Source organism: Flavobacterium sp. UBA7663 (assembly GCF_002483315.1).
GTDB lineage: Bacteria > Bacteroidota > Bacteroidia > Flavobacteriales > Flavobacteriaceae > Flavobacterium.
In genome coordinates, this window is record NZ_DLHR01000027.1 from 1 (window position 1) to 57,671 (window position 57,671).

At 32.6% G+C, this 57,671-nt stretch carries 53 protein-coding genes and 1 tRNA gene; 24 read left to right on the forward strand and 30 right to left on the reverse strand.

What is annotated here, in order from left to right; translation table 11 throughout:
* Positions 1-333 precede the first annotated feature (333 nt).
* A complete protein-coding gene (locus tag B2741_RS11465; RefSeq protein ID WP_291138971.1) occupies positions 334-1,326 on the forward strand; it encodes an NAD-dependent epimerase/dehydratase family protein in 993 nt (330 codons plus the stop codon).
* Here the strand turns inward: B2741_RS11465 and B2741_RS11470 are convergent.
* The 3 genes from B2741_RS11470 to B2741_RS11480 are packed head-to-tail and all read right to left on the reverse strand — an operon-like array spanning position 1,307 to position 3,755.
* A complete protein-coding gene (locus B2741_RS11470) occupies positions 1,307-1,687 on the reverse strand; it encodes a DUF4296 domain-containing protein (protein WP_291138973.1) in 381 nt (126 codons plus the stop codon). The genes B2741_RS11465 and B2741_RS11470 overlap by 20 nt on opposite strands.
* Complete coding sequence (locus tag B2741_RS11475) at positions 1,687-3,033, reverse strand: dihydroorotase (RefSeq protein WP_291138975.1); 1,347 nt, start codon at positions 3,031-3,033, stop codon at positions 1,687-1,689. The genes B2741_RS11470 and B2741_RS11475 overlap by 1 nt, the downstream gene beginning before the upstream one ends.
* Complete coding sequence (locus B2741_RS11480; RefSeq protein WP_291138977.1) at positions 3,033-3,755, reverse strand: polyprenol monophosphomannose synthase; 723 nt, start codon at positions 3,753-3,755, stop codon at positions 3,033-3,035. Before B2741_RS11480 ends, B2741_RS11475 begins: the two co-directional genes overlap by 1 nt.
* A gap of 106 nt (positions 3,756-3,861) precedes the next feature.
* On the opposite strand from B2741_RS11480, the gene B2741_RS11485 reads away from it, so the two are divergent.
* Together B2741_RS11485 and B2741_RS11490 are read left to right on the forward strand one after the other, a co-directional pair.
* Entirely contained in the window at positions 3,862-4,527 is a 666-nt protein-coding gene (locus B2741_RS11485) for a DUF4271 domain-containing protein (protein WP_291138979.1), read from the forward strand.
* A gap of 17 nt (positions 4,528-4,544) precedes the next feature.
* Positions 4,545-5,294, forward strand: coding sequence for a uroporphyrinogen-III synthase (locus B2741_RS11490; RefSeq protein WP_291139144.1), 750 nt, complete (start codon positions 4,545-4,547; stop codon positions 5,292-5,294).
* Between the two features lie 115 nt (positions 5,295-5,409).
* On the opposite strand, the gene pckA is transcribed toward B2741_RS11490, so the two are convergent.
* Together pckA and B2741_RS11500 are read right to left on the reverse strand one after the other, a co-directional pair.
* On the reverse strand, positions 5,410-7,035 hold the full coding sequence (gene pckA / locus B2741_RS11495; RefSeq protein ID WP_291138981.1) for a phosphoenolpyruvate carboxykinase (ATP): 1,626 nt from the start codon (positions 7,033-7,035) through the stop codon (positions 5,410-5,412).
* A 71-nt stretch (positions 7,036-7,106) separates the two neighbouring features.
* A complete protein-coding gene (locus B2741_RS11500) occupies positions 7,107-7,493 on the reverse strand; it encodes a DUF423 domain-containing protein (protein ID WP_291138982.1) in 387 nt (128 codons plus the stop codon).
* Between the two features lie 126 nt (positions 7,494-7,619).
* Here B2741_RS11500 and B2741_RS11505 point away from each other — a divergent pair, with 126 nt between their 5' ends.
* Together B2741_RS11505 and B2741_RS11510 are read left to right on the forward strand one after the other, a co-directional pair.
* Entirely contained in the window at positions 7,620-8,990 is a 1,371-nt protein-coding gene (locus B2741_RS11505; RefSeq protein ID WP_291138984.1) for a saccharopine dehydrogenase family protein, read from the forward strand.
* A gap of 317 nt (positions 8,991-9,307) precedes the next feature.
* The gene (locus B2741_RS11510; RefSeq protein ID WP_153201224.1) at positions 9,308-9,778 is read left to right on the forward strand and encodes an Lrp/AsnC family transcriptional regulator; all 471 of its coding nucleotides are present in this window, start codon (positions 9,308-9,310) and stop codon (positions 9,776-9,778) included.
* Between the two features lie 62 nt (positions 9,779-9,840).
* Here B2741_RS11510 and B2741_RS11515 read toward each other — a convergent pair whose 3' ends face one another.
* The 5 genes from B2741_RS11515 to B2741_RS11535 form a co-directional block, all read right to left on the reverse strand.
* Positions 9,841-10,536, reverse strand: a complete 696-nt coding sequence (locus tag B2741_RS11515) for a zinc metallopeptidase (RefSeq protein WP_291138986.1) — start codon at positions 10,534-10,536, stop codon at positions 9,841-9,843.
* A gap of 99 nt (positions 10,537-10,635) precedes the next feature.
* On the reverse strand, positions 10,636-10,821 hold the full coding sequence (locus tag B2741_RS11520; RefSeq protein ID WP_291138988.1) for a hypothetical protein: 186 nt from the start codon (positions 10,819-10,821) through the stop codon (positions 10,636-10,638).
* Position 10,822: 1 nt separating this feature from the next.
* The gene (locus B2741_RS11525) at positions 10,823-11,251 is read right to left on the reverse strand and encodes a hypothetical protein (protein ID WP_290819856.1); all 429 of its coding nucleotides are present in this window, start codon (positions 11,249-11,251) and stop codon (positions 10,823-10,825) included.
* A 280-nt stretch (positions 11,252-11,531) separates the two neighbouring features.
* Complete coding sequence (gene leuS, locus B2741_RS11530) at positions 11,532-14,405, reverse strand: leucine--tRNA ligase (protein ID WP_291138990.1); 2,874 nt, start codon at positions 14,403-14,405, stop codon at positions 11,532-11,534.
* A gap of 72 nt (positions 14,406-14,477) precedes the next feature.
* Entirely contained in the window at positions 14,478-16,133 is a 1,656-nt protein-coding gene (locus B2741_RS11535) for a WG repeat-containing protein (protein ID WP_291138992.1), read from the reverse strand.
* A gap of 116 nt (positions 16,134-16,249) precedes the next feature.
* Between B2741_RS11535 and B2741_RS11540 the strand changes: the two genes are divergently transcribed.
* The 5 genes from B2741_RS11540 to B2741_RS11560 are packed head-to-tail and all read left to right on the forward strand — an operon-like array spanning position 16,250 to position 19,519.
* On the forward strand, positions 16,250-17,125 hold the full coding sequence (locus tag B2741_RS11540; protein WP_291138994.1) for a cell division protein FtsX: 876 nt from the start codon (positions 16,250-16,252) through the stop codon (positions 17,123-17,125).
* Between the two features lie 51 nt (positions 17,126-17,176).
* Positions 17,177-17,419 carry a DUF3098 domain-containing protein gene (locus B2741_RS11545; protein ID WP_291138996.1) on the forward strand — a complete coding sequence of 81 codons (243 nt, stop codon included), beginning with the start codon at positions 17,177-17,179 and terminating at the stop codon, positions 17,417-17,419.
* Positions 17,420-17,425: 6 nt separating this feature from the next.
* Complete coding sequence (locus tag B2741_RS11550; RefSeq protein ID WP_291138998.1) at positions 17,426-18,211, forward strand: undecaprenyl-diphosphate phosphatase; 786 nt, start codon at positions 17,426-17,428, stop codon at positions 18,209-18,211.
* On the forward strand, positions 18,211-18,909 hold the full coding sequence (gene truB, locus B2741_RS11555) for a tRNA pseudouridine(55) synthase TruB (protein WP_291139000.1): 699 nt from the start codon (positions 18,211-18,213) through the stop codon (positions 18,907-18,909). The genes B2741_RS11550 and truB overlap by 1 nt, the downstream gene beginning before the upstream one ends.
* A complete protein-coding gene (locus B2741_RS11560; RefSeq protein WP_291139002.1) occupies positions 18,899-19,519 on the forward strand; it encodes a YiiX/YebB-like N1pC/P60 family cysteine hydrolase in 621 nt (206 codons plus the stop codon). Before truB ends, B2741_RS11560 begins: the two co-directional genes overlap by 11 nt.
* Positions 19,520-19,596: 77 nt before the next feature.
* Here B2741_RS11560 and B2741_RS11565 read toward each other — a convergent pair whose 3' ends face one another.
* Positions 19,597-20,202, reverse strand: a complete 606-nt coding sequence (locus B2741_RS11565) for a thioredoxin family protein (RefSeq protein ID WP_291139004.1) — start codon at positions 20,200-20,202, stop codon at positions 19,597-19,599.
* Between the two features lie 64 nt (positions 20,203-20,266).
* On the opposite strand from B2741_RS11565, the gene B2741_RS11570 reads away from it, so the two are divergent.
* The 8 genes from B2741_RS11570 to B2741_RS11605 all read left to right on the forward strand — a co-directional run bounded on the left by B2741_RS11570 (position 20,267) and on the right by B2741_RS11605 (position 31,129).
* Positions 20,267-21,049, forward strand: a complete 783-nt coding sequence (locus tag B2741_RS11570; protein WP_291139006.1) for a patatin-like phospholipase family protein — start codon at positions 20,267-20,269, stop codon at positions 21,047-21,049.
* A gap of 66 nt (positions 21,050-21,115) precedes the next feature.
* On the forward strand, positions 21,116-21,823 hold the full coding sequence (gene pyrH, locus B2741_RS11575) for a UMP kinase (protein ID WP_133608649.1): 708 nt from the start codon (positions 21,116-21,118) through the stop codon (positions 21,821-21,823).
* A gap of 43 nt (positions 21,824-21,866) precedes the next feature.
* Positions 21,867-22,430, forward strand: coding sequence for a ribosome recycling factor (gene frr / locus B2741_RS11580; RefSeq protein WP_133608651.1), 564 nt, complete (start codon positions 21,867-21,869; stop codon positions 22,428-22,430).
* A gap of 71 nt (positions 22,431-22,501) precedes the next feature.
* Positions 22,502-24,985, forward strand: a complete 2,484-nt coding sequence (locus B2741_RS11585; RefSeq protein ID WP_291139009.1) for a DUF5686 family protein — start codon at positions 22,502-22,504, stop codon at positions 24,983-24,985.
* Between the two features lie 75 nt (positions 24,986-25,060).
* Positions 25,061-27,472: an efflux RND transporter permease subunit gene (locus B2741_RS11590; protein WP_291139011.1), complete on the forward strand. Its 2,412-nt coding sequence runs from the start codon at positions 25,061-25,063 to the stop codon at positions 27,470-27,472.
* A gap of 29 nt (positions 27,473-27,501) precedes the next feature.
* Entirely contained in the window at positions 27,502-28,950 is a 1,449-nt protein-coding gene (gene asnS / locus B2741_RS11595) for an asparagine--tRNA ligase (RefSeq protein ID WP_291139013.1), read from the forward strand.
* Between the two features lie 87 nt (positions 28,951-29,037).
* Positions 29,038-30,507 carry an RNA polymerase factor sigma-54 gene (gene rpoN / locus B2741_RS11600; RefSeq protein WP_291139014.1) on the forward strand — a complete coding sequence of 490 codons (1,470 nt, stop codon included), beginning with the start codon at positions 29,038-29,040 and terminating at the stop codon, positions 30,505-30,507.
* A gap of 10 nt (positions 30,508-30,517) precedes the next feature.
* Positions 30,518-31,129 carry a hypothetical protein gene (locus B2741_RS11605; protein ID WP_133608661.1) on the forward strand — a complete coding sequence of 204 codons (612 nt, stop codon included), beginning with the start codon at positions 30,518-30,520 and terminating at the stop codon, positions 31,127-31,129.
* On the opposite strand, the gene B2741_RS11610 is transcribed toward B2741_RS11605, so the two are convergent.
* The 9 genes from B2741_RS11610 to B2741_RS11650 all read right to left on the reverse strand — a co-directional run bounded on the left by B2741_RS11610 (position 31,124) and on the right by B2741_RS11650 (position 37,474).
* Positions 31,124-31,786, reverse strand: a complete 663-nt coding sequence (locus tag B2741_RS11610; RefSeq protein WP_291139017.1) for a porin family protein — start codon at positions 31,784-31,786, stop codon at positions 31,124-31,126. The genes B2741_RS11605 and B2741_RS11610 overlap by 6 nt on opposite strands.
* A gap of 71 nt (positions 31,787-31,857) precedes the next feature.
* Positions 31,858-32,331: an ExbD/TolR family protein gene (locus tag B2741_RS11615; protein WP_291139019.1), complete on the reverse strand. Its 474-nt coding sequence runs from the start codon at positions 32,329-32,331 to the stop codon at positions 31,858-31,860.
* Between the two features lie 20 nt (positions 32,332-32,351).
* Complete coding sequence (locus B2741_RS11620) at positions 32,352-32,963, reverse strand: ExbD/TolR family protein (protein ID WP_133608669.1); 612 nt, start codon at positions 32,961-32,963, stop codon at positions 32,352-32,354.
* A 6-nt stretch (positions 32,964-32,969) separates the two neighbouring features.
* Positions 32,970-33,398, reverse strand: a complete 429-nt coding sequence (locus B2741_RS11625; RefSeq protein WP_133608671.1) for a hypothetical protein — start codon at positions 33,396-33,398, stop codon at positions 32,970-32,972.
* A gap of 20 nt (positions 33,399-33,418) precedes the next feature.
* Positions 33,419-34,240: a MotA/TolQ/ExbB proton channel family protein gene (locus B2741_RS11630; protein ID WP_291139021.1), complete on the reverse strand. Its 822-nt coding sequence runs from the start codon at positions 34,238-34,240 to the stop codon at positions 33,419-33,421.
* A gap of 83 nt (positions 34,241-34,323) precedes the next feature.
* Positions 34,324-34,411, reverse strand: a tRNA-Ser gene (locus B2741_RS11635).
* 75 nt (positions 34,412-34,486) lie between these two features.
* A complete protein-coding gene (locus B2741_RS11640) occupies positions 34,487-35,518 on the reverse strand; it encodes an asparaginase (protein WP_291139023.1) in 1,032 nt (343 codons plus the stop codon).
* The gene (locus B2741_RS11645; protein ID WP_291139025.1) at positions 35,505-36,644 is read right to left on the reverse strand and encodes a 1-acyl-sn-glycerol-3-phosphate acyltransferase; all 1,140 of its coding nucleotides are present in this window, start codon (positions 36,642-36,644) and stop codon (positions 35,505-35,507) included. Before B2741_RS11645 ends, B2741_RS11640 begins: the two co-directional genes overlap by 14 nt.
* A gap of 62 nt (positions 36,645-36,706) precedes the next feature.
* Positions 36,707-37,474, reverse strand: a complete 768-nt coding sequence (locus B2741_RS11650) for a TatD family hydrolase (RefSeq protein WP_291139027.1) — start codon at positions 37,472-37,474, stop codon at positions 36,707-36,709.
* A gap of 68 nt (positions 37,475-37,542) precedes the next feature.
* On the opposite strand from B2741_RS11650, the gene B2741_RS11655 reads away from it, so the two are divergent.
* The gene (locus tag B2741_RS11655; protein WP_291139029.1) at positions 37,543-37,980 is read left to right on the forward strand and encodes a retropepsin-like aspartic protease; all 438 of its coding nucleotides are present in this window, start codon (positions 37,543-37,545) and stop codon (positions 37,978-37,980) included.
* Positions 37,981-38,113: 133 nt separating this feature from the next.
* Here B2741_RS11655 and B2741_RS11660 read toward each other — a convergent pair whose 3' ends face one another.
* The 7 genes from B2741_RS11660 to B2741_RS11690 all read right to left on the reverse strand — a co-directional run bounded on the left by B2741_RS11660 (position 38,114) and on the right by B2741_RS11690 (position 48,746).
* Positions 38,114-38,380: a hypothetical protein gene (locus tag B2741_RS11660; RefSeq protein ID WP_291139031.1), complete on the reverse strand. Its 267-nt coding sequence runs from the start codon at positions 38,378-38,380 to the stop codon at positions 38,114-38,116.
* A 70-nt stretch (positions 38,381-38,450) separates the two neighbouring features.
* On the reverse strand, positions 38,451-39,581 hold the full coding sequence (locus B2741_RS11665; RefSeq protein ID WP_291139033.1) for a hypothetical protein: 1,131 nt from the start codon (positions 39,579-39,581) through the stop codon (positions 38,451-38,453).
* Positions 39,582-39,606: 25 nt separating this feature from the next.
* On the reverse strand, positions 39,607-40,149 hold the full coding sequence (locus B2741_RS11670; RefSeq protein WP_291139036.1) for a hypothetical protein: 543 nt from the start codon (positions 40,147-40,149) through the stop codon (positions 39,607-39,609).
* A gap of 85 nt (positions 40,150-40,234) precedes the next feature.
* Entirely contained in the window at positions 40,235-42,673 is a 2,439-nt protein-coding gene (locus B2741_RS11675; protein WP_291139039.1) for a fibronectin type III domain-containing protein, read from the reverse strand.
* Between the two features lie 127 nt (positions 42,674-42,800).
* Positions 42,801-44,507: a helix-turn-helix domain-containing protein gene (locus tag B2741_RS11680; RefSeq protein ID WP_291139042.1), complete on the reverse strand. Its 1,707-nt coding sequence runs from the start codon at positions 44,505-44,507 to the stop codon at positions 42,801-42,803.
* 193 nt (positions 44,508-44,700) lie between these two features.
* On the reverse strand, positions 44,701-45,915 hold the full coding sequence (gene odhB / locus B2741_RS11685; protein ID WP_291139045.1) for a 2-oxoglutarate dehydrogenase complex dihydrolipoyllysine-residue succinyltransferase: 1,215 nt from the start codon (positions 45,913-45,915) through the stop codon (positions 44,701-44,703).
* Between the two features lie 59 nt (positions 45,916-45,974).
* Complete coding sequence (locus tag B2741_RS11690) at positions 45,975-48,746, reverse strand: 2-oxoglutarate dehydrogenase E1 component (protein WP_291139048.1); 2,772 nt, start codon at positions 48,744-48,746, stop codon at positions 45,975-45,977.
* A gap of 116 nt (positions 48,747-48,862) precedes the next feature.
* On the opposite strand from B2741_RS11690, the gene B2741_RS11695 reads away from it, so the two are divergent.
* On the forward strand, positions 48,863-49,408 hold the full coding sequence (locus B2741_RS11695) for a hypothetical protein (RefSeq protein WP_291139051.1): 546 nt from the start codon (positions 48,863-48,865) through the stop codon (positions 49,406-49,408).
* Here the strand turns inward: B2741_RS11695 and B2741_RS11700 are convergent.
* Positions 49,405-49,755, reverse strand: a complete 351-nt coding sequence (locus tag B2741_RS11700; RefSeq protein WP_291139054.1) for a hypothetical protein — start codon at positions 49,753-49,755, stop codon at positions 49,405-49,407. The two genes, B2741_RS11695 and B2741_RS11700, sit on opposite strands and share 4 nt — an antisense overlap.
* 87 nt (positions 49,756-49,842) lie before the next feature.
* Positions 49,843-50,817: a polyprenyl synthetase family protein gene (locus tag B2741_RS11705; protein WP_291139057.1), complete on the reverse strand. Its 975-nt coding sequence runs from the start codon at positions 50,815-50,817 to the stop codon at positions 49,843-49,845.
* A 161-nt stretch (positions 50,818-50,978) separates the two neighbouring features.
* Here B2741_RS11705 and B2741_RS11710 point away from each other — a divergent pair, with 161 nt between their 5' ends.
* From B2741_RS11710 to B2741_RS11725, 4 genes are read left to right on the forward strand one after another with little or no spacing between them, the layout of a single operon-like run.
* Positions 50,979-51,575: a TetR/AcrR family transcriptional regulator gene (locus B2741_RS11710; RefSeq protein ID WP_291139060.1), complete on the forward strand. Its 597-nt coding sequence runs from the start codon at positions 50,979-50,981 to the stop codon at positions 51,573-51,575.
* Positions 51,576-51,578: 3 nt separating this feature from the next.
* Complete coding sequence (locus B2741_RS11715; RefSeq protein ID WP_291139063.1) at positions 51,579-52,919, forward strand: TolC family protein; 1,341 nt, start codon at positions 51,579-51,581, stop codon at positions 52,917-52,919.
* A gap of 5 nt (positions 52,920-52,924) precedes the next feature.
* Entirely contained in the window at positions 52,925-53,992 is a 1,068-nt protein-coding gene (locus B2741_RS11720) for an efflux RND transporter periplasmic adaptor subunit (protein WP_291139066.1), read from the forward strand.
* 9 nt (positions 53,993-54,001) lie between these two features.
* Positions 54,002-57,178 carry an efflux RND transporter permease subunit gene (locus tag B2741_RS11725; protein WP_291139069.1) on the forward strand — a complete coding sequence of 1,059 codons (3,177 nt, stop codon included), beginning with the start codon at positions 54,002-54,004 and terminating at the stop codon, positions 57,176-57,178.
* 51 nt (positions 57,179-57,229) lie between these two features.
* Here B2741_RS11725 and B2741_RS11730 read toward each other — a convergent pair whose 3' ends face one another.
* Positions 57,230-57,574 carry a toxin-antitoxin system YwqK family antitoxin gene (locus B2741_RS11730; RefSeq protein WP_291139071.1) on the reverse strand — a complete coding sequence of 115 codons (345 nt, stop codon included), beginning with the start codon at positions 57,572-57,574 and terminating at the stop codon, positions 57,230-57,232.
* Between the last annotated feature and the right edge of the window lie 97 nt (positions 57,575-57,671).

Consider the following 57,671-nt stretch of genomic DNA (forward strand, 5'->3'; position numbering starts at 1 on the left):
GCCACACGCATCTGCTCCATCAAATGTTCTTCGGTGCCTGGCATTACGTCGTGGAGCATTCCTCTCCAAGTCACTTCTTCAATAAAATTTTTCATGATTTTATAATAATTTGAGCAAAGATAGTTTTTAGTTTAAAAGTTTAAAAGTTTTATTCAAAATTCAAGGACAAAGACAAGAAACAATTATTTTTACTTCGCTTAAAGATAAGCCTATTTCTAGGAGTTTCCTGTTTCGGAAAAATGACTAAAGTAGGCTTAAAAATTACATTCAAGAGGAAGGTTCAACTTAAAATCAATTCTTCCAGCATCCAGTAAAAAATATTATATTTACAACATGATTTTAGTCACAGGAGCAACAGGTTTAGTAGGTTCGCATTTATTGGTTAAACTTCTTCAAGAAAATGAGGAGGTAAAAGCGCTATTTCGTTCTGAAAAACAAATTGAAAAAGTAAAGAATGTTTTTACTTTTCATCATCAAACTGCCCTTTTTGATAAAATCAATTGGTTAAAAGGCGATATTACAGATATTCCATCTTTGGAAATTGCTTTTGAAAAGGTAACACATGTGTATCATTGTGCTGCTTTGATTTCGTTTGACCCAAGTGATGAAGACGAGCTTAGAAAAATCAATATAGAAGGAACTGCTAACGTAGTAAATTGTTGTATTGATTTTGGTGTAAAAAAACTTTGCCATGTAAGTTCGATTGCTGCTTTAGGAAATCCGAAAGAACACGAAACTACTATCACAGAAGAAACCGAATGGAATCCTGAAGAATTACACAGCGATTACGCCATTACGAAATACGGTGCCGAAATGGAAGTCTTCCGTGGACATCAAGAAGGTTTAGAAGTTGTGATTGTGAATCCAGGTGTGATTTTTGGTTACGGTTTCCCGAAAAAAGGTAGTGATGTAATTATCCAATCCGTAAAAAAAGGATTATCGTTTTATACGAAAGGTAACGTTGGAATTGTTTCGGTTAATGATGTCGTAAAAAGTATGATACAATTAATGAAAAGCAACAATAACGGAGAACGTTATACTTTAGTTGGTGAAAACATCTCCACAAAAGCATTACTCGATTTTATCGCAGAAGAATTGAAATTGAAAAAACCTTCAATAGAAGCAACTAAATTAATGACTTCTATAGCTTGGCGAATGGATTGGTTGATTTCGAAATTATTGAATCGCAAAAGAAAGTTAGCTAGAAGTACTGCAACTTCATCACATTCTGTAACCACTTTTGACACTTCAAAAATGGAAAAAGAACTTAATTTTACTTTTCAGAAAAAAGAAAGTTATTTAAAAACTATTCTACAGCAGAGCTAGGAACTCCAACACTAGTTTCATTGTTTATGCCCTGAGTGCTTGCTGTATTTTCTTTCTCAAATCTTTCTATTACTTTTTTATAGATTTTTTTATATTTTCTTGCGTCAGCAGCATAATAGCGTTGGTTTTCACGATAAGTAATGCTGTCAATTTTATATTTTTCAAAAATATATTGATCCATTTTAATATTGTGATCTGTCAACTTATATGGCATAGAACCATCTGTTGCTTGTAGAATTGAAATATCGTAAATGATATCCACCATTACTTCCTCGTCTAATAAATTATCAGGTTTTGGAACCGGATTCTTAGAACACGAAAACAACAATAAACCTAGTAATAAAAATAGTATTTGTTTCATTACACTTCTCTTTCAAATAATAAACGTTGTCCTGCTTTTGCTTCTTTTACTTTACCATTATGATAAACTAATTTTCCGTTAACAAAAGTATGTGTTATACGTGATTTAAAATTATACCCTTCAAAAGGAGACCAACCACATTTTGCGATAATATTTTCTTTTTTAACATTCCAAGGTAAATAAGCGTTTACAATTGCAATGTCTGCATAATAACCTTCTTTAATAAATCCACGCTTCTCGATTTTGAAAATTTTTGCTGGATTGTGACACATTTTCTCAACAATTTTTTCTATCGAAATTTTTCCTTGGTGATGCGCTTCAAACATAGCCACAACAGCATGCTGAACCAATGGACCTCCAGAAGGACACGTCAAATAAGGATTACATTTTTCTTCTAAAGTATGAGGAGCATGATCAGTTGCAATTACATCAATTCTGTCATCTAATAGCGCTTTCCACAAAGCATCTTTATCTGCTTGTGTTTTGACAGCAGGATTCCATTTAATTAAAGAACCTTTGGCATCATAATCAGCATCGGTAAACCATAAATGATGGATACATACTTCTGCTGTAATTTGCTTTTGTTCTAAAGGAATTTTATTAGTAAACAAGTCCATTTCTTTTGCTGTTGACAAATGAAATACGTGTAAACGCGCACCTGTTTTCTTAGCTAATTCAATTGCTTTTGATGAAGACAAATAACAAGCTTCAGCACTACGAATTAAGTGATGGTATTTCATTGGAATATCATCGCCATATTCTTCTTTGTATTTTTGGGTATTGGCTTTAATAGTAGCTTCATCTTCACAATGAACCGCAATTAACATCTTAGTTGATGAAAAAATCTTTTCTAAAACTTCAGGATTATCTACCAACATGTTTCCTGTAGATGAGCCTAAAAACAATTTAATTCCGGCTACGTTTCTTGGATTGGTTTTTAAAACTTCTTCCAAATTATCATTCGTTCCTCCCATCATAAACGAATAATTCGCATACGATGTTTTTGAGGCAATTTGATATTTATCTTCTAAAAGTTCTTGAGTAACCGCATTTGGAACCGTATTTGGCTGTTCAATAAACGAAGTAATTCCTCCAGCAACTGCTGCTCTACTTTCTGTTTCGATAGTTCCTTTATGCGTAAGTCCTGGTTCTCTAAAATGCACTTGATCATCAATAGCTCCTGGCATTACATAACTTCCTTCTGCATCAATAATAACACAGTCGGACGATTTTGGACTAATTTGAGGTGCAATTTCTTTTATGAATTCATTTTCAATCAATATATCACCTTCAAAAACAGCTCCTTCGTTTACAATCTTGGCATTTCTAATTAAAAAACAACTCATTATAATCTATTAAATATTTTACGTAATCTCAACATTATCACTCCCACTACAGCTTCACGAATAATTCCACCGCTCATTTTAGACTGTCCTTTTGTTCTATCTGTAAAAATTATTGGAACTTCTACAATTTTAAACTTATTGACAAAAGCACGGTATTTCATTTCTATTTGAAACGCATAACCTACAAACTTTATTCTATCAAGGTTAATCGTTTCTAAAACAATTCTTCTGTAGCATTTGAACCCTGCAGTAGCGTCAGCAATTTTCATACCAGTAATCATTCGAACGTAAACAGAAGCAAAATAGGATAACAAAACTCGGCTTAAAGGCCAATTCACCACATTTACTCCGTTTGAATATCTTGAACCAATAGCTACATCTGCACCATTTTCGCAAGCCACTAATAATTTTTCTAAATCATTAGGGTTGTGGGAAAAATCGGCATCCATTTCAAAAATATAATCATATCCATGAGAAAGTGCCCATTTAAAACCTGCCACATAAGCTGTTCCTAAACCCGATTTTTTCGTTCGTACTTTCAAATGCAATTGTGAAGGAAATTCTTGTTGCATTTCTTTCACTTTTGCAGCCGTTCCGTCAGGAGAATTGTCGTCTACTATTAAAACATCAAATGGCGTTTGCAAAGCAAAAACAGCCTTTATGATTGCTTCAATATTTTCAATTTCGTTAAAAGTTGGAATTATAACAATACCCTGAGCCATAAAAAATCGTGTATTTTAAGTGCAAAAATAAGCTATTTCTAGTAGACAATTCTTAATAATTTTATAATAATGAATATGACAGTATTTTTTGTAATTTTGCGCCAATATGTTAGCAATTCAATTACACGACCGAATTATTGAAAGCAAAGACTGGGCAACCATCTTGTTTGTTATTTGCGTGGCCATAATTGCAATTAACAAAACCATCTCTTCGGTTCGTTTTAATGAATTTGTTCGATTGGCTTATTCAGATAAATACACCAAAATTTACCGCGACAGTAGTAACTTAATGAGTGGTTTTACCATTTCAATGTTTGTACTACAACTGATTTCGTTTTCATTCTTTACTTTATTAGTATTAAATCAATTTGATAGAGCTGAAAAAACCGACTTAATTGTTTACATCCAAGTTTTTACCTTTTTAACTGTTTTTATCCTTTCGAAATTTTTAATTGAGAAAATTATAGCAACTGCTTTTAAAATTGAAGAATTTAACGAACAATTTAACTTGCTAAAAGTGAATTATAGAGCTTATTTCGGATTTATTTTGTTACCCGTAAATATCATCTTATTCTACAATTCATTAAATGCTGATTGGTTCTTTTGGACATTATTGATTATTCTAATCACTATAAACATCACTACTTACTTGGTTGCATTGAAATTATATCAAAATTTACTATTACGTAAAATATTTTATTTTATTTTATATCTTTGCACCCTTGAAATAGCACCTTACTATTTTATTTATAATTGGTTTACAAAAAATTAGAGAGAAATATGTCAAATTTGAAAGTGAAAACAATATTAGTTTCACAACCAGAGCCTAAAGTAGAAAATTCTCCTTATTTTGAGCTTCAAAATAAACTGAAAGTTAAAATAGATTTCAGACCATTCATTCACGTAGAAGGTGTTCCTGCTAAAGAAGTTCGCGCTCAAAAAATCGATTTAAATAACTATACTGCCATCATATTAACGAGTAGAAACTCTGTAGATCATTTTTTCAGAGTAGCAGAAGAAATGCGCTACAAAGTGCCAGAAGATTTAAAATATTTCTGTCAGTCTGAAGCGGTTGCTTTCTACTTACAACGTTATGTAGTGTATAGAAAAAGAAAGATATATGTGGGTCAAAAAGACTTTGTAGATTTGTCTCCACTTATTAAAAAATATAAAGACGAGAAATTCTTATTACCTTCTTCCGATCAGTTAAATGCTGATGTACCACCTACACTAGATGGTCTAAAAGTAGATTGGACAAAAGGAACTTTTTATAGAACCGTAATGAGTGATTTAACAGATTTAAAAGACGTTTATTACGACGTTTTGGCTTTCTTTAGCCCAACAGGAATTAAATCGTTGTTCAAAAACTTTCCAGATTTCAAACAAAACAATACGCGTATTGCTGTTTTTGGAAGTACTACTCAAAAAGAAGCCTTAGAACACGGTTTACGAGTAGATATTATGGCGCCAAGCCCTGGAACACCATCAATGACTGGAGCTTTAGAAAAATATATTGCTGAAGCAAACAAAGGAAAATAATTATTTTTTCAATATATAGAAAACCCAAATTCTTTCGAATTTGGGTTTTTTCTTGAGTTTAAACCAATAAAAAAGTCCCGAAAATTTCGGGACTTTTTTATATAAATTTCTTAGATTACAATTGAGGACCAGCTGCTACTAAAGATTTTCCTTCTTCGTTATCGGTATACTGAACGAAGTTTTTGATGAATCTTGAAGCTAAATCTTCTGCTTTAGTATTCCATTCAGCAGCATCAGCATAGGTATTTCTTGGATCTAAAATGTTAGTATCTACATTTGGTAAAGCAGTAGGTACTACAAAATTAAATACTGGAACTGATTTTGTTTCTGCTTTTTCGATAGAACCATCTAAAATAGCATCTATAATTGCACGAGTATCTTTAATTGAAATACGTTTTCCTGTTCCGTTCCAGCCTGTGTTTACCATATAAGCTGTAGCATTGTGTTGCTCCATTTTCTTAACTAATTCCTCACCGTATTTTGTTGGGTGTAATGATAAGAATGCTTTTCCGAAACAAGCTGAAAATGTTGGTTCTGGTTGAGTCACACCTCTTTCTGTTCCTGCTAATTTAGCTGTAAATCCTGATAAGAAGTAATATTTTGTTTGCTCTGGAGTTAATTTAGAAACCGGAGGCATTACTCCGAATGCATCTGCCGTTAAGAAAATAACTTTAGTAGCATGACCCGCTTTAGAAACTGGTCTTACAATATTTTCAATATGATTAATTGGATAAGAAACACGTGTATTTTGAGTAACAGAACCATCTTTAAAATCAATTTTTCCGTTAGCATCAACAGTTACGTTTTCTAATAACGCGTCTTTTTTGATTGCTCCGAAAATATCTGGTTCGTTTGCTGCACTTAAATCGATAGTTTTAGCATAACATCCACCTTCAAAGTTGAAAACACCATCATTATCCCATCCGTGTTCGTCGTCTCCGATTAATTCACGTTTTGGATCGGTTGACAACGTAGTTTTTCCTGTTCCTGATAATCCGAAGAAAACAGCAACATCTCCATCTTTTCCTTTGTTAGCTGAACAGTGCATAGAAGCAATTCCTTGAAGTGGTAAGTAATAGTTCATCATAGAGAACAATCCTTTTTTCATTTCACCACCGTACCAAGTTCCACCAATTAATTGGATTTTCTCAGTTAAGTTGAACGCTACATATACTTCAGAGTTTAATCCGTGAGCTGCGTAATCTTTGAAACTTGTTTTTGAACCATTCATTACAATGAAATCTGGCTCACCAAAGTTTTCTAATTCTGCTTCAGTAGGACGGATGAACATGTTTTTCACAAAATGTGCTTGCCATGCTACTTCCATAATGAAACGAACTTTCAATCTTGTATTTTCGTTTGCACCACAAAAAGCGTCAACAACGTATAATTTTTTGTTTGATAATTGCTTTACCGTAGTTTCTTTTAAAGCATTCCAAGTGTCTTGAGAAATTGGTTTGTTATCGTTAGCTGCTTTGTCAGAATTCCACCAAATGGTATTTTCTGTAACGCTATCTTTAACAATGTATTTGTCTTTAGGAGAACGCCCTGTAAACTCACCTGTCATTACGTTAACAGCACCAAGTTCAGATAACTGTCCTCTTTCAAATCCTTCTAAAGCTGGATTTAATTCTTCATTATATAAATAGTCGTATGAAGGATTATATATTATTTCTGATACATTAACGATTCCGTACTTTTCTAACGAAATCGATTTCGTAATATGCGCATTCGTATCCATAAATTGTTTGTTATGTTGTGTATTTAATAAAGTGCAAAATTATAAATTATATTTTAGATAGCGTTTTTTAATCACTGTTTTTTAGATAAAACAGCATAAAATAAGTATCCCCAGGCTGAAACCAAGAACAAACCACCAATTGGCGTTATAGGTCCTAGAAATTTAGTCTTCAAATTTGTAATTGTATTTGTGGCTAAAAGATAAATAGAACCCGAAAAAAACAAAACACCTACTATCGTTAAATAAAAAATAATCGAACGTTCTTTCTCTCCTAAAAAAGCAAAAGTCCCTACAAAGAGAAGAAACAACGCATGATACATTTGATAACGCACTCCTACCTCAAATGTTGCCAATTGCTCCACCGAATGTACTTTTTTTAATGCATGAGCACCAAAAGCTCCTAAAATTATGGCTGTAACTCCTAAAAATGCTGCTACTAATAGTATTCTTTTGTCCATTTTTCTTAATTTGAGACCAAAGATAGGAAAAGTTTTTATGTTAAATTATGACATAAATCAACAAAATGTTTTCATAAATATAACATTTTACTATCTTCGTGTGATATTTTTACAACACACCCAAAGATGAGACACATTTTAGTCATTGGAGCAGGTCGTTCTGCTTCTTCTCTTATAAAATATTTATTAGACCATTCCGAAACACAAAATCTTCATGTTACTATTGGTGACTTGTCGGAAGAATTGGCCAAACAAAAAACCAACAATCACAAAAATGCCAGAGCCATTGCCTTTGACATTTTTAATGAAGCGCAACGAAAAGAAGAAATTCAAAAAGCTGATGTTGTAGTTTCAATGCTTCCTGCGCATTTGCATTTAGAAGTTGCCAAAGATTGTATTACCTACAAAAAACACATGGTAACCGCTTCGTACATTAGTCCGGCTATGCAGGAATTAGATGCTGCGGCTAAAGAAAACGGCTTGGTTTTTATGAACGAAATTGGGCTTGACCCAGGAATCGATCATATGAGTGCGATGAAAGTATTGGATGAAATTCGTGAAAAAGGCGGAGAAATTATCCTTTTTGAATCGTTCTGTGGTGGATTAGTTGCTCCAGAAAGTGATACCAATTTATGGAATTATAAATTTACTTGGAATCCAAGAAACGTAGTTTTAGCTGGACAAGGCGGCGCTGCAAAATTCATTCAAGAAGGAAAATACAAATACATTCCGTATTCAAAATTATTTAGAAGAACGGAATTTTTAGAAGTAGAAGGTTACGGAAGATTTGAAGCATATGCTAACAGAGATTCTTTAAAATACAGAAGTGTTTACGGATTAGATGATGCTTTAACTTGTTACCGAGGAACGATTAGAAGAGTTGGCTATTCAAGAGCTTGGGATATTTTAGTACAATTAGGTATGACTGACGATTCCTATACTATTGACAACTCGGAAGACATGACGTACAGAGAATTTACGAATTCATTCTTACCATATCACCCAACAGACACTGTTGAAATCAAATTGCGTCATGCACAAAAAATTGATCAAGATGATATCATTTGGGACAAATTAGTGGAAATCGATTTATTCAATCCAAACAAAAAAGTGGGGTTAGTAAAAGCAACTCCAGCTCAAATTTTAGAAAAGATATTAGCCGAAAAATGGGCGTTAGAACCAAATGACAAAGACATGATTGTCATGTATCATAAATTTGGTTACGAATTAAATGGCGAAAAGAAACAAATTGATGCTACTATGGTTTGCATTGGTGATGATCAAACCTATACTTCAATGGCAAAAACAGTTGGATTACCTGTCGCTATTGCTACATTAAAAATCTTAAACAAAGAAATTACAACTCCTGGCGTACAATTACCAATTACGAAAGAAGTGTATAATCCTATATTAAAAGAGCTAGAAGATTATGGCGTAATTTTCAAAGAAATTGAAGTACCTTATTTAGGCTACAATCCATTGAATGTGACAAATTAATCCTCAATTCGAAATTTTAAAAATCCGAAATCGTAATTAGTTTCGGATTTTTTTTATTTCGGAAGAGCTGCAAAATGTCATCCCTACGGGATTTCTTTATCACCATACGGTTTAACTATCAATATTTCGCACCTAACGGCGCTTTAAAATTATTTTTGAACCATATATATAAATCATTTAAGTGGTCTCTTACTAGTTCAGTAGGAACAGAATATCGGTAACGAATAATAGCTCCGTGAGAAAAGTCCCGTAGGGACGATATAAAAAAATACAATTTTGAAATCTATTTTGTATTTTTACTTTCAAATAAGTTAAAAATGAAGATAAATCACTTACAAATTGAAATCGACGGAATCGACAAAGAAATCCTTCGTGATTTAATGGACGACGCTCGTAAACCTATTTTACAAATTGCTAATAAAATCGGGATTTCGGGTGCTGCAATTCATCAACGTTTGCGAAAATTAGAACAAGCCGGTGTTATTTCAGGTTCAAAATTTATTGTGGATACGAAAGTTTTGGGTTATAGCACAATGGCTTTCATTGGGATTTATCTGGAAAAAGCTTCAAGTAACCCAGAAGTAGTAAAAGAATTGAAGAAAATTCCAGAAGTTTTAGAATGTCATTATACAACAGGAAATTGGAGCATTTTAATCAAACTGATTTGTAGAGATAACGAACATTTGATGCAATTGCTCAACAAGAAAATCCAACCCATTGATGGCGTTTCAAGAACAGAAACGTACATTTCTTTGGAACAGCAGATAGAAAGGCAAATTCAATTATAAGTACAAAATAAAAAATCCGTCAAACTTGCGTCTGACGGATTTTGATTTTATAAAATATTCGTTTAGTCTCTCGATCCTAAAATTTGGAAAGCCCAATATAACAAAGACGCTAAAGCTCCTAAAGCCGCCACTACATAAGTACGTGCTGCCCATTTTAATGAATCTTCGGCACCCGCATATTCTTGTTGACTCACCATGTTTTTGTTTTTTAACCAAGCCAAAGCTCTGTTACTAGCATCGTACTCTACCGGAAGTGTTACAAAACTAAAAGTAGTTGCAATTGCCATTAAAATTAATCCTGCCACAGCTACATAAAAACCAATACTTGATTTTGAAGCAAAGCCTAAAATTAAACCTCCCATAATCAACCACTGTGACATACTTGACGAAATGTTTACTACTGGCACCATTTTAGAACGCATTGTTAACCATTCATAAGCTTGTGCATGTTGTACCGCGTGACCACATTCGTGAGCCGCCACCGCTGCTGCTGCTGCATTTCTTTGGTTATAAACTGCTTCTGACAAGTTAACTGTTTTGTTCGCAGGGTTGTAATGGTCGGTTAATTGACCTGGAGTTGAAATTACCTTTACATCTGTAATTCCGTGATCTTGCAACATTTTTTCTGCAATTTCGGCACCACTCATTCCGTTACGTAAGGTAACTTTTGAATAAAAAGCAAACTTGCTCTTCAATTTATTACTTACTAACCAACTTACTAGAGCAATCGCTCCAAGCATGATATAATATGTCCACATATCTTTTATATTTTAATTTCTAAATTTACTAAAATCAATAACAAATTACAAGCCAAAGTTACAAAATGACAATTTGACATTAGTTAAAAATTTCCAAAACTAACGGCTTAACGTAACGAAAGCAATCAACTCAGAGGCTTCATAATAGGTAAACGAAATATCAACAACTTCATAACCTTCATTTACTTTCTTATTTAAGAATTGCTCTACTTCTTTTGCTAATTCTTCTTTCATACTACCAAAACTAGCTCCTTTCTTCAGAATATGTACTTCGTGCTTTTTCATACTATTCTGGTTGTTGCATTTGTTTTACTGGAGATTTCTTGGAAACATCCATTACCGGAACCATTCCATTGGTTGGTACGTAGATAATTTGTGGTAAATCGCCTTTATCAGCTAATTTCTCTAAGGTTCTAATGAATAAATATTGGTTGTAGGTTTCGCTTAAAGTTCCGTTTTCTAATTTCATAGCTTCTGCCATCCCTTTTGCGCGTTCAATTTCGGCTTGTGCGTTTAATTTTTCTGCTTCTAATTTAGCTTTTGCTTCTTCTACTAAAATTCTACGATTTTGTTCGGCTTTTGCCATTTCTGCTTTTCCTGCCATTTCTTGTTGCCACACGTTATATCTTGGTAATCCAAACATTAAAGCGGCAATAAATACAAACCCAATGACCACAACTCCAGCAATTATTTTTCCAATGTTTCTTTTTTCCATTTCTAATAGTTTTTTAGTTTATCTATTATACGTAAAAAATGAAAAATGTTACAAAAACGAGAAGAAAAACCGCAGATTCATAGATTATCAGAATCGTTTTGAAACATTTTGACACCCCACCCTTCGGGCACCCCTCTAAAAGAGGGGAAATAAAAAACCGCAGACTCATAGATTAAAATCTGCGAATCTGCGGTTAAAATATCCATAAAGTTTGTCACTCTGAAAGAGTCTCTAAAAGTTTGCGTGAGATGCTTTCAGCATGACAAAAATGCGGTGAAAATTATCCCACCAAATTAATAATTTTTCCTGGAACGATAATAATGTTTTTCGGTGTATTTCCTGCTAATTGTGCAATGGTTCTTTCATCTGCTAGAACAATTTCTTGAATTTGCTCTTTGGTTAAATCCAATGGTAATTTAATGGTAAAACGCATTTTTCCATTGAAAGAAACTGGATATTCTTTTTCAGATTCAACTAAATATTTCTCTTCAAATTTTGGGAAAGCAACAGTTGCAATTGAACCTTCATGACCTAAAGCAGACCATAATTCTTCCGCGATATGTGGTGCATATGGCGAAACTAAAATCGCTAATGGCTCTAAAATGGCTCTATGATTGCATTTTAATTGTTGCAATTCATTTACGCAAATCATAAACTGAGAAACCGATGTGTTGAAAGAGAAATTCTCAATATCTTCTGTTACTTTTTTGATGGTTTTATGTAACGATTTATACATTTCTGCCGTTGGCTCATCGTTTACAATTACGGAACCGTTATCATCAAAGTATAATCTCCATAGTTTTTTTAAGAAACCAGAAACACCCGTAATTCCTGCTGTATTCCAAGGTTTAGATTGCTCTAATGGACCTAAAAACATTTCGTATAAACGCAACGTATCGGCTCCATATTCTTCACAAATATCATCTGGATTCACCACGTTATACCAACGTTTTGACATTTTTTCTACTTCACGACCTACAAAATATTTACCATTTTCAGTAATGAATTCAGCGTCTTTGAATTCAGGAATCCAATTTCTTAATTTATCTAAATCAATTTCATCTGAAGCATTTACAAGATTTACATCTATTCTAATTTCTTCAGTTTCATATTCTGATTTTAGATTTTTAGAAACATACTTGTTTGTTCCAGAAACCCTATAAACAATTGCACTCATTCCCAAAATCATTCCCTGATTAATCAGTTTTTTGAATGGTTCTTCTGTTGGAGCATAACCTCTGTCTTTTAAGAATTTATTCCAAAAACGAGAATACAATAAATGTCCGGTTGCGTGCTCGCTTCCGCCAATGTATAAATCTACACTTTCCCAATATTTAAGCGCTTCTTCATTTGCAAACTCTTCTGTATTATGCGCATCCATATAACGCATCCAATACCAAGAAGAACCTGCCCAACCTGGCATTGTGTTCAACTCTAACGGGAAAACTTTCACGTTATCTATTAACTGATTACTAACCACTGAACACTGAACACTATCCCATGCCCAAACCGTTGCGTTTCCTAATGGTGGTTGACCGTCTTCGGTTGGTAAGTATTTTTCTACTTCTGGTAAAACGATTGGCAAGTGTTTTTTGTCAATCATTTGTGGTAAACCATTCACATAATATACTGGAAAAGGTTCGCCCCAATATCTTTGGCGAGAGAAAACGGCATCACGTAAACGGTAATTTACTTTCGCATTTCCTGCACCTAATTGTTCTAAAGCTTCAATTGCTTTTTTCGTTCCATTTTTATAATCCAATCCGTTTAAGAAATCAGAATTTACCAATTCAAAACCACCTTTTTCTCCAAAAGCGGCTTGTGAAATATCTTGGTTGAAAATATTCTTAATTGCTGGCATTCCATTAGTTCCTTTGAAGAAATTCGCGAAAGCATAATCACGCTCATCCCCACAAGGAACCGCCATAACCGCACCCGTTCCGTAACCTGCTAACACGTAATCGCCAATCCAAACTGGAATAGGTTCTTTTGTAAAAGGATGTTCTGCATAAGCACCTGTGAAAACGCCTGAAATGGTCTTTACATCTGCCATTCTTTCACGTTCTGAACGTTTTGCAGTTGCTTCTACATAGGCTTCAACTGCTGCTTTTTGTTCTGGAGTTGTAATTTGTGCAACCAAATCGTGTTCTGGAGCAAGTGTCATAAATGTAACTCCGAAAATAGTATCAGGTCGTGTTGTGAAAACTTCAATTGTTGCTGGAAGCTGGGTGCTGGAAGCTGGAAGAACTTTGAATGAAACCATTGCTCCAACTGATTTTCCAATCCAGTTTCTTTGAGATTCTTTGATCGATTCGCTCCAATCGATTTCGTTTAAACCTTGTAATAGTCTTTCCGCGTAAGCAGAAATTCGCATGCTCCATTGTGTCATTTTCTTACGAACTACAGGATGTCCACCACGCTCTGAAACGCCGTTTACAATTTCGTCATTCGCTAAAACGGTTCCTAAAGCCGCGCACCAGTTTACTTCTGTTTCGGCTAAATAGGTTAATCTGTATTGTAAAAGTATTTTTTGTTGTTCTTCTGAGGAGAATGATTTCCAATCTTCTGCTGAAAATGGCGCAATGTTATCATCACAAACCGCATTTACATTGGCATTTCCGTTTTTCTCAAATTCTTGAATTAACGTACAAATGCTTTCTGCTTTATCCGAATTTTTATTGTACCAAGATTCGAATAATTGAATGAAAATCCATTGTGTATGCTTGTAATAATCGGGATTTGAAGTACGCACTTCACGACTCCAATCGAAAGAAAAACCAATTCTATCTAACTGATTTCTGTAGCCTTGAATCGTATTTCCTGATTTATCTACACCACCTTCAATATTCATGCGAGTCGTATCTGCTGGATGTTGACCCGTTTGAATCGCATATTGTTCGGCTGGCAAACCAAATGAATCGTACCCTTGTGGATGCAATACATTAAACCCTTGATGTCTTTTATATCTTGCGACAATATCGGAAGCAATGTAACCTAGTGGATGCCCAACGTGTAAGCCCGCTCCAGAAGGATAAGGAAACATGTCTAATACATAGTATTTTGGTTTTTCTGAGGTATTACTTGCAGCAAAAGTTTGGTTTTCTGCCCAATATTGTTGCCATTTGGCTTCGATTTTTTCGTGGAAATATTTCATGTCAGTTTTCTGTTATCGGTTTTATCCGAAAAATAAAGGTGCAAAAATACGTTTTATAAAACTTCTATAAAACTAATCTTTAAAATATAGTGTTCCGTTTGGATTAGCGTAGCCTTTGAAGTTTCCGTTTTCGTCTTCTAATGCGACATATTCTATTGCTTCTAATAAGGAAATCCCTTTTTTACCACTACTAATAGTGTAGCGAATTTCTCTAACAGGATACGGATAATACACAGGAAGTAACGTCAATACATAATCCGAATTACTGTAATAACTAATGTAAGCCGAATGTTGATTCCCTTTTTTTACCCTCAAGAAACTTTGATTTTCTGGATTGAATTTAATATCATCAAACTCGAGAGGCAATTTGAACTCTTTCGTTTCAGAAACTAATCCAAACAAGTTGTTTTTCTTTACTAAAAACACTTGTTCTTTAAATGATGATGTTATGGTATATCCCATTTTAATATCGTCATATTCGGCAGGCAAAATAAAAGTATGATTGACATCGATAATACCATATTTCATGGTTTTGGTTTTTTTATCCAACACCCCAACTTTGAAATAATTTTTACCGCTTGGATCATATTTTCTTTCAGATTTCATAGGCTCTAGGAAATCATATTCAACACTTTTTTGAAATGGAAATTGGTAGACTAAACCGAATTTATTTTTCTTTTGATAAATAATATAATTGAAATAGGTTTGTATGGTATCAGCATTCGATTTATCGTCTGTTAGAACTCCTTTTGTTTTGAAAACTTCTATTTTATCAGCTTTAATTGGAAATTTTATAGCCTTTTTATTTTTAGTAACGTTATTTGAAACCTCAACTTCAATTTGATTTTCTATTAAAGCATATTTGTAGTAAGAAGTTCCTTTTGGCTTTTTTCTGGTTGCATTTCCCCTTCCTGCTCCTTCTCCACTTCCTGAGCCAGTTCCTGAATAACCTCTTGGTTCCTCAACCACCATTTCACTTCCCATATCGGGAACTGCTACATTATTATCATACTCATTGTAGCTGTCTTTTTTTCTTTTAACTCCCGTATTTTCTTGAATATACTGACTGTCTTTTTCAACATCTAAAAGAATGATTTTACTTCCCTCTACTTTAAAATATTTAGTTTCAACACCACTCGTAGCTGTTTGTTTTACGTAGGCAATTGCTAATTCTTCTTTCGATTTTTTATTATCTAATTCTATAGAAAAAACATCTTTTATTACATAACTTAATTTGTTGTCATTGTAATAATCTAGATTTACTAACGACTCTTTTCCTTCTAAATCCTTTATATAAAAACCAATTATGAAACTACTATCATAACGCTTGTCATTCCCTTTAAATCCTTTTAAAAAAGAAAGCGGTTTACTGATTAACAACTCGCCATTAGTATTATATAAATATTGCGCTTCTTTTTTGTTTGCTGATTTTTTAATAGCAATTATTAAATTACTTGACACATAAAGCAAATCTTGAAATTCAACTGGAATTACATTTTTTGAACCTATGTAAACTCCCGAATTATTTCCTAAAGAAGCTTGAAAAAAAGTAGCGCCTTTCCCTCTTTCTTTTTTTATGGCATCGTATTTTGGAGCTACCAAAACCGTTGCTTTTTCATCACACAATCCCCATAAATTGCCTTCTCGGTAAGGAAAAATATTTTCTTGTGCCACTAATGTTAGTGCAAAAAAGAATAAAAGTGCCGAAATCTTAAATTTTAGTGCCATTTTTATGAATTTAAAGCTTCAAATTTACAGATAATAAATACTAAAGTTAAAACTTTGTTGTTATATTCTATGTAAACAAAATTTCTTTACTATTTTTACGGCTTAAATAGAATTTTATGGCATCATCTTTTGAAAATTACAACAAGCGACGTTTAATCTCGTCCTACTTTTCGGTAGTTTTAAGTATCTTTTTAGTATTATTCCTTTTAGGAGCTTTAGGACTTTTTGTAATTAATTCAAAAAAGATAACTAATGATTTTAAAGAAAACATTCCTATGACGGTTTTCTTTAATAACGATGCTAATGATTCGGTCATCAGTAATTTTGATACGGAATTAAAAAACGCAAAATTCATTAAAGACTACGCTTTTGTTCACAAAGACAGTGCAGCAAAGAATAATGTGGATATTGTAGGTGAAGATTTTATGGAATTCTTAGGCTTTAATCCATTACAAAATTCATTTGACATTCACTTAAAAGGTGATTATGTAATTGCAGATAGTATTAAGAAAATTGAGCGTAACATTCGTAAAAACGAAATGGTTTCAGAAATTATCTACGATAAAGAATTGGTAGACATGGTAAACAATAACGTGACAAAAATTAGCTTTTGGATTTTAATCATCAGCGGAATTTTAACTATTGTAGCAATGTTATTAATCAATAGTTCGTTACGTCTTTCTGTTTATTCACACCGATTTACTATTAAAACGATGCAAATGGTGGGTGCGACGAAATCATTCATTAGAAAACCATTTATTTGGAGAAGTATTAAATTAGGATTAATTGGTTCTGGATTGGCAATTATTGCTTTATTGGCTTTAGTGTTTTATGTAGATGGTTTATTCCCTAGTTTAGGCATTGCAAAAGATTACGTTTCTATTGCAATCGTAATTTTAGGAGTGTTAGTAGTTGGAATCGTAATTACTTCAATTAGTACATTTTTTGCTACACAACGTTTCTTGAATTTAAAAACAGACGATTTGTATTAATGCAAGATTGATGATTAACGATTTGCGATTTTAGAATTAAATAAAAAAATTATGAACAACGAAAATAACAAACCTGAATTTCTTTTTGATAAAGTAAATTATAAAATTCTTTTAGTTGGATTAGCTGTAATTGCACTTGGATTTATCCTAATGAGCGGTGGTGGCAGCGAAGATCCAAATGTTTTTAATGGTGAAGAATTATTCAGTTTCAGAAGAATTCGTTTGGCTCCAACCGTAGTTTTAATTGGATTCGGGATTACGATTTATTCGATTTTAAAAAATCCGAAGAAGTAATACTTTATGGATGTTTTACAAGCCATTATTCTTGCCATTATTGAAGGAATAACCGAATTTTTACCTGTTTCATCAACAGGTCACATGATTATTGCTTCTTCATTTTTTGGTATTGCGCAAGACGATTTTACCAAACTTTTCACGATTGTAATTCAGTTAGGAACGATACTTTCTGTAATTGTTCTGTATTTCAAACGATTTTTTCAATCGCTTGATTTTTACTTCAAATTATTTGTTGCTTTTATTCCTGCCGTAGTTTTCGGATTATTGCTGAGTGATTTTATTGATGGTTTATTAGAAAATCCTATCACAGTAGCGGTTTCGTTAATTATTGGTGGATTTTTATTATTGAAAGTTGACGAATGGTTTGGCAATTCGGAAGGAACAGAAATTTCGTATTTAACCGCTTTTAAAATTGGATTGTTCCAATGTTTAGCGATGATTCCAGGCGTTTCTAGAAGTGGTGCCAGCATCGTTGGTGGAATGACACAAAAATTATCCAGAACAACTGCAGCCGAATTTTCATTTTTCTTAGCTATCCCAACCATGTTAGGAGCCACTTTGAAAAAATCATACGATTATTATAAAGATGGCTTTGTACTTTCAGACGACCAAATTAATTTATTAATTATTGGAAATGTAGTCGGATTTATTGTGGCCTTAATCGCTATAAAATCATTCATCGGATTTTTAACCAAACACGGGTTTAAAATTTTTGGTTATTATCGAATCGTTGCCGGAGTTGCAATTCTACTTATTCATTTCTTCGTACAAAAATTAACTATTATCTAATGAATGCCGAAGAAATTTTAGCAGGAAAAGTCCTTTTAATTGACAAACCCTTGAAATGGTCATCGTTTCAAGCGGTGAACAAATTGAAATACATTTTAAAACGCAAATACGATTTACCAAAGAAATTTAAAATCGGTCACGCCGGAACATTAGATCCGTTAGCAACTGGTTTATTAATTATTTGTACAGGGAAATTCACCAAAAGCATTACTGAAATTCAGGCACAAGCTAAAGAATATACTGGAACTATTGTGGTTGGCGCTACTACTCCATCATACGATTTAGAAACTGAAGTCAATGCCACTTTTCCAACGGAACATATTACAGAAGCTTTAATTTTAGAAACCACAAAACAGTTTATTGGCGAAATCGACCAGAAACCACCTGTTTTTTCTGCTATTAAAAAAGATGGAAAACGTTTGTACGAACACGCGCGCGCAGGTGAGGAAGTTGAAATTCCATCGAGAAAAACTACCATACACGAATTTGAAATCACTCGAATTCAATTACCAGAAGTCGATTTTAGAGTAAAATGTAGTAAAGGAACATACATTCGTTCGTTAGCTTATGATTTTGGATTAGCGTTACAATCAGGTGGACATTTGACAGCTCTTCGTAGAACAAAAATCGGTGATTATTCAGTTGAGAATGCGATTACCCCTGACGATTTTGCACAATTGCAAGAAGATGAAAAATAAAACATTCCTTCTATTATTACTTTTATTCCAATTTAGTTTTTCGCAAAATGTAAAACTAAAAACAGGGGATATTTTATTTCAATCGATGAATTGCGGACCACTTTGCGAAGCAATTAACGAAGTTACCGAAGGTTATCAAGGAAAAGATTTTAGTCATTTAGGAATGGTATATATTAAAAATGATTCTGTTTTCGTAATTGAAGCCGCAGGAAAAGCAGTGAAAGTAACTCCATACGAAACCTTTAAGACCTACACCACAGAAGCAATGTTTGTAGGAAGACTGAAAAACAAATACCGAAAATATATTCCAGAAGCCATTACTTTTTCTTTACAACAAGTTGGCGTTCCTTATGATGATGAATATTTATATGACAACGGAAAATATTATTGTTCGGAATTAATTTATGACGCATTTTTGCATTCGTACAAAAAACCTTTATTTGATTTGTACCCAATGACTTTCAAATCGCCAAAATCAAATGAGTATTTTGAAGTTTGGGCTGACTATTATGAAAAACTAAAAATGGAAATCCCTGAGGGGCAACTAGGTTGTAACCCTGGCGGAATTTCCACTTCTGATAAATTAAAAATTATTGGAACAATTGAATGATTTTTCAGTACAGAAACACAGATTGAAGAAATTTTAAAAATTACCTAAATTTCTATAATCTGTGTTCCAAAAAAAAATCAACTTAAAATTTGCTCATGCATTTCCACAATTTCATTCTGAATTGAAATTCCTTTATCGTGTAAATACCATTTTTGCAATTCAATTTTAGCCGCTTCATCTACAACACCGTGAGCAGCTTTGTACTCTAAAATCAATTGTTTGGCGCCATGAGGTCGTGGTCCCCAATCTAAAACAACTTCTAACGTTTCTGCATCTAAAACGATTAATTTTGGAATTGCTTTTCCTCCATTCGTTAAAAAATGCTGCATTAAAGCATCGTTATCATCGCGCAAAGCAATTTTTAACTCCACCTTATCTGTAACATCCGCCATTTTATGAATCACAGGAACAATTTGCGCAGCATCACCGCACCAACCTTCTGCTAAAACTAACCAAATATATTTTTTATCTAAATTTTCTAATTTGGCTTTTACTTCATCAACAATTGCAATGGTTTTTTCTAAACGATTCATTCGGGCTTCATTCAATTCAGAATAATGAAATAAATCATTCGATTGTTCGTGTCCAGTTGATTTTCCTTCAGCAATCAATTCAGTAACCTTTTTTCTATACTCTGAATAAGAAAAACTATTTAGTAACGTTTGTTGTATGGTATTTTTCATCTTATTAACTTTATTTGGCAAATTTAAGTCTAATTTTGGAAATTAAATGTAAGAATTGTTACATATGGATTTAACTTCAAAATCAATCGGATTAGCGCTTTCTGGTGGTGGTTCTAAAGGAATTGCTCATGCTGGCGTACTGAAATTTTTAATTGAAAAAGGCATAGAGCCTTGTTGTATTTCAGGCTCAAGCGCAGGGGCAATTGTAGGAACTATGTATGCTTTTGGAAAAAAACCAGAAGAGATTCTAGATTTTTTCAAGTCGATTTACTTTTTTCACTGGAAACATTTTACGTTTAAAAAACCTGGAATTGTAGATTCGGAATCATTCAAAAAATATTTTGAAGAAATTTTTGGAGAAACTACTACACTTGGTGATTTAAAAATTCCAACTTATATCACCGCAACCGATATGGTAAAAGGAAAATTGAAAATATTTAGTCCCGAAACTAAAATTGTTGATGCTGTTTTGGCTTCAACTGCAGTTCCTGGAATGATTTCGCCTTATACCATTAAAGAAAAATTATATAGTGATGGCGGTATTTTGAATCATTTTCCAGCCGATTTATTACAAGGAAAATGCGATTCAATTATTGGCGTTTATGTTAGTCCTGTTCAAAATATTGAGGCCAAAAACTTAAATTCAATCAAATCTGTAACGTATAGAGCATTAGAACTATTGACTGCCAATTCAAATCTTCAAAAATTTAATCATTGCGATTTAATCATCGAACCTAAAGAATTGACTAACTTTAGTACTTTTGAAACCAATAAAGCCAAGATGGATTTAATTTTTAAAACGGGTTACAACGAAGCAAAAAAAGCATTTGAAAATTTAGCAACATAAATGTTAAAACATTTTTTTTAGAAAAAAGCTATTTAACTATATTTGCACCACAAATAATACAACACAATGAAGTACAAAAGAATTCTTCTAAAATTAAGCGGTGAAGCTTTAATGGGTGATAGACAATATGGAATTGACCCACAACGCTTAGCTGAGTACGCTGAAGAGATAAAACAAATTCACGATAAAGGTGTAGAAATCGCTATCGTTATTGGTGGTGGAAACATTTTTAGAGGTGTGGCTGGTGCAAGTAACGGAATGGATAGAGTGCAAGGTGATTACATGGGAATGTTAGCAACAGTTATCAATGGAATGGCTTTACAAGGCGCTTTAGAAGAAGCTGGAATGCAAACGCGTTTACAAACGGCTTTAAAAATTGAAGCAATTGCTGAACCATACATTAAAAGAAGAGCAACGCGTCATTTAGAAAAAGGAAGAATCGTAATTTTTGGTGCAGGAACAGGAAATCCTTATTTTACAACAGATACAGCAGCAGTTTTAAGAGGAATTGAAGTGGGTGCTGACGTAATTTTAAAAGGAACTCGTGTAGATGGTGTTTACACTTCTGACCCAGAAAAAAATGCTGATGCAGTAAAATTTGACTTTATTTCGTTTGAAGATGTATTAGCAAAAGGATTAAATGTAATGGACACAACTGCTTTTACATTAAGTCAAGAAAATAAATTACCTATTATTGTATTCGATATGAATAAAGATGGTAATTTATTAAAAGTGTGCGAAGGAGAAACTATCGGAACAACGGTAACAATATAAATACGAAGTACAAAACTAGAAGTACAAAGTAAAAATTAGAAAGATGACAGAAGAAATTAACTTTATTTTAGACAGTGCAAAAGAAGCTATGGTAGGTTCTGTTGCGCATTTAGAAAAAGAATTTTTAAACATTAGAGCTGGAAAAGCTTCGCCTCAAATGTTAGGTGGTGTTTTTGTTGATTATTATGGTTCTCAAACGCCATTGTCGCAAGTTGCTAACATTAATGCTCCTGATGCTCGTACCTTAACGGTTACGCCTTGGGAAAAAAACATGTTACATCCTATTGAAAAAGCAATTATGATTGCTAATTTAGGGTTAAACCCAATGAACAACGGAGATAACATTATCATCAATATTCCAGCATTAACTGAAGAAAGAAGACGCGACTTGGTAAAACAAGCAAAATCTGAAGCTGAAGATGCAAAAATTGGTATCAGAAACCACAGAAAAGATGCTAATTCTGATATCAAAAAAGAAGAAAAAGACGGAACTGCAGAAGACATTTGCAAAAAAGCAGAAGAAGATGTTCAGAAGCTAACTGATTCTTTCATCAAGAAAATAGACGAACTTTTAGCTGTTAAAGAAGCTGAAATCATGAAAGTATAAATTTAAGTCCCGATTAACACTCGGGATTTTTTATTTTGAATATATTTGTAGAAATACTTGAAATTACTTACATGAAATATTTTTGGCTTTTTTTGTGCTTTATTATCACCAACAGTTTAGTAGCACAAACCAAAATAAAAGGACAAATTATCGACTTTGATACAAAAGTACCTATTGCTTTTGCTACTATTACGTATAACAATACCAAATTCAATGCTGACTGGGAAGGAAAATTCTCTGTTAATGTGAATGATTTTAAATTACCAATAAAAGTCAATTTTAAAGGCTATTATGAAAAAATAACCTATCCAGAAACAAAGGTTGTCAATATTACGATTAAGTTGGTAAACGATTTAAACGAAAAAAAAGCCGAAATTTATACTGAAAACGACGTTAACAATATCATCAAAAAAGTAATTGAAAACCGAAAATCAAATGATCCTGAAAAAGGATTATCGAGTTTTCAATATAAAAACTACGAATACCTTCAAGTAACGGCAAACCCAGATAGTATTTCTTCAAAAATTGATACTATTTATAAAAAACGTTTTTTAAGAAAACCTTTAATGAAATTAGATTCAACGAATTATAAATTCAAGAAGTTTTCTGAAAAACAACATTTGTATCAAACAGAAAAAGTTAATTTAATTCAGCACAATCAATTTCAAAACAAGGAAACGGTTTTAGCCACTCGAATGGCTGGTTTTGAACAACCGGTTTATGAATATTTAGGTTTAAAACTTATCTCCTATTCAGTTTATGAAAATCCGTTTGAAATTTTAGAAATTCCGGTGCAAAATCCAATTTCAAATTTTGGACGAAAACTGTACAACTACAAATTAATTGACACTGTAAAAATAGATGGCAGAAGTGCCTACCGAATTTACTTTGAACCCAAAAAACTAAATGCAAATCGTTTAAGAGGACTGCTTTATATTGACACTCAAAATTATGCAATTGCAAAAGCGTATTTTCGTATCTATGGTGTAGTAAATATCAATGCCACTTATACCTTTGACTACAGAAAAGATACTGATATTTGGTTTCCAAAAAATAGAAAATTTAAAGTTTCAAAAGGAAACAATCAAGACGATATTAAAATTTTAGGAGGTACTATAAAATTCAGTTCCGATTTAGATTTAACCGAAAGCAAAAACGCAACCGACCAAGCCTATATTTCAATAGAATCGACGCCTTTTGATATTGAAATCAATAAACCAATTACCATTTCTAAACCCAGAGTAAAAATTGAAGTTCCACAATCGAGCTTAAAACAAGAAAACAATTATTGGAATGCGTTTAAAAAAGACACTTTAGATAAACGAAAACTCAGAACTTACACATCAATTGATAGTTTATCACTTTCTGAAAAAATAGAACACAAAGTGTTTTTAGGAAGAAAAATTATTAATGGCTATTTTCCAGTTTCAATTTTTGACATAGACTTACGAAGTATTGTAAAATATAATAATTTTGAAGGTTTTAGATTAGGTGTTGGTGCGGTTACCAATTCAAAATTATCAGAAAAATATAAAGTTGCTTTTTATGGCGCCTACGGATTTAAAGATGACGAATTCAAATACGGAATTACACCTTCCTATTTAGCGCATTCAAACTCTGAAACATGGGTAAGTGCATCTTATTCAGATGATATTAGCGAGATTGCACAAACCAATTTTATCACTGATTCTCGTAGATTTAAAATTTATGATCCTCGACCAATTAATATTTCTACGTTTTACAACAATAGAATGAGTTCGGTTTTTGTAGAAAGTAAGTTTTTACCTAAAACATCCAGTTATTTTGGGGTTTCTCACAATCAAATTCAACCTCTTTTTGATTATACTTTTGTAAATGATGGAAAATCGTATACCGATTATACTATTAGTACAGTGCAGTTAGCATTCCAATGGAATCCATTTAGCAATTACATGCAAACACCAATGGGAAAAATTGAATATGAAAAAAGACACCCAAAATTTTCGCTTCAACTTACTCAAACATTACCAGATGTGTTAGAAAATGATTTTGTCTTCTCAAAAATAGATTTCAAAACGTTTTATGAATTGCCTTATTTATCAGGTCAAAAAAGTTCTATTTTATTGCAAACAGGAATTGCTTTTGGCGATGTGCCAATTACTCATTTATATAGTATTGTTCCGAATAATTTGAATCGTGACGCTATTCTACAACGTGTAACTTTTGCTGGAAAAAACAGTTTTGAAACTATGTATTTTAATGAGTTTTTCTCTAATCAATATGCATCATTGCAACTAAAACATACTTTCAACAAAATCCGTTTAGGCTATAAAATTAATCCCGAATTTACAGTTGTTACACGAATGGCATTTGGTTCAAACAAAGACAACAATCAACATCTTGGTATCAGCTACAACACTATGGAAGATGGCTTTTTTGAAAGTGGTGTAGAATGTAATAAAATCTACAAAGGAATTGGTTTAGTGGCATTTTACAGATATGGTCCTTACCAATTAGCCAATTTTGATGACAACATTGCCATTAAAGTTTCTTACTATTTGGATTTAGGACTTTAAATTTAACTTAATTGTTACCTTCAAAACCAATAAATTAACCAAGATTTACTACCTTTGCACCCTAATTTTTGAGAGATGTTAAAGTGGTTAAGTACCAGTTTTTGGGATTATATTGCAAGTAGAATTTTAAGAAACCGCGTTTTTTTATTAGTACTTATTGTACTTTTTACGATTTTCATGAGTTTTCAGTGGAAAAACATGCGTTTTACCTTCACTGAAGCTAACTTGCTACCTGATGATCACGAGGTAAATATTCAGTACAATTCGTTTTTAGAAAAATTTGGCGAAGAAGGAAACTTAGTAGTTCTAGGATTTAAAGACAAAAATTTCTTTACCGAAAAAAATTATAGAGCTTGGGAAAAATTTGTTTCAGAAATAAAAAAAGACAAAGCAACTGAACTTACCCTTTCTATTGAAGATTTACGCGTATTAGAAAAAGATACGATTGCTCAAAAATTTAAACTTGTTCCTTTTATCAATAACGACAGTATTTCCGATTCATATTTAAAAACAAAAGAAAAAGAATTCTATAACGATTTACCTTTTTACGAAGGAATGCTTTTTAACAAAGAAAGTGGCGCTGTTCGTTTTGCAATTTACATGGACAAAAAAATTGTAAATACACCAGCAAGAAAAGCTTTTATTGAAAAACATCTTAGTCAAGAAAAAATAAGCGCCTTTGAAAAAGAAACTGGATTAGACCTTCGCGTTTCGGGAATGCCATACATTAGAACGTTAAACGCTAATAGTATTATTGGGGAAATTGGATTGTTTGTAGGTGCCGCACTTGGAATTACTTCTTTATTGTTCTTCTTCTTCTTTAGAAGTTTTAGAGCTACCATGATTTCAATGTTTGTAGTGATTATTGGCGTAATGTGGTCGTTTGGAACATTAGGGCTTTTAAACTACGAAATCACGGTTTTAACGGCAATTATTCCGCCATTAATTATTGTAATTGGAATTCCCAACTGTATTTTTCTAATCAATAAATACCAACAAGAAATCAAGAATCATGGTAATAAAGCCAAGTCGTTACAACGTGTAATTTCAAAAGTAGGAAATGCTACTTTGATGACGAATTTAACTACTGCGGCTGGTTTTGGTACTTTTATTTTTACGGATAGTAAACTGTTAAGTGAGTTTGGTATTGTTGCGTCATTAAACATTGTTTTCTTGTTTATTTTATGCTTAATCATCATCCCAATTGTTTATAGTTATATGCCAATGCCAAAGGAAAAACACTTGGCGCATTTGGGGAAAAACTATATGGCTGCTTTCATAAATTGGATAGAAAATACAATTAGACATCATCGTGTCACGGTTTTTTCAACTGCAATTGGAATATTAGTTTTAGGAATCATCGGAATTTATCAAATCACAGTTTCAGGAAGTATCATTGAAGATATGCCTAAAAAAGCACCTTTCTTCAAAGATATTTTATTCTACGAAAAAGAATTTGATGGTGTAATGCCTTTAGAAATCGTAATTGACACAAAAAGACCGAAAGGCGCTTTAAAATCGGTTACATTAAAACGAATTGAAGAACTACAACAAACGATAGAAGAAATTCCAGAATTATCAAAACCAGTTTCGGTTGTGAATTTAGTTAAATATTCCAAACAAGCTTACTATAACGGAAATCCCGAATTTTACGAATTACCAACCAAACAAGAAGAAGCATTTATTTTATCATTCATCAAAAATTCGACTCAAAAAGGAAATGAAAACATGCTGAAAAGCTATGTAGACAGTACAGGGCAATACGCACGCATTACCACTTTTATGAGAGATATTGGTACCGATAAAATGCAAAAAATAGAAGAACGTTTACAAGATAAAATCAATCATATTTTTCCAAAAGAACGTTATGAAGTTTCGCTTACTGGAAAAGCCTATGTGTTTGAAAAAGGAACACATTATTTAATTGACAACTTAGTGCAATCGTTACTTTTTGCTATTGTTTTGATTTCTTTATTAATGGCTTACATGTTCCGTTCTTTCAAAATGATTGTGGTTTCGTTATTGCCAAATATTTTACCTTTGGTAATGACAGCTGGATTAATGGGCTTTTTAGGAATTCCAATTAAACCTTCGACCATATTAGTATTTAGTATTGCTTTCGGAATTTCTGTTGACGATACGATTCACTTTTTAGCCAAATACCGTCAAGAATTAAAATCTAATGATTGGAAAATAAAACGCTCTGTTTATGCCACTTTAAAAGAAGCAGGAATTAGTATGTTTTACACTTCAGTCGTATTGTTTTTTGGATTCTCTGTATTTACGCTTTCAGATTTTGGAGGAACAGTTGCTTTAGGAGGATTAGTTGCAACAACTTTGCTTTTTGCAATGCTTTCCAACTTAATTTTATTACCAGCTTTGTTGCTTTCGTTAGACAAAACCATTGCTAACCAACAAGAATTCTTAGAACCAACATTAGATATTTTAGCTGAAGATATTGAAGAAGAAAATTCAAACGAGAAATAGTATATTTGCATTATAAATAATAAATCGAAATGAAACACTCAAAAGTTATAGACCTTTTAAACAGCACGAAAACATTACATGAAGTAACAGCTAAAGGTTGGGTTAGAACATTTAGAAACAATCAATTTATTGCGTTGAACGATGGTTCAACCATTCATAATATTCAGTGTGTAGTAGATTTTGAAAACACACCTGATGAAACGTTAAAAAGAATTACAACTGGAGCAGCTATTTCTGTTACTGGAGAATTAGTAGAAAGTAAAGGCGCTGGTCAAAAATTTGAAATTCAAGTTTCTAAATTAGAGATTTTAGGTGATAGTGATGCGGAGAAATTCCCAATGCAACCTAAAAAACACTCGCTAGAATTTTTACGTGAAAACGCTCATTTACGCGTTAGAACTAATGCTTTTGGAGCAATTATGCGTGTGCGTTCAACATTAGCGTTTGCAGTACATCAATATTTTCAAGAAAAAGGATTTTTCTACGTGAACACGCCTATCATAACAGGTTCTGATGCCGAAGGTGCCGGAGAAATGTTCCAAGTAACTGCTTTACCAATAGATGGTTCTGCTCCAAGAAACGAAGATGGAAGCATCAACTACAAAGAAGATTTCTTCGGAAAACAGACCAATTTAACAGTTTCTGGACAATTAGAAGGCGAAACTTTTGCTATGGCATTAGGTCAAATTTACACGTTTGGACCAACTTTCCGTGCAGAGAATTCTAACACTTCGCGTCACTTAGCTGAGTTTTGGATGATTGAACCTGAAGTTGCTTTCAATGATTTGGCTGATAACATGGATTTGGCTGAAGATTTCATCAAATACGTTATCAAATATACAGTTGATAAATGTGGTGATGATTTGAAATTCTTAGAAAGCAGATTGTTAGAAGAAGAAAAGTCAAAACCACAAGCGGATAGAAGCGAAATGACGCTTTTAGAAAAATTAAGTTTCGTATTAGACAACAACTTCAAACGTGTTTCTTATACGGAAGCTATTGATATTTTAAAAGACTCAACACCAAATAAAAAGAAAAAATTCCAATATATCATTAACGAATGGGGTGCTGATTTACAAAGTGAGCACGAACGTTTCTTAGTGGAAAAACACTTTAAATGTCCGGTAATTTTATTTGATTATCCTGCAAAAATTAAAGCGTTTTACATGCGTTTGAACGATAATACTGAACCTGGAAAAGAAACTGTTAGAGCAATGGATATCTTATTCCCAGGAATTGGAGAAATCGTCGGAGGTTCACAAAGAGAAGAGCGTTATGATGTATTAGTAGAAAAAATGAAAGCCTTAGGAATCGACGAAGAAGAACTTTGGTGGTATTTAGATACGAGAAGATTCGGTTCGGCTGTTCACTCAGGATTTGGATTAGGTTTTGAAAGATTAGTGCTTTTTGTAACAGGAATGGGTAACATTAGAGACGTAATTCCTTTCCCAAGAACGCCACAAAACGCAGAATTCTAAAAATATTTGTTTCAAGTTTAAAGTTTCAAGTTGTTTTTGTTATTGACAACCTGAAACCTGAAACCTGAAACTTTTAAACAAAAAACAATGTTAAAACACAGTTTACAATTCAAATTATCTCAAAAATTATCGCCTCAACAAATTCAGTTGATGAAGTTAATTCAATTGCCTACGCAAGCATTTGAGCAACGTCTTCAGGAAGAATTGGTTGAGAATCCTGCTTTAGAAGAAAGTAGCAAGGAAGATAATTACGAAGCAGATGATTACGAAGTAAACACAAACGATGATGATTACGACGATTATGATAACGACCATATCGACGCACAAGACATAAACATCGATGAGTATTTAAGTAACGACGAAACGCCAGATTACAAATATCAAACCAATAATTACAGCGATGACGATGATGATAAATCACTTCCGTTTGCTGCACCTGTTAGTTTTCATCAAGATTTAATCAATCAGTTAAATACGTTTATTTTAAGTGATGACGAACGCGATATTGCCGAATTTTTAGTCGGAAGTATTGACGATATGGGTTATATCCGAAGAACAACACAAGATATTGTTGACGACATGGCGTTTACGCAAGGTATCTATACGGATGAAGCTACTGTAGAACGCATTTTGCATTTGGTTCAGGATTTAGAACCTGCTGGTGTAGGCGCACGCAATTTACAAGAATGTTTATTATTGCAATTAAAACATAAAACACCATCGGATTCTATTAATTTAGCCATTCAAGTTATTGAACAGCAATTTGATGCTTTTAGTAAAAAACATTACGATAAATTATTGCAAAAATTTGACGTTTCTCAACAACAATTAAGAAAAGCGATTGATGAAATTGAAAAACTAAATCCGAAACCAGGAGGAAGTTTTGACGGCAATCAGAAAATGGTAGAACACATTGTTCCCGATTTTACAATTCGAATTGTTGATGGCGAATTAGAGTTACTTCTAAACGGAAGAAATGCTCCAGAATTGCATGTTTCAAAAGATTATCAGGAAATGTTGCAAAGTTATAAAGACACTTCTGAAAAATCGAGTTCGCAGAAAGACGCAGTTCAATTTATCAAACAAAAATTAGATTCGGCAAAATGGTTTATTGATGCGATTAAACAGCGTCAGGAAACCTTATATGTTACGATGAATGCGATTATGTTTTATCAGCAAGAATACTTTTTAGAAGGAGAAGAAACTAAACTTCGTCCGATGATTCTAAAAGATATTGCTGATATGGTTGGTTTAGATATTTCAACTGTTTCGCGTGTAGCGAATAGCAAATATGTTGACACACCTTACGGAACGAAATTAATCAAAGAATTCTTTAGTGAATCGATGACCAACGACCAAGGAGAAGAAGTTTCTACTATCGAAATTAAAAATATCTTACAACAAGTTATTTCAGAAGAAGATAAAAAGAAACCGTTACCAGACGATCAATTAGCCGAAATTTTAAAGGAAAGAGGTTATCCTATTGCCCGAAGAACAATCGCAAAATATCGCGAACAATTAGATATTCCAGTAGCGCGTTTGAGAAAGAAAATCTAACAGAGTAATTATGGATTTAAAAAAAATATTACCTGTTTTTTCGTATATTTTTCATCCCATATTTGTTTCCATTTATGGTACTTTATTTTTCTTTTTAATTACCAATTCTTTCTATTACAATTCGCAAATAATAGTCACGCTAGTTCAAGTAACGATATTGACACTATTATTACCATTATCGATGTATTTTTTATTTAGATCGTTAGGAGTTGTAAGTTCGTTTACCGAAGCCAGCATTAGCGAAAGAAAAATGCCAATTGCGGTACAAGCTATTTTATTGTTTGTATTAATAAAATTCAGTGTTTCACAAGATTCGGTTGCTGAATTGTATTTCTTTTTTCTTGGCGGATTTTTAAGTAGTGTAATCGTCTTAGCCAGTGTAATTTTAAAATTCAAGGCAAGTTTACACATGATAGGAATTAGTGCTTTAACGTGCTTTATTTTTGGTTTAAGCATGTATTACCAATTACCTTTTGTAAACCTTATTGCTTTTTGTATTGTTTGCATTGGTTTAGTAGCTTCTTCGCGCTTATACATGAAAGCTCACACTTACACAGAACTTATTGCCGGAATTATTATTGGAGCCGGACCACAGGTATTTTTGTATCAGTATTGGTTATAAGATATAAAACATCAAACCAATTTTCAAAGTCGTCATGTTATTTTCAGCGGCTGTTTTGTCTTTATCAAAATATGGGTTTAAACCATAATGGATGTAGGCATTCCAAGTGTTGAATCCGAAAGTTAAATACGTTGCGTACTGAAATTTATTTAAAATATCGTTTATGTTTTCGCTTCCTGTTAAACCACCTTCGTAAGTAAATTTTCCATTAATTAAATAACTCGCCATAAAACCAGCATGAATTCTCCAAAATTTGTGACTATCGGGAGTTGCATTTCGCCAACGAATTTCTAGTGGTAAATCAACATAATGTAAAATTATTTTACTTTTAACCAATTCAAAATCGGGATTTTCTGTAACAGCAGATAAATCGATTGTTTGTTTTAAATCGTTGTAAGAATAACCGATTCCAGGCGCTATTGCCCAATGTCTATTTTCAGAAATAGGAAAATCTCTTAAAAACCCTGCAGACAAACCAGTTGAAAAAGAATACTGATTAAAATTATCGGGTTTTTTTTGAATAAAATTATAGGCTATGGAAACATAGAACTGATCTTCTCTAAAAAGAGAATCTACAACTGGTTTTGACACAGATTCAGTTTGTGAAAAGCCTATTGTAATAAAAAGCAGAAAAAAAAGGGATACAAATTGTCGCATTATATATTTTTTATAAAAATAATAAAAAAAGGCACGCAAATGCGTGCCTTTTTATTTATAACATAAAAATACTATTCAACAGGATTACCTTGTGCTGTTGTATAATTTACTTTTAATTGTTCTATTTTACGTAATTCTAGTTTAATAGCACCTACTAATCCCATTTTCACTTGTTTGTCAATTTTCAATGAAGCAGTAAGGTATTTTTCGTCTTCAGAGTTACGTTGAGCTCTTTCCGTAATAATGAAATTTCTGATTTCTGATGGCGAAGCCATTTTATCAGCTAATTGAATACGATCTGAACCTCCAAGAGTAGCACGATATCTTTCACTTGGTTTACCAGCGTAAATATACATTACATATTCTTTCTTATGCAATTTAGCAGTTTGATTTGCTTTAGGTAATGTATTTTCAATTTTTAAATCAGTGTCTTTCATGGTAGTAGCAGTCATGAAGAAGAACAAAAGCATAAATACAATATCTGGTAAAGATGCTGTTGAAATTGCAGGAGTCCCCTCCGTATTTTTCTTTTTAAATTTAGACATACTTTCTTAATATTATATAATTATTTTTTTGGCTCTGCTTCAGAAAGTCTCATAGGAAATAATTCCTGAATCTTTTTTACTTTCGGCTCTAAATCCTCTACTAAACCTTCGGTTGCTTTAGAAGCTGGATCATTAAAAATGTATTCCATTTCTGTAAAAGTCATACCGTAACGCTTCTTACATTCTCTATCTCTTAAAAAGTTATATGCTGCTACTAGTTCATTTTGAACCGCAATATAAGTTTCATAAGTAGTTTGCCCATCATTATTTAATGAAATTACCGCATCATCAGGACCGTCTGATGAATTTGGATCTTTTTTTCCATTACAATATGTACAAGTACCTTTACCATTATTTTCAAGAAAATCAATAGCAGTTTGTCTTAAGTCTTTAATATCAACTAGTTTCTCTTCAACAAGTAACTGATTGTCTTTATTAACTAAAACTGTTAAAATATTTCTTTCATTAATAGGCGGAACAGGTGGGTTCTCTTCATAACGAGGTAAGAGTCTATTAATTCCCTGATCTACTCCAATTGTAGTAGTAACTAAGAAGAAAATTAAAAGTAAGAATGCAATATCTGCCATAGAACCAGCATTCACTTCTGGCGGTGCACCTCTTTTTTTACCCATGATCTATTATCTTTTAATTTTTGAAAATCCAGTCCAAGCTAATACTCCTACTGAAATAAAAGCAAGAATATAAAATGTATTCAAACTAGTACTGATTAACTTAGAAGAAAATGAAGAGATAACTCCACCATCTTTCAATTTAACTTCAGTACTATCTGCAAGAATAAAGGCTACTAAAACAATAGCAGCAAACAATCCTAAAGAAATAAGCGCTCTTTTTAACTGATCTTTGTGCGTAATTAAATTTTTAAATACGAAGTAAACAACAGAAAAGAAAGCAATTGCCATTGCTAAATAGGATACATATATAAAGTAATCTACAATATAAGAATTATTCTCCATTGAAATCTCCATACCTAAAGCAGATACGAATAAAATAGAGGCAATAATACCAATTATAATTACTACAATTTTTGAAATTTTGTATACGTTCATAACAATAATTTGTTAATGTATTATTTGTTTAATTTCTCTTTGAAGTAATCTGACAACATATCAACTAAGCTGATAGAAGCATCTTCCATATCATTAACGATAGAGTCAATTTTAGCAGTAATATAGTTGTAGAAAACTTGAAGAATCATCGCAACGATAAGTCCAAATACCGTTGTTAATAACGCTACTTTAATACCTCCAGCTACTAATGATGGCTCCATAGATCCTGCAGACTCAATTTGGTCAAATGCAACAATCATACCAATTACTGTTCCTAAGAATCCTAACATCGGTGCAAGAGCGATAAATAAAGAAACCCAAGATACGTTTTTCTCTAATTGTCCCATTTGAACACCACCGTAAGCAACGATAGATTTTTCAGCAGACTCTAATCCGTGAGATGAACGCTCTAAACCTTGATAGAAAATAGATGCAACTGGACCAGCTGTATTTTTAGCTACTTCTTTAGCTGCTTCGATACCACCTGAGTTTAATGCAGATTCTACATCAGAAACGAATTTTTTAGTATTGATAGTAGAAAGATTTAAGTAAATAATTCTTTCAATAGCAATTGCTAAACCTAAAATTAAACACAATAATACCGGAGACATCCAAATTGGATCTCCTTCAATGAAACGTTTTTTCATTGATTGAGTAAAAGTAGCTTCTTCAGCTACAGCCTCTTCAGTTGTTGCTGTTGCTTCGTCAGTTGTTGCTTCTGTTGCAGTTGTATCAGCTACTTGTTCTGTAGCAGGAGCTGCTGCTTGAGTTGAATCTTGAGCTTGAACATTTCCAAAAGTCATAAGCCCCGTGATTGCTAAAATAGAAAATAATCTTTTCATCGCTTTTGTTCTTAAATTTAATTAGTTAATTGGGTTTAAAGATATAAAAATATTTATAAAATTTTAAAATTAATATCATTCTGCAGAGAGGAAGGGATTCGAACCCTCGATACCCTTGTGGAGTATACACACTTTCCAGGCGTGCGCCTTCGACCACTCGGCCACCTCTCTATTGAAACAATACTCGATTTTAAGGGTGCTAAATAACGCAAAAAAACTCATGTATAAAAATTTTAAACGTTATTTTTATAACATTTCTCCGCGTATTCCTGTTTCAAATATGGTCTTAAAAACATTATTTGACACTTTTTGACCTAACAGATACATCAATTTAGTGATAGCAGCCTCAGTAGTAATGTCTTTACCTGAAATTACTCCTATATTTTTTAATTGTGTACTGGTTTCGTAATTTCCCATCGAAACACTTCCTCCACTACATTGTGTAACGTTAATTACATGTATATTATTATGAATAGCATGCTCTAATGTTTGAACAAACCATTCTTCTGTGGGTGCATTTCCTGAACCATACGTTTCTAAAACGATTCCTTTTAAATTAGGAATGGCAAAAAAAGCGTTTAAAACATGTTGATTAATACCTGGGAAAATCTTTAAAATAGCCACATTGTCATCAAAATCGGTGTGTACTTTTAGCTTTTTAGCTGCTTTTTGTTTTAGAATGATATCCTTATTTACTTTTAAATGCACACCAGATTGTGCTAATTCAGGAAAATTTGGTGAAGTAAAAGCATTAAAATGTTCGGCACTGATTTTTGTAGTTCGGTTTCCACGATATAATTTGTATTCGAAATACAAACATACTTCTTGAATAGCTGGCTTTTTATTTTCTTGAAGCGAAGCAACTTGAATTGCTGTGATTAAATTCTCTTTAGCATCCGTTCTTAAATCACCAATTGGCAATTGCGAACCTGTGAAAATTACTGGTTTTGACAAATCCTCCAACATAAAACTCAATGCAGAAGCACTATACGACATCGTATCTGAACCATGTAAAACAACAAATCCATCAAATTTTGAATAATTTTCCTCAATAATTTTGGCCATTTTTTGCCAATTGGAAATATTCATATTTGAAGAATCGATAGGCACATCAAACGAAATCGTTTCAATTTGACAATCTAATAAATGTAATTCTGGAATTCGGCTTAACAACTCATTAAAATCAAAAGCTTTCAAGGCTCCTGTTTCAAAATCTTTTACCATTCCGATAGTGCCACCGGTGTAAATTAAAAGTATTTTTGGTTTATGAGATGTCATCAGTATATTTCAATTTATTCACAACCGGATTAGCGTACATCGCCAAGAAACCTTCTCTCATGGTTTCATTATCGGCGTCAATTCGCATTTCCAATCTTCTTTCAAACAATTGACGTTCTTTTTCGTTGTACAAATGCTCAAATCGAGTTGTTTTGTATAAAATATCGTAAGCAATAAAATTTGTTGGCCATAATTTATAAGTTTGAAGAATTGAATCATCAATTACTTGAGCCAATGCCTGAATTTGCTTGTTGTTATTGTCAGTTTCAGCTTTTATTTTTTCATATTCGTTTTCTAGAACGTCGCCAACATGAATGTGAATGCGCTTCTTTTGACCAATAATCCCACTTAAAAGCGTTATAAAATCTTCGTTTTTCTCCTTAATATATACTTCGTCTTTTGAAAGCGCTATTAATTGAGGCATTTTCAAAGCGTCTGTAGGGTCATATTCGTACGAAATAGAAACAGGAACAATTTTTAATTTCTTAAAGAAGTCCATTCCTTTTTCCTCATCGTTTGCCATTCCTACCATTTTCAACACACCTTGATGCGTTGCATCATTACCGTCTTTTGTTCTTCCTTCGCGTTGGGCAATCCAAACAGAACGATTTTCTTTTGACAATAAATGATACATGTATTCTGACATCAATTTTGAACTTTGCAATAATTCTCTTGGCGATAATCCTCTTTGAACTAAGAAATTTCTGTTCAATTTTGATAGTTTCAGCAAGAAATCTTTCTGTACCAAATTATCTCCAATAGCCGAAGCCGTCATCACTAATCCATGATCTATTAATGAAACATTCAACAATGAAGTGTCTAAAATAATATCGCGGTGATTGGAAATAAACAAATACGAAGTATTAGGTTCTAATTTCTCAAAACCCGAAGTGGTAAGTCCTTCCGAACTTCTCTCTAAAACTCTTTGAATGGATTGATACACAAAATTGACTTGGAAATCACGAATAGAATGTGTTCTACTCAATTGCGATTTCCATTCCTCGTCCTCCATTTCTGGAAAAGTAAAATCCATCATGGCCTTCATCATAGGATGATGTAACAAAGATTTTAAAGCTTCGTTAACTTCTGAATCATAATACGGGCGAATAGAATCGAATTTTGACATATTTATTTTAAAAACAATTCACAAAAGAACAAAAATTTTATGAATTGAGACTTTATTTTAGGTTAAATTCCGAAAATTTGTTTTGAATTTTCTGTTGTAATTTTTGCAATTTCTTCTACGGACATCTGATATATTTCAGCTAGTTTTTGTGCAACTAATAGAGTATAACTGCTTTCGTTTCGTTTTCCTCTGTATGGAACAGGCGCTAAATAAGGCGAATCTGTTTCTAAAACAATATTTTTCAAATCGATTTCATTTAAAAATTGGTCGATTTTTCCGTTTTTGAAAGTAGCTACTCCTCCTATTCCTAATTTCATTCCTAACGAAATCGCTCTTTGGGCTTGACCCAAATCACCGGTAAAGCAATGAAAAATTCCAAATAAATCAGCTGATTTTTCACTTTCTAAAACCTCAAAAACTTCATCAAAAGCATCGCGACAGTGAATATTGATTCCTAATTTATACTTTTTCGCTAATTGAATTTGATGCTTAAAAGCGTGTTGTTGTTCTTTTAAAAAGGTTTTATCCCAAAATAAATCAATTCCGATTTCTCCTATTGCATAAAATTTTCTGGAAGCCAATTCTTTTTCCACATGTGCTAATTCTTCCAAGTAATTTTCCTTCACATACGTTGGATGTAATCCCATCATTAAAAACACATTTTCGGGATATTGCTTTTCTAATTCGTACATTTTGGATGTATAATTAGAATCTATTGAAGGCACAAAAAAACGAGAAACGCCTGCATTTATAGCACGTTGCATCATTTCGTTGCAGTCTTGATCAAATTCTTCTGAATATAAATGCGTGTGTGTATCGGTAAGTATCATTAATTAGCTTGATTACAAAGTGCCAAAGTTACAAAGTTTGATTCAGAAATTTGATTTACTTTTGAACTATGGAAGATTTACAAGACTTTTTAAAAGGGAAAAAATATAAAAAGATAAAATTTACGGTGCTAAAAACCCAACATTTATTAATTAAAGGAAAGATAAATGGTGTTAAAGGCAATTTTATTTTAGACACAGGTGCTAGCAATAGTTGCGTAGGTTTTGAAAGCATTGAACATTTTAAATTAGATGCCCAATTTTCAGAAACTAAAGCCGCAGGTGCTGGTGCAACCGGAATTGAAACACGATTGGCAAAAAACAACGAAATTCAATTAGGTAGATGGAAAAATAAAAAATTTCATTTGATTGTTTTTGATATGAGTCATGTAAATGATGCACTTCGTCATTACAAAACCAAACCGGTTGACGGAATTATTGGTGCTGATGTTCTGCTAAAAGGAAAAGCAATTATTGATTATAGTAATCATTGTTTGTATTTGAAGTGATTTAATAGCAAAGACGCTGAAGATTTCACAAAACTCGCAAAGAAAAAAATCCTAAACTCATTAAAATTTAGGATTTAATATTTTATTTTTTAAATAACAAAATTTGTAGGTTTTTATAGATAAAATGTAGGTTTTAAAAACGACCTGTAGCAATATAAAACATTAACCAACCTGTACAACCAACTGCTAATCTCCAAATCAATTTCTTCAATAAAGTGTTAGACATTGATTTTCCTTGTTCAAGATATTCGTCTGTTTTTTCATTTGCTGTTCCTACTTTCTTAGATAATTTGGTTCCAGCAACAGCACTTAATGATATGATATAAAGAATTCCAATCCAAGCGCCATTAATAAATCCTAACACCATAATTATCATCCCTATAATTGATAAACTTTCCATTTTTTTAGTTTTAAAATTAATCCCAAACAACATAAAACATGAAGTTTGGGATTTGAATATTTATAAAAAATTATTGCTTAATGCTTTTTAGAAATGTTTGCATGTTAGTATCAATAGCTTGTGCCGTTTCTGTGCCTCTTCCAATTTCATTGCATATCATTAATACTAAATCTGGATTTGTAGGATGGTTAAGGATATAGATTCTGAATTGCCCTACATCTTTATAAGTTTTTCCATCTTGTCTTCCTGTATTGTACAAACCAGATTGAAATGTGTATCCTTTCATATTTCCGAATTCAACTTTTTCATATAAACTCATTAAATCTTTTGATTTAACATCTTTAGTTATGAAATAATCTACATTTTGTATTTGTTCATCTCGAAAAAGCACGCAGATATGATACCAAGGTAAATTATATTTTTCGAAATCATATTCATGGATTTTTTTTACTTTATCGTTATTTGAATGATAGGTAACTCTATGAATGAAATCTTTAGCTAATTCCTCAACCGTCAAACCTGGGTGTGACGATTTCTCAAAAGCATAAATTTTATACGTTTCTTGGTTTTTGTGTATTTGGTATCCTACTTCTGTATCGCTTCTATCTGTGCTTCCTGTTTGGCTAGTATTGACATCTTCCTTTATATTGGTTTTATCAATAGTTAAATCAAGATAAGGTAAATATAGACTTTTTGATTCCCACATAGGTACATAAAAGAAAATTGGTTCTAATAATTGAACTTTTGGTCCATATTCTTTATATCCTGTTTCTTCTCTAACCCAAAATCCTATTTCTACTTTTATCGTTTTTTGTTTTTCTATTCCATTTGCACCATTTAAAATCCATTCAAGTTTATTTCCTCTAGTTAAAAAATCTTTACCTTCAAAAACACTGAATTTTTTGGTTGCAGGAGTATTTTTCATAAAATCAGACATGGCAGTATAGCCTTCTTTTTGAAAACTCCAACTGTTTATGTAGGCATTAGAATTGTCTGAAAACTCTACATATAAATTTGTATAACCTGAATATACGGTTACAGCTTTAGGCTTTTTAAAACTTACCTGTAAGGTTGCTAAATCTTTTTTAGAAATTGTAGCACCCGATTTTACTTCTTTACCATTAATAAAAGCTGACAATTGAGCTTGAGAAAAAGCAAAAGAAAGTAATGAAACTACTAATAGTAAACGATTGATTTTCATAATTGTAATTGAATGATGAAATTAATTAAGCTGTTGCTTGAGATTTTTTTAAATGTAATTTGTAGCTCATAAAAGCACATGCTGAACAAACAATAAGACCAATACATCCAATTAAAGCAAGCGATTTAGGATTTGCGCCAGAGAATGTTCCAGCTTCCATGTAAGGAGTTATAGCCCACAAAACAACTGATAATAAAGCAATCAAAATGCTTAATTTAGTAACAAATTCTTTTTTCATAAATGCTACTACAACCATTACAAAAGCAAGAACAGCTAATAAAATACCCAATTTACCCGCATACACAACTTTCCATTTAGCAGGAGTACTTTCAATAATTTCTAAACTTTCTTTTATTTGTGGATCTTCAATTTTAGTAACGTCGATTCCGTCTTTTTTTAATTGATCAATTTGTTTTTGCTCGTTTTCTACTAAACGATACACTTCTTCTAATTTTTCAGAATCGCCATCTGTTCCCATTCTGTTTTCAATGTTTTTAAATAAAACTCCTGAACAAAAACCTCCTACTAAAAAGGATAGAACCATAAAAATTAAAGCTAATACTCTCATAAATTTGTTTGTTAAATAATTGGTTAATAAAATAAATTTGATTTTTTAAGAAACGCTTTCAATTAATAAATGAAAGCGTTCCGTTTTATTGTTTAATGAATTTTACTGTTTTTACTTCATTACCAGATGTAACTTTTAACAAATAAGTTACATTAGATAAATTGGAAACATCTATTGAAATTTGGTTACTGTTTACCGTTTTTGTAATAACTTCTTGACCTAATAAGTTGTATATAGAAACAGTTGTAATTACTTTATCAAATGAAAGGTTTAAAATGTCTTTTACAGGATTTGGATAAAGCTTCAAATTTTTTATTGAGAATGATTCCGAAGTAAGCATTTGGGTTGTAAATGAACCGCCCGAAACCCAATCGGTTTGTGTGTTGCCACAAATAGATTTTACCCAAAAATAATACGTAGTGTTTGGTGTTAAATTATTCAAAACAGCAAAAGTATCTGTTGTTGTTCCTGTGATTGCATTTGCAGAAAATGGGTCGTTTACAGTACTGTAACAATATACATAGCCATTGCTCGGAGTAGGTGTAGCTTCTACCCATGCAATATTTACAACTGTTGCCGATTCAGGATCTGTAAATAATTGCGTAGGAGCGTTACATTGAGATTCTGGATATGTGGTAAACGATCCACCTGAAACCCAATCGGTTTGTGTTTGTCCACAATTTGATTTTACCCAAAAATAATAGGTGGTGTTTGGCGATAAATTGGTTAATTCTACAAAAGTATCTGTCGTCGTTCCTGTTATTGCATTTGCAGAAAAAGGATCGTTTACAGTACTATAACAATAAACATAGCCATTACTCGGTGTAGGTGTAGCTTCTACCCATGCAATATTATTGGTTGTCGACGTTAAACCATCGTAAAATAATTGTGTTGGTGCATTACATCCGGATGCTGGATATGTGGTAAACGAACCTCCAGAAGCCCAATCTGTTTGTGTTTGTCCACAATTAGATTTTACCCAAAAATAATAGGTGGTGTTTGGCGTTAAATTGGTTAATTCTACAAAAGTTTCTGTCGTCGTTCCTGTGATTGCATTAGCAGAAAACGGATCATTTACAGTACTATAACAATACACATAGCCGTTGCTCGGTGTAGGTGTAGCTTCTACCCATGCAATGTTATTGGTTGTCGACGTTAAACCATCGTAAAATAATTGTGTTGGTTCGTTACATCCTGATGCTGGATATGTGGTAAACGAACCTCCAGAAGCCCAATTAGATTGTGTTGCGCCACAATTAGATTTTACCCAAAAATAATAAGTGGTGTTTGGTAATAAATTGTTTAATTCCGCATAAATCTCCGTCGTTGTTCCTGTTATTGCATTTGCAGAAAACGGATCGTTTACAGTACTATAACAATAAACATAGCCATTGCTTGGCGCAGGATTTGGTGCCGTCCATGCAATATTATTTGAAGTCGAAGTTAAACCATCATAAAATAGTTGCGTTGGAGCATTACAAACTGAAATTGTAGAACATGTAATAGATCTTACTCTGTTTGTGTTTTGAGTTCCACAACTAGAATTGGCATTCAAATGGTATCTAACTACTCCAGAAGTTGTACCAGATAACCAAGTTAAAGGAGTTAAACCACTGGCTAAAACCGCTGTTCCTGTTGCATTAGTTATGGTAATAAAATCTGTGGAAACTGAACTTCTAAAAGTATATTGTTTATTTGACAAGATATTTACATTTGAATATTCTCCTGCATAAGCATCTGCAACGATTTGTTCTGTATTTCCTGTACAAGCAGGTGTAAAAGTTGCATCAGGATATAATCCATAAATTGCACCGTTACAAGTTAATGCAGGTGGTGTAGTAAAATTACCACCAGAAACCCAAACACCAGTTGTAGCTCCACAGTTAGAGCGTACCCAGTAGTAATAAGTAGTACCTGCTGCAACATTCAAATAGAGAGTAGTATTTAAGTTAGTTGTACTAAATAAGGTAGGAGTAGAATTTGCAGTAGGGGCGATATTGGCTGTAACAATATAAATATCATAATGAGAAGAAGGCACTGGTGATGCCGCTGTCCAAGTCATTTTACAAGAATTGGATGTTATATTTGATACCACTAAATTTGAAGGTGGTACACAGTTTGATGCATCCGCACATCGAATATAACGAGACCTTTCCACTTGTTCACTACCACAACTAGCGTTGGAATGAAGGTAATAACGAATAACACCTGTAGTACTTCCAGAATCCCAAATTACAGGTTGTACTCCGCTTGCATAAGTGACAGTTCCAGTTGCATTTGTAATTGTGATATAATCTGTTGTTACAGAACTTGAAAACGAATATTGTCTGTTTGCGATTACATTCACATTGCTGTATTCGCCTGCATAACTTTGACTGGTTAATGTCTCATAGTTTCCACTACAGTTTGGTGTATAAGTGTTAGCTGGAAACAATCCATACGTTGCAGTAGTACATTGCGCAACAGCATTAGGAATGAAGTACAAAAATGCCAATAGGCAGAGTAAAGTAATTCTTTTTTTCATATTTTCGGTCTTGATTTTATTTTACACCAAAACTATGAGATAAGAAGTACTAGACCAATTTATATATTGGACTATTTATAAATAATCAGAAGATTAAAAGAGAATTATCTTATTGATTTTTAAATACTTAATCGGTATTTTCTAATTTTTCAATATAATAATTAGGAGAAAGACCTGTTTGCTTTTTAAAAACACGAACAAGAGTATTGGCATCTTTATAACCTACTTCCTCTGCAATAGCTTGCAATGTATATTTACGAAAATAGGGAGCATCTTTCAGCTTTTTAAGTACGTAATGAATTCGCAATTCTTGCGAATATTCTGAAAATGTTTTTTGGATTACCTGATTGAAATATTGTGACAAATAAGCGGTATTTGTATTTAATTTTTTTGCCACAAAAGCCAACTTGAAGTTAGGATCTAAGAAAATTTCTTTTTGCTCTAATTTTTTTAAACCTATTGCTATTTTTTCAATAAGCTCTTCATCAATTATTTGTTTTGGTTGGGCTTCAACTTTTTCAATTTGAAGATTACTAATTTCTGAAGTTTTAGATTCTTTTAGGTTTTGAATAATTTTTAAAAATCGATAATGTTTTTCTTTCTGGTTTTTGTAATAATAATAAAAACTATAAACTACTACGGCAAAAAGAATCAAAATACCAAAAAGCGATATTTTAAAATAATTCTTAGATGCAATAACTTTATTAGACTCTTCCTTTATTTTGTTCAAATCGTAATTATGAAGAAAATTTAAAGATTTACTTTTTATACCTTCTATTGATTGAATTAATTCTAAACTTTTTTGAGCGTAGCGATACGCATTTTTAGTGTCATTTTTCTCATTATAACATTGTGTCATAATGTTATAAGTCATTAATAAATTTTCTTTAGAAACTTTAGTTACTTGATAACTTTCAACATATTTTTTACAATAGAAAAGTGCCGAATCAACTTGCTTTAAATGATGAAAACAATCGGCCATCCCTAAATCGAACAACTGCTCTGTTCTTATATTATCCTGAATAACAGGATACTTTTTTCTCTTTCTATATAACGATAATGATTTGTCGTAATTTCCTGCTAAAGCGGCACTTTTTGCTTCGCGCATGCTTAATAATGCTTTGGTGTACTCAGGTTGAAAATTATCTTGTAACATCATTGTTGCTGCTACATTAAAGTAATGATTTGCAGAATCTAACAACACGGTTTTCTTCGAATGAATATAATACTTTTGATAAGCTTCGCCAATAATATTATATTTATCTGCAAACAGTTTCTTGTTCATTACTTTTTTTTCACCTACTCCCAATTTTAAGTGATGAGAAGTTTTTAATTCTCTCTTTAACAAAGCAATTCCATTTACATAATCGCCCATAGCAACCTTAATTGAGCCATATTGTTCGTTAAAATGATTATTGGGTACACTATTTTTATGTTTGTCAAGATAAAACAATGCTAAGTCATATTCTCCTAAATTTTTATGTATATAAAACAGTTTGTTTACACACATTCCAAGCAAATCTTGATATACTTTACTTGATTTATCCATCTTGCTTTTTTCAATGCTTTCTATAAGTATGATAAGCAATTTCTTTGAGTAAGTAAACTCTGACTTGTTGTAAAAATAATTGGCTACGTAATATTTGCCATAAAAACGAAATAATTCGTTTTTTGAATTACTAATTTCCAAGGCTTCTGCATACGCTTTTTCAGGATTTGATATAAGATTTTCCTGAATACTACGAGTTCTACTAATTTCTGATTCACTCAATTCTTGAGCAAAGATCAAATTAATAGATAATAGTAATAAGACAGAAAAAATAAATTTATGCATCTTGAAAAATTGGTAACTCAACCTGAAAATTACAGTGCGCTAAAATAAGAATAAAACTACACAACTTTGGAAATTATTTCCAAGATTAACTTTTACCATTTTCAAATTGTATTATCTAAACTCAGGATTTTTAGTAAAGAAAAATCCCAAACTCAATATGAATTTGGGATTATTTTATTTGAATGAATTTTGATTATAATTCTAAGGCTTTTTTCACATTTCCACCCATTAATAATTCTGCTGGGTTTTCTAATGCTTCTTTAACTGCTACTAAGAATCCAACCGACTCACGTCCGTCGATGATTCTGTGGTCGTATGATAAGGCAACGTACATAACTGGAGCAATTACGATTTGACCATTTTTAACGATAGCTCTTTCTACCACATTGTGCATTCCTAAGATACCAGATTGTGGAGGATTGATGATTGGCGTAGATAACATACTTCCAAAAACACCACCATTAGAAATTGTGAATGTTCCACCTGTCATTTCATCAACTGTGATTTGTCCATCACGCGCTCTGATTGCTAATCTTTTGATTTCTGCTTCAACACCTCTGAAAGATAACGTTTCTGCATTTCTCATAACTGGAACCATTAATCCTTTTGGACCAGAAACCGCTACTGAAATATCACAGAAGTCATAAGAAATTTTCTCTTGACCATCAATCATTGAATTTACATCTGGATACAATTGTAAAGCACGGGTTACAGCTTTTGTAAAGAATGACATGAAACCTAATCCTAAACCATGTTTTGCTTTGAACTCTTCTTTGTATTGATCACGTAAAGCGTAAATAGCTGTCATGTCAACTTCGTTGAAAGTAGTTAACATCGCTGTTTCGTTTTTAGCTGAAACTAAACGTTCAGCTACTTTTCTACGTAACATAGAAAGTTTTGTTCTTTCCGAACCACGGTTTCCACCTGTTGGTGTTCCCATTGATGGTACTGCGTTTACAGCGTCATCTTTAGTGATTCTTCCACCTTTACCTGTTCCAACGATGTCAGAAGGCTCGATGTTTTTCTCGTCTAATATTTTTCTAGCTGCTGGAGATGGCGCTTGCGTTGCGTATGTTTTTTCTGCTACAGGAGCTGCTTTTGGAGCCTCAGCTTTTGGAGCTTCAACCGTTTTTGCTTCTTCTTTTACTGGAGCACCATCTTCTGGTTTTGCTGCACCTGTATCGATTAAACAAACTACAGCACCAACTGCTACTGCATCACCTTCTTCTGCTTTTAATGTAATGATTCCACTTGCTTCAGCTGGCAATTCTAATGTTGCTTTGTCTGAATCAACCTCAGCAATCGCTTGGTCTTTTTCTACATAATCACCATCTTTTACTAACCATGTAGCAATTTCTACTTCTTTAATTGATTCCCCTGGAGAAGGGACTTTCATTTCTAAAATCATATCTTTTTATTTAAAAAGTTTACCCTTCGACAAGCTCAGGGTGATAATTGAGTTGTTTTTTATTGAAATAATGTTTTATCAAAAACCATTGCAATGGCATTCTTTTGACGTTTTTTAGAACGTTCATAACTACCCGCTGCTGGTGCACTATATGCTTTTGGCGAAGCTAATCTTAATTTTACTAAATCGAAATTCATTAACATATAAGAATAAGCTCCCATGTTTTTAGGCTCTTCTTGTGCCCAAACATAATCGTCAACATTTGGGTAACTGTCGATAATCGCTTTGATTTGGTCAACTGCTAATGGGAACAATTGTTCTAAACGAACAACCGCCACATCGTTTCTACCTAATTCTTCTCTTTGTGCAATGATGTCAAAATATACTTTTCCTGTACAGAAAACCAATGTTTTAATCACTTTCTTATCAGCAACATTTGGATCATCTAACACTTCTTGGAATTGTCCGTTTGCTAATTCTTCCATTGAAGATACTACATCTGGATGACGTAATAAACTTTTTGGAGAAAATACTACTAATGGCTTACGGAATTCTGTTTTTAACTGTCTTCTCATTAAATGGAAGAAGTTAGCTGGTGAAGTTACATCGGCAATATACATGTTGTGTTTTGCACACATTTGTAAATAACGCTCCATACGTGCTGATGAATGTTCTGCTCCTTGGTTTTCATAACCGTGAGGCAATAACATTACCAATCCGTTTTGGTTGTTCCATTTATCTTCACCTGCAGAAATGTATTGGTCAATCATAATTTGAGCTCCGTTAGAGAAATCTCCAAACTGTGCTTCCCAAATTACTAAAGATTTTGGCGATGCTAACGCATATCCGTATTCAAAACCTAAAACACCATATTCTGAAAGGTGCGAATTGTAGATATAAAAGTTTCCTTTTTTATCTTTTATTTTGTCTAAAAGAATTACTTCTTCTTCTGAATCTTCTACTTTAACTACAGCATGACGGTGTGAGAATGTTCCACGTTCAACGTCTTGCCCAGAAATACGCACGTCAAAACCTTCTGACATTAGAGAACCATAAGCTAATAATTCGCCCATTGCCCAATCTAATTTATTGGTCTCAACCATGTTTTTTCTATCACCAATTAACTTCGTAATCTTACTGATGAATTTCTTATCAGCAGGAAGTTCAGTAATGGTTTTAGCGATTTCAGCTAATTGTTTTTTATCAAACTTAGTATCAAATTTTTGTAGCATTATATCATCCGAAACTTGTTTGTAACCTTCCCACTCATTTTCCATGAACGGTGTAATTACAGTTAAGTCTTTCTTACGAGAAGCTTCTAAATTCTCATCTAATTTTGCTTTGTAAGCTTCTTCTAATTCTTTTACAAATCCTGCCGAAATTACATTTTCTTGTGCTAATTTCTCAGCATAAATATCTCTTGGATTTTTATGTTTTGCAATTAATTTATATAAAACAGGTTGAGTAAAACGAGGCTCATCACCTTCGTTATGACCGTACTTTCTGTATCCTAATAAATCGATGAAAACGTCAGTTCCAAATTCCATACGGTAATCTAAAGCAAATAACATCGCATGAACAACCGCTTCTGCATCATCAGCATTTACGTGTAAAACTGGAGATAAGGTTACTTTAGCAATATCCGTACAATAAGTTGACGAACGTGCATCTAAGTAATTCGTTGTAAACCCAACTTGGTTATTGATTACTAAGTGAATTGTTCCACCCGTTTTATAACCATCTAATTTAGCCATTTGAATAATTTCATACACAATACCTTGACCAGCTACAGCGGCATCACCGTGAACGGCAATTGGTAATACTTTTGAAAAATCATTTGGATAATTTCTATCTTGTTTTGCTCTTGTAATTCCTTCAATAACTGCGCCCACTGTTTCTAAGTGCGAAGGATTTGGAGCTAAATTTAAGTTGATTTTTTTACCTGAATCAGTTACTCTATCAGAAGTTAAACCTAAGTGATATTTTACGTCACCATCAAAGTTAGCGTCTTCATCGTAGTCTTTTCCGTCGAATTCAGAGAAGATATTTTGAGTATTTTTTCCAAAAATGTTTGCCAATACATTCAAACGACCTCTGTGTGCCATTCCCATTACGAATTGCTCTACGCCTTTATCAGCAGCAGCTTCCACTAAAGCGTCTAAAGCAGGAATAACCGCTTCACAACCTTCTAATGAGAAACGCTTTTGACCTACATATTTGGTATGTAAGAAGTTTTCGAAAGAAACTGCTTCGTTTAATTTTTTAAGAATGTGTTTTTTCTTGTCAGCAGAAAAGTTTGGTAAATTATCGTTGATGTCTAAACGATTTTTTATCCATTCTAATTTGTGCGGTTCGCGAATGTACATGTATTCCACTCCGATAGATTGGCAATACACGTTCTCTAAATGCTTAACAATTTCAGCCAAAGTACAAGGCTTCATGTTAACCATTTTAGCAGCATCAAAAACCGTATTCAAATCGGCTTGAGATAAACCAAAATTTTCAAGTGCTAATGAAGGTCCGTGAAGTCTTCTGTCTCTTACAGGATTTGTTTTTGTGAATAAATGCCCGCGTGTTCTATATCCTTCAATTAATTTCAGAACATTGAACTCTTTTTGCATTTTTTCAGAAATTTCTCCTGAATCGCCTGAAGCTACTTGAACTACTTGTGCGGCAAATTCTTCAGAACCATAACCCGCTTGTGCGAAGTCAAATCCTTGAAAAAAACTTCTCCAGCTTGGCTCTACGCTATCTGGATTTTGTAAATATTGTTCGTATAAATCTGCAAAAAATGCAGTATGTGCAGCGTTTAAAAAGGAAAACCTATCCATAGTGTGTTGTCGGTAAGACCTATTAATTAAAAATTTTACGCAAAAGTAAAACATTTTATGATAATCTTTCAAGGATTTTTATACTTTTATAACATTAATTTTTTCAAAACTGATTTATGAAAAAGAATTCCGTAATAAATTTAACACTTTTACTAACTATTGTGTTTTTATTTGGTTTTAATTCTGAAATTTCTGCACAAGAAAACACCGAAATGAAAACAAAAAGTGATTTTTGGAACCATGTACAATTTGGTGGTGGATTAGGCTTAGGAGTTGGCAATGGCTATGCTGATATTATGGTTGCGCCAAGCGCTATTTACAACTTTAATCAATACGTGTCAGCGGGTTTAGGCGTACAATATAATTATGTAAAACAACGTGATTTATACAAAGCGAATATGTATGGAGGAAGCGTAGTTGCTTTATTTAATCCAATCGAAGAATTACAAATTTCAACCGAATTAGAACAATTGAGAGTCAACAGAACTTTTAATGATTCATTTGAAAACGATTCTCAAGATTTTTGGAATACCGCTTTGTTTGTTGGTGCAGGATATCGAAATGATAATATAACTTTTGGAATTAGATACAATGTTTTGCACAAAGACAGAGATAATATTTACGCAGAAGCTTTTATGCCTTTTGTGAGAATATTTTTTTAATACTTGTTACGAAACCAAACCTTTTGCCACTCGCGTTTTAACACTAAAAAAGCAACTTGCTCCGATAATTCAACCAAATCAGAACCATCTAACTTTTTGATTTGATCTTCTGGAACATCTATGATATAAAGCAAATTCAAGTATTCAGCAAATTTGTATTGAATGAGTTTGTAGATTTTTTCTTGTATCAAATTCTTAAATTCAAACGGAAAAATACTTGTTGGAACATCAATAGATTCATTCGCCAAAGCAAAATCTTTATTTACTTGCTCAATAAGCTTGAAGTACAAATGTTCTTCTTCGGCTTGCGAAATTAAGGCATCAATATTTGCTGGTGGATTATACATATTCAAGTTCAATTACAAGTTCAAAAGTCAAGTTCAATTACAAGTTTTAAAATTGAATTTTGAACTTGATATTGTCATTGCTCTTGATTACACGTTTCTTCCCATTAAATTCTCACCAAAAGCTTTTAAAACGGCTTTCTTTTCATTTTCAATATCCATTTTTTCTAAGGTTTCAAATGCTCTGAAAGTATAGTCTTGAATCGCTTTTTTTGTAGCTTCACTTGCTCCTGAAGCATTAAAAATAGCTTTTACTGATTCTATTTTATCTGTGTTTTCTGAAGGTTGAATCGAAAACAAATGCAATAATTGTTGCTTTTCTTCTGCTTTAGAAAACTCAATTGCTTTTAAGTATAAATAGGTTTTTTTGTTTTCGATAATGTCTCCACCCACTTGTTTTCCGAAGGTTTCTGGATTACCGAAAGCATCTAAATAATCGTCTTGTAATTGAAACGCAATTCCTAAATTCAGTCCGAAATCATAAATCAAATCGGCATTTCCCTCAGTAGTTTTGGCTACAATTGCTCCCATTTTCATAGCAGCACCAACTAAAACCGCTGTTTTATATTCAATCATTTTTAAATATTCAGGAACGGTAACATCATCGCGCATTTCGAAATCGACATCATATTGTTGTCCTTCACAAACTTCTAAAGCTGTTTTACTGAATAATTTGGCTAATTTTTGAAAAGTTGCTGGTTCATAATTTTCAAAAAATTGATACGCTAAAATCAGCATCGCATCACCCGATAAAATTCCAGTATTCAAATCCCACTTTTCATGAACGGTTTGATTGCCCCTTCTCAATGGCGCATCATCCATAATATCATCGTGAATTAATGAAAAATTATGAAATACCTCAACCGCAGTTGCTGCTGGAATGGCTTTTTCGCAATCTACATTAAAAACTTCGCTTGCCATTAAAGTCAAAACTGGTCGCATTCTTTTTCCGCCAAGCGATAAAATATACTCGATAGGTTCGTATAAATTTTTAGGCTCTTTGTTAGCAACAATTTGTGAAAAATGATTACTCATTTTTTCTTGATAGTACGATATAGAATGCATTATTTGAATTTTTTGCTAAAATACTCCAATATTATGAAACGACACGAATTAATCAAATGTTAAATTTATGCAAAAACACAGGAAACTATTTTGGTGTTAAAAGTTTCCGTTATACATTTGTACCCGAAAATAAAATCCAAAAAAGAGATTTTACTGTAAAAATGAAAGATAAAATTATAAATAAGGCTAAAGAAATGTTTTTGAGACTTGGTTTCAAAAGCATAACTATGGATGATATTGCTTGTGAAATGTGTATTTCAAAAAAAACGATTTACAAGTATTTCAGCAACAAAGATGTACTGATTGAAGAAAGTGTTGAATTAGTTCACAAAGAAGTTCATGAAACGATAGACAAAATTGTATCTAAAAACTTTAACGCAATTGAAGAAAATTTTGAAATCAAAAGAATGTTTAGAGAGATGTTCAAGGCCGCAGAATCTTCTCCAATTTATCAATTAAAAAAACACTATCCGGAGATTTATGACAAAGTACTAACCCAGCAAGTAAGCATTTGTGAAGATTGTTTTAGACAAAACATCATCAAAGGTATTAATGAGGGTTTATATAGAGAAAATTTAGACATTGATAATTATGTAAAATTTTATTACACCTTAATTTTCAATATTAACGAAAACACTATGCTAGAAAACGATGCTCATGAATTAGAAGTTAAAGCATTAGAATATCATATTAGAGCCATGGCTACATTAGCTGGAATTATTGAATTAGAAAAACACCTTAAAAACCCAATTATATAAACAATGAAGAAAACGATCCTCATAACATTATTAACTTTTACACTGTCAGTAAGTGCGCAAGAAGTGGCACCACTAACATTAAAAGACGCTATCACTTTTGCGCTTGAAAACAAAGCAGAAGCTAAAAAAGCAAAATTAGAAGTCGAAAATAGTGAATATAAAATTCAAGAAGTTCGCTCTAGAGCTTTACCGCAAATTTCGGCTAATGGAAGTTTGAATTATAATCCTATTTTACAAACAACGGTAATAGATGGAGATAATTTTGGTGCTCCAGGAACAACTATTCAAGCTGCCTTTGGGCAAAAATGGAATTCTGGAGCTGGTGTTTCTTTAAATCAAGCTTTGTTTGATCAATCCGTATTTACAGGATTAAAAGCAGCTAAATCTACAAGAGAATTTTATCAAATAAACGCGCAATTAACCGAAGAACAAGTAATTGAACGTGTTGCAAATGCGTATTATCAAGTATATGTGCAACAACAAAAACTTATCGTCGTTGATAATAACTTGAAAAACACAAACAAAGTAAAAGACATAATTAAAGGACAATTTGATAATGGTTTGGCTAAAAAAATTGATTTAGATAGAATCACGGTTCGAGTAAATAATATCAATTCGCAACGCCAACAAATTTTAAATGCGATTTCGCTTCAAGAAAATGCTTTAAAATTTTACATGGGAATGCCGATGGAAAATAAAATAATTATTCCTAAAACAGCATTTGAAGTAACTCCACAAGATTTAACTTCATCAGCCGATGTAACTGGAAGAACAGAATATTTGTTACTAAAAAAACAAGAGCAATTATTAACGTACCAAAAAAAGGCAGCTCAAGCAGCATATTATCCAACACTTTCATTAAGCGGAAGTTATAATTATATTGGTCAAGGATCAGAAATGCCTCTTTTTGCAAAACCAGCAGATGGTGTTTATTGGTCTGATTATGCCTCAATTGGTTTAAATTTAAGAGTGCCACTTTTTGCAGGATTTGGAACAAGAGCAAAAGTAAGACAAGCAAATAATGCTTTGAATTCTTTAAAAGTTGATCTTGATGATACAAAATTAGCATTAGATTTAGCTTTTGATAATGCAAAAAAACAGCTTGAAAACAGTTTGATAACCATCAACAATCAAAAAGAAAACGCTCAACTTGCTCAAGAAGTGTTTAACAATACGAATAACAATTACACGCAAGGATTAGCTGCATTAACCGATTTATTAGATGCTGAAAATGCAATGGTTGAAGCACAAAACAATTATACCAATGCTATTTTAGAATACAAATTAGCAGAAATTCAATTTATAAAATCAAAAGGCGAACTAAAAACACTAACCAATAAATAATTAAAATGAAAAAGACAATTATAACCATAGTAATCATTTTAGCCTCATTAGGTTTAATCGGATTTATATTATCAAAAAACAAAACTGAGAACGAAGCTAAAACAGCAATTGTTGCAGAAAAAAATGCGTCGGTTTCAGTAAAAGTTGACACTGTAAAAACTGAAGAAGTTTCTTTAGATTTCGTATCAAACGGAAATTTTGAACCAATTCAAGAATTAAAATTTGCTGCTGAAAAGTCTGGAAAAGTAACTCAAGTTTTAGTAAAAGAAGGAGATTATGTAAAAGCAGGACAAACACTTGCTATTGTAAGAAGCGATGTTATAAACGTAAATGCGCAAAACGCAAATGCCGTGTATCAAAATGCTGTTGCAGATTACACAAGATTTGAAAATGCTTTTAAAACAGGTGGTGTAACAAAACAACAATTAGACCAAGCAAGATTAGCAATGGTAAATGCTAAAACAAATTTAACGCAAGCTAACATCAACGTAGGTGATACCAGAATTAAGGCACCAATTAATGGTTTTATCAATAAAAAATTCATTGAACCAGGATCTATTTTATCTGGAATGCCTCCAACAGAATTGTTCGAAATTGTAAACGTATCTAAATTAAAATTAAAAGTTACGGTTAATGAAAGTCAAGTGGCGAGCTTAAAAGTAGGAAGCGTAATTAAAATAGGTTCAAATGTGTATCCTGACAAAGAATTTACTGGAAAAATTACTTTTATTGCTCCAAAAGCAGATGCAAGTTTAAACTTTCCAGTTGAAATTGAAATTACAAACAATACTTCAAACGATTTAAAAGCAGGTATGTATGGAACAGCAAAATTTGCTTCAAACCAACAAAAACAAACTTTGAAAATTGTACCAAGAAATGCATTTGTTGGAAGTGTTAGCAGTAATGAAATTTTTGTGATTGAAAACGGAACAGCTAAACTTAAAAAAGTAACAGCAGGTAGAATTTTAGGAGACAAAGTAGAAATCTTAGAGGGATTATCTAATGGAGAAATTGTAATTGTAACCGGGCAAATCAACTTACAAGACGGAAACGCTGTTGAAGTTATTAAATAATAAAGACATATGAAATTAGCAGAAATATCGATAAAACGCCCGTCGTTAGTAATTGTATTGTTTACAATTCTAACACTTGGTGGACTGTTCAGTTATAGCAATTTAGGCTACGAATTGATTCCTAAATTTGAAACTAACGTAATCACAATTGCCACAATTTATCCTGGTGCATCGCCAAGTGAAATTGAAAATACAGTAACAAAAAAAATTGAAGATGCTGTAGCTTCTTTAGAAAACATCAAAAAAATTGATGCAAAATCGTACGAAAGTTTATCAACCGTATCCATCACATTAACTTCAAATGCTGATGTAAATGTTTCGATGAACGATGCGCAACGTAAAATTAACGCCATTATTAGTGATTTACCAGATGATGCAGAAACGCCTTCGTTAACTAAATTCTCCTTGAGTGATTTACCAATTATGACGATTGGTGCCAACGGAAAAATGGACGAAGTTGCTTTTTACGACTTAATTGATAAAAAATTAGCTCCGATTTTATCTCGTGTTCAAGGTGTTGCGCAAGTAAACATTATTGGTGGACAAGAGAGAGAAATTCAAGTAAATCTTGATGCTGTAAAAATGCAAGGTTACGGACTTTCAATTCCGCAAGTGCAACAAAATATTTTATCATCAAATTTGGATTTCCCTACAGGAAACATTCAAACGCGTGACCAAAAAATATTAATTCGTTTAGCCGGAAAATATAAAAATGTTGAAGAATTAAGAAACTTAATTGTGTCATCAAGAAACGGAATTCAAGTTCGTTTAGGTGATATTGCAGATGTTCAAGACACGCAAAAAATTGCTGAAAAAGTTGCTCGTGTAGATCAAAAAAGTGCTATTCTTTTACAAATTGTAAAACAATCCGATGCAAATGCTGTAGCGGTAAGTGAAGAATTGGTAAAAACCATCAACAAATTAGAAAACGATTATAAATCGAAAGGTTTACAATTAGAAATTGCAAAAGACAGTACTATTTTCACATTAGAAGCAGCTGATGCAGTGGTTCACGATTTACTTATTGCCGTTATATTAGTGGCATTAGTAATGTTGTTTTTCTTACACAGTGTTAGAAACTCATTAATTGTAATGGTTTCGATTCCTGCTTCGTTAATTGCAACTTTCATTGGAATTTACTTAATGGGATATACTTTAAACTTAATGAGTTTATTAGGATTATCATTAGTAGTTGGTATCTTGGTGGATGATGCCATTGTGGTATTGGAAAACATTTATCGCCACATGGAAATGGGTAAAAACAAAGTTCGTGCTGCTTATGATGGAACTGCTGAAATTGGTGGAACCGTTGTATCGATTACCTTAGTAATTGTGGTAGTATTTTTACCAATTGCAATGAGTACTGGATTAGTTTCTAACATTATTACGCAATTCTGTGTAACTGTTATTATCTCTACTTTATTGTCGTTAGTGGCTTCGTTTACTATTATTCCTTGGTTATCTTCTAGATATGGAAAATTAGAACACATTACTGGTAAGACCTTTTTTGGAAGAATTATCCTTGGATTTGAAAGCTATTTAACTCGTTTTACGGACTGGGTTTCAGGATTGTTGACTTGGTGTTTAGACCATTATATTAAAACATTCATTGTTGTTTTCACTTTATTTATTGCTTCAACAATAGGATTAATGGGTGGTGGATTTATTGGTGGTGAATTCTTCGCAGCTTCTGACAGTGGTGAATTTTTAGTTCAAATTGAAATGCCAAAAGACGCTTCGTTAGAACAAACCAATTTCATGACGCAAAAAGCAGAAGCTTTCCTGAAGAAAGAAGAATATGTTCACAGTCAAATTACTACTATTGGTCAAACTAGTGAAGGTTTAGGAGCATCTCAAGCAACCGCTTATAAATCGGAGATTAACGTAAAAATGGTTGGTTTAGACAAACGTGATGAACCTGCAAACGTATATGCTGCCAAAACAAAACGTAAACTAGAAAAAATCTTAGTTGGAGCAAAAGTTAAAACAGTTCCAGTAGGTATTTTAGGAACTGCTGAAGATGCTACTTTAGGTTTAATCGTTACAGGTCCAAATGTTGAAACAGCTATGGCATTTGCTAAAGCAGCTGAAAAAGAATTACGCACGATTCCTGGAGCAACAGAAATTGAATTATCGGTAGAAGATGGAAATCCAGAAGTAAACGTTCAAGTTGACAGAGATAAAATGGCTGCGCTTGGTTTAAGTTTACAAACTGTAGGTATGACCATGCAAACTGCATTTAGCGGAAATACTGATGGTAAATTTAGAGCTGGAGAATACGAATACGACATCAACATTAAATATAATGCATTCGACAGAAAAAGTATTGCCGATGTAAGTAACTTAATTTTCATTAACGATAGAGGCGAACAAATCAAATTAATACAATTTGCAACAGTAACTGAAAGTTCAGGTCCAAGTGAATTAGAAAGAAGAGACAAATCAGCATCGGTAACTGTAAAAGGTCAAAATGTGGGAGTTGCTTCGGGAACTATTGTATCGCAATGGCAAGAAAAAATTGATAAATTAGAAAAACCTACAGGTGTAGATTATATTTGGGGTGGTGATATGGAAAATCAATCTGAAGGTTTTGGAACACTTGGAATTGCTTTATTAGCCGCAATTATCTTGGTTTACCTTGTAATGGTTTCGTTATACGACAGTTTTGTGCATCCATTTGTAGTATTGTTTGCGATTCCGCTTTCATTTATTGGAGCCATGTTAGCTTTAGCTTTAACTAACAATACTTTGAATATTTTCACCATTCTGGGTATCATCATGCTAATTGGTCTGGTGTGTAAAAATGCGATTATGTTGGTGGATTATACGAATCAAAGACGTAAAGCAGGAGAAAGTATTAGAACCGCATTAATTCAAGCAAATCATGCAAGGTTACGTCCAATTTTAATGACTACGATTGCAATGGTATTTGGTATGTTCCCAATTGCATTAGCTTCTGGTGCTGGGGCAGAATGGAAAAACGGTTTAGCTTGGGTAATTATTGGTGGATTAATTTCATCGTTATTCTTAACCTTAATTGTGGTTCCTGTAATCTATGAAATCATGGAAAAAATAATCGCTAAATTCTCTAAAGGAGAAAAAACAGACTATGAAGCTGAAATGGTTGCCGATTATGAACACAAAGAATTAAGTGAAGATGGTTTTAACCCAAAACACACTTTATAAAAACAAAAAAGTCCCGATTAAATCGGGACTTTTTTTATACTTAAAATAGAATTAGTTTTTAACTAATACGTCTTTTGACCATTTTTTTACTTCAGCAATTCTGCTTTCAGAAAAATCAACTTCGCTTAATGAAGCATCACTCCAAAAAAACCATTTTCCGGTTTTAGCACCTTTATTATATTCTCCAATAGATTGTTTAGAACCATCTTCGTTATAAGCCATCCATTTTCCATGTAATTTTCCGTCTAAGTAATACCCTTCTTGTTTTACTTGTCCGTTATCATAATAATATGTTGCTTTTACCATTTGGTCAACCACTTCAAATTTTGGTTTTACTTCTTGTGCAAATGACAAACTCGAAACCAATAAAACTACTGCAATAACTACTTTTTTCATACTCTTTTCTTTTTTAGGTTAACATTACAGTAACAAATATAAAATTTATTTTACAATAAAAAAACTTTTGCTTAACAATTTGGTAACATTAGATAAA

Excerpts from the sequence above, each read along its gene's own strand:
- B2741_RS11465 (WP_291138971.1), top strand. The coding sequence starts at position 334 with ATGATTTTAGTCACAGGAGCAACAGGTTTAGTAGGTTCGCATTTATTG.
- B2741_RS11470 (WP_291138973.1), bottom strand. The coding sequence starts at position 1,687 with ATGAAACAAATACTATTTTTATTACTAGGTTTATTGTTGTTTTCGTGT.
- B2741_RS11475 (WP_291138975.1), bottom strand. The coding sequence starts at position 3,033 with ATGAGTTGTTTTTTAATTAGAAATGCCAAGATTGTAAACGAAGGAGCT.
- B2741_RS11480 (WP_291138977.1), bottom strand. The coding sequence starts at position 3,755 with ATGGCTCAGGGTATTGTTATAATTCCAACTTTTAACGAAATTGAAAAT.
- B2741_RS11485 (WP_291138979.1), top strand. The coding sequence starts at position 3,862 with ATGTTAGCAATTCAATTACACGACCGAATTATTGAAAGCAAAGACTGG.
- pckA (WP_291138981.1), bottom strand. The coding sequence starts at position 7,035 with ATGGATACGAATGCGCATATTACGAAATCGATTTCGTTAGAAAAGTAC.
- B2741_RS11500 (WP_291138982.1), bottom strand. The coding sequence starts at position 7,493 with ATGGACAAAAGAATACTATTAGTAGCAGCATTTTTAGGAGTTACAGCC.
- B2741_RS11505 (WP_291138984.1), top strand. The coding sequence starts at position 7,620 with ATGAGACACATTTTAGTCATTGGAGCAGGTCGTTCTGCTTCTTCTCTT.
- B2741_RS11510 (WP_153201224.1), top strand. The coding sequence starts at position 9,308 with ATGAAGATAAATCACTTACAAATTGAAATCGACGGAATCGACAAAGAA.
- B2741_RS11515 (WP_291138986.1), bottom strand. The coding sequence starts at position 10,536 with ATGTGGACATATTATATCATGCTTGGAGCGATTGCTCTAGTAAGTTGG.
- B2741_RS11520 (WP_291138988.1), bottom strand. The coding sequence starts at position 10,821 with ATGAAAAAGCACGAAGTACATATTCTGAAGAAAGGAGCTAGTTTTGGT.
- B2741_RS11525 (WP_290819856.1), bottom strand. The coding sequence starts at position 11,251 with ATGGAAAAAAGAAACATTGGAAAAATAATTGCTGGAGTTGTGGTCATT.
- leuS (WP_291138990.1), bottom strand. The coding sequence starts at position 14,405 with ATGAAATATTTCCACGAAAAAATCGAAGCCAAATGGCAACAATATTGG.
- B2741_RS11535 (WP_291138992.1), bottom strand. The coding sequence starts at position 16,133 with ATGGCACTAAAATTTAAGATTTCGGCACTTTTATTCTTTTTTGCACTA.
- B2741_RS11540 (WP_291138994.1), top strand. The coding sequence starts at position 16,250 with ATGGCATCATCTTTTGAAAATTACAACAAGCGACGTTTAATCTCGTCC.
- B2741_RS11545 (WP_291138996.1), top strand. The coding sequence starts at position 17,177 with ATGAACAACGAAAATAACAAACCTGAATTTCTTTTTGATAAAGTAAAT.
- B2741_RS11550 (WP_291138998.1), top strand. The coding sequence starts at position 17,426 with ATGGATGTTTTACAAGCCATTATTCTTGCCATTATTGAAGGAATAACC.
- truB (WP_291139000.1), top strand. The coding sequence starts at position 18,211 with ATGAATGCCGAAGAAATTTTAGCAGGAAAAGTCCTTTTAATTGACAAA.
- B2741_RS11560 (WP_291139002.1), top strand. The coding sequence starts at position 18,899 with ATGAAAAATAAAACATTCCTTCTATTATTACTTTTATTCCAATTTAGT.
- B2741_RS11565 (WP_291139004.1), bottom strand. The coding sequence starts at position 20,202 with ATGAAAAATACCATACAACAAACGTTACTAAATAGTTTTTCTTATTCA.
- B2741_RS11570 (WP_291139006.1), top strand. The coding sequence starts at position 20,267 with ATGGATTTAACTTCAAAATCAATCGGATTAGCGCTTTCTGGTGGTGGT.
- pyrH (WP_133608649.1), top strand. The coding sequence starts at position 21,116 with ATGAAGTACAAAAGAATTCTTCTAAAATTAAGCGGTGAAGCTTTAATG.
- frr (WP_133608651.1), top strand. The coding sequence starts at position 21,867 with ATGACAGAAGAAATTAACTTTATTTTAGACAGTGCAAAAGAAGCTATG.
- B2741_RS11585 (WP_291139009.1), top strand. The coding sequence starts at position 22,502 with ATGAAATATTTTTGGCTTTTTTTGTGCTTTATTATCACCAACAGTTTA.
- B2741_RS11590 (WP_291139011.1), top strand. The coding sequence starts at position 25,061 with ATGTTAAAGTGGTTAAGTACCAGTTTTTGGGATTATATTGCAAGTAGA.
- asnS (WP_291139013.1), top strand. The coding sequence starts at position 27,502 with ATGAAACACTCAAAAGTTATAGACCTTTTAAACAGCACGAAAACATTA.
- rpoN (WP_291139014.1), top strand. The coding sequence starts at position 29,038 with ATGTTAAAACACAGTTTACAATTCAAATTATCTCAAAAATTATCGCCT.
- B2741_RS11605 (WP_133608661.1), top strand. The coding sequence starts at position 30,518 with ATGGATTTAAAAAAAATATTACCTGTTTTTTCGTATATTTTTCATCCC.
- B2741_RS11610 (WP_291139017.1), bottom strand. The coding sequence starts at position 31,786 with ATGCGACAATTTGTATCCCTTTTTTTTCTGCTTTTTATTACAATAGGC.
- B2741_RS11615 (WP_291139019.1), bottom strand. The coding sequence starts at position 32,331 with ATGTCTAAATTTAAAAAGAAAAATACGGAGGGGACTCCTGCAATTTCA.
- B2741_RS11620 (WP_133608669.1), bottom strand. The coding sequence starts at position 32,963 with ATGGGTAAAAAAAGAGGTGCACCGCCAGAAGTGAATGCTGGTTCTATG.
- B2741_RS11625 (WP_133608671.1), bottom strand. The coding sequence starts at position 33,398 with ATGAACGTATACAAAATTTCAAAAATTGTAGTAATTATAATTGGTATT.
- B2741_RS11630 (WP_291139021.1), bottom strand. The coding sequence starts at position 34,240 with ATGAAAAGATTATTTTCTATTTTAGCAATCACGGGGCTTATGACTTTT.
- B2741_RS11640 (WP_291139023.1), bottom strand. The coding sequence starts at position 35,518 with ATGACATCTCATAAACCAAAAATACTTTTAATTTACACCGGTGGCACT.
- B2741_RS11645 (WP_291139025.1), bottom strand. The coding sequence starts at position 36,644 with ATGTCAAAATTCGATTCTATTCGCCCGTATTATGATTCAGAAGTTAAC.
- B2741_RS11650 (WP_291139027.1), bottom strand. The coding sequence starts at position 37,474 with ATGATACTTACCGATACACACACGCATTTATATTCAGAAGAATTTGAT.
- B2741_RS11655 (WP_291139029.1), top strand. The coding sequence starts at position 37,543 with ATGGAAGATTTACAAGACTTTTTAAAAGGGAAAAAATATAAAAAGATA.
- B2741_RS11660 (WP_291139031.1), bottom strand. The coding sequence starts at position 38,380 with ATGGAAAGTTTATCAATTATAGGGATGATAATTATGGTGTTAGGATTT.
- B2741_RS11665 (WP_291139033.1), bottom strand. The coding sequence starts at position 39,581 with ATGAAAATCAATCGTTTACTATTAGTAGTTTCATTACTTTCTTTTGCT.
- B2741_RS11670 (WP_291139036.1), bottom strand. The coding sequence starts at position 40,149 with ATGAGAGTATTAGCTTTAATTTTTATGGTTCTATCCTTTTTAGTAGGA.
- B2741_RS11675 (WP_291139039.1), bottom strand. The coding sequence starts at position 42,673 with ATGAAAAAAAGAATTACTTTACTCTGCCTATTGGCATTTTTGTACTTC.
- B2741_RS11680 (WP_291139042.1), bottom strand. The coding sequence starts at position 44,507 with ATGCATAAATTTATTTTTTCTGTCTTATTACTATTATCTATTAATTTG.
- odhB (WP_291139045.1), bottom strand. The coding sequence starts at position 45,915 with ATGATTTTAGAAATGAAAGTCCCTTCTCCAGGGGAATCAATTAAAGAA.
- B2741_RS11690 (WP_291139048.1), bottom strand. The coding sequence starts at position 48,746 with ATGGATAGGTTTTCCTTTTTAAACGCTGCACATACTGCATTTTTTGCA.
- B2741_RS11695 (WP_291139051.1), top strand. The coding sequence starts at position 48,863 with ATGAAAAAGAATTCCGTAATAAATTTAACACTTTTACTAACTATTGTG.
- B2741_RS11700 (WP_291139054.1), bottom strand. The coding sequence starts at position 49,755 with ATGTATAATCCACCAGCAAATATTGATGCCTTAATTTCGCAAGCCGAA.
- B2741_RS11705 (WP_291139057.1), bottom strand. The coding sequence starts at position 50,817 with ATGCATTCTATATCGTACTATCAAGAAAAAATGAGTAATCATTTTTCA.
- B2741_RS11710 (WP_291139060.1), top strand. The coding sequence starts at position 50,979 with ATGAAAGATAAAATTATAAATAAGGCTAAAGAAATGTTTTTGAGACTT.
- B2741_RS11715 (WP_291139063.1), top strand. The coding sequence starts at position 51,579 with ATGAAGAAAACGATCCTCATAACATTATTAACTTTTACACTGTCAGTA.
- B2741_RS11720 (WP_291139066.1), top strand. The coding sequence starts at position 52,925 with ATGAAAAAGACAATTATAACCATAGTAATCATTTTAGCCTCATTAGGT.
- B2741_RS11725 (WP_291139069.1), top strand. The coding sequence starts at position 54,002 with ATGAAATTAGCAGAAATATCGATAAAACGCCCGTCGTTAGTAATTGTA.
- B2741_RS11730 (WP_291139071.1), bottom strand. The coding sequence starts at position 57,574 with ATGAAAAAAGTAGTTATTGCAGTAGTTTTATTGGTTTCGAGTTTGTCA.